At 73.2% G+C, this 56335-nt stretch carries 55 protein-coding genes and 1 tRNA gene (2 of these 56 only partly in view); 19 read left to right on the top strand and 37 right to left on the bottom strand.

Features of this window, described 5'->3' with window-relative positions; genetic code table 11:
- A protein-coding gene (locus QRT03_RS19565) for a serine/threonine-protein kinase (protein ID WP_286054693.1) crosses the window boundary here: on the bottom strand, positions 1-333 show its start. 1386 nt of this gene lie to the left of the window's left edge; only the first 333 of its 1719 coding nucleotides appear in the window; it begins with the start codon at positions 331-333; its stop codon lies off the left edge, out of view.
- A gap of 108 nt (positions 334-441) precedes the next feature.
- Positions 442-1800, bottom strand: coding sequence for a Pup--protein ligase (gene pafA, locus QRT03_RS19560; protein ID WP_286054691.1), 1359 nt, complete (start codon positions 1798-1800; stop codon positions 442-444).
- 124 nt (positions 1801-1924) lie between these two features.
- On the opposite strand from pafA, the gene QRT03_RS19555 reads away from it, so the two are divergent.
- Positions 1925-3502, top strand: a complete 1578-nt coding sequence (locus tag QRT03_RS19555; protein ID WP_286054690.1) for a bifunctional phosphatase PAP2/diacylglycerol kinase family protein — start codon at positions 1925-1927, stop codon at positions 3500-3502.
- 70 nt (positions 3503-3572) lie between these two features.
- Here QRT03_RS19555 and prcA read toward each other — a convergent pair whose 3' ends face one another.
- The 9 genes from prcA to QRT03_RS19510 all read right to left on the bottom strand — a co-directional run bounded on the left by prcA (position 3573) and on the right by QRT03_RS19510 (position 13572).
- The gene (prcA, locus tag QRT03_RS19550) at positions 3573-4373 is read right to left on the bottom strand and encodes a proteasome subunit alpha (RefSeq protein WP_286054689.1); all 801 of its coding nucleotides are present in this window, start codon (positions 4371-4373) and stop codon (positions 3573-3575) included.
- Positions 4374-4424: 51 nt separating this feature from the next.
- The gene (gene prcB, locus QRT03_RS19545; RefSeq protein WP_286054688.1) at positions 4425-5288 is read right to left on the bottom strand and encodes a proteasome subunit beta; all 864 of its coding nucleotides are present in this window, start codon (positions 5286-5288) and stop codon (positions 4425-4427) included.
- A 135-nt stretch (positions 5289-5423) separates the two neighbouring features.
- Positions 5424-5618: a ubiquitin-like protein Pup gene (locus tag QRT03_RS19540; RefSeq protein WP_169186217.1), complete on the bottom strand. Its 195-nt coding sequence runs from the start codon at positions 5616-5618 to the stop codon at positions 5424-5426.
- A gap of 73 nt (positions 5619-5691) precedes the next feature.
- Positions 5692-7209: a depupylase/deamidase Dop gene (gene dop, locus QRT03_RS19535; RefSeq protein ID WP_286054687.1), complete on the bottom strand. Its 1518-nt coding sequence runs from the start codon at positions 7207-7209 to the stop codon at positions 5692-5694.
- Positions 7210-7219: 10 nt separating this feature from the next.
- Complete coding sequence (locus QRT03_RS19530) at positions 7220-8479, bottom strand: multidrug effflux MFS transporter (RefSeq protein ID WP_286054686.1); 1260 nt, start codon at positions 8477-8479, stop codon at positions 7220-7222.
- Positions 8449-9681 carry an esterase/lipase family protein gene (locus QRT03_RS19525; RefSeq protein ID WP_286054685.1) on the bottom strand — a complete coding sequence of 411 codons (1233 nt, stop codon included), beginning with the start codon at positions 9679-9681 and terminating at the stop codon, positions 8449-8451. The genes QRT03_RS19530 and QRT03_RS19525 overlap by 31 nt, the downstream gene beginning before the upstream one ends.
- A gap of 20 nt (positions 9682-9701) precedes the next feature.
- Positions 9702-11489, bottom strand: coding sequence for a proteasome ATPase (gene arc, locus QRT03_RS19520; protein WP_286054931.1), 1788 nt, complete (start codon positions 11487-11489; stop codon positions 9702-9704).
- Positions 11490-11635: 146 nt separating this feature from the next.
- A complete protein-coding gene (locus QRT03_RS19515; protein WP_286054684.1) occupies positions 11636-12571 on the bottom strand; it encodes a tRNA (adenine-N1)-methyltransferase in 936 nt (311 codons plus the stop codon).
- 113 nt (positions 12572-12684) lie between these two features.
- A complete protein-coding gene (locus tag QRT03_RS19510) occupies positions 12685-13572 on the bottom strand; it encodes a DUF559 domain-containing protein (RefSeq protein ID WP_286054683.1) in 888 nt (295 codons plus the stop codon).
- A 298-nt stretch (positions 13573-13870) separates the two neighbouring features.
- On the opposite strand from QRT03_RS19510, the gene QRT03_RS19505 reads away from it, so the two are divergent.
- On the top strand, positions 13871-14809 hold the full coding sequence (locus QRT03_RS19505) for a RecB family exonuclease (RefSeq protein ID WP_286054682.1): 939 nt from the start codon (positions 13871-13873) through the stop codon (positions 14807-14809).
- Entirely contained in the window at positions 14806-15636 is an 831-nt protein-coding gene (locus tag QRT03_RS19500) for a thioesterase family protein (protein ID WP_286054681.1), read from the top strand. The genes QRT03_RS19505 and QRT03_RS19500 overlap by 4 nt, the downstream gene beginning before the upstream one ends.
- An 18-nt stretch (positions 15637-15654) precedes the next feature.
- Here the strand turns inward: QRT03_RS19500 and hisG are convergent, their stop codons facing one another.
- The 4 genes from hisG to metH form a co-directional block, all read right to left on the bottom strand.
- Complete coding sequence (gene hisG / locus QRT03_RS19495; RefSeq protein WP_286054680.1) at positions 15655-16638, bottom strand: ATP phosphoribosyltransferase; 984 nt, start codon at positions 16636-16638, stop codon at positions 15655-15657.
- A 50-nt stretch (positions 16639-16688) separates the two neighbouring features.
- Complete coding sequence (locus QRT03_RS19490; protein ID WP_286054679.1) at positions 16689-16952, bottom strand: phosphoribosyl-ATP diphosphatase; 264 nt, start codon at positions 16950-16952, stop codon at positions 16689-16691.
- 121 nt (positions 16953-17073) lie between these two features.
- Complete coding sequence (locus QRT03_RS19485) at positions 17074-17745, bottom strand: HAD family hydrolase (protein WP_286054678.1); 672 nt, start codon at positions 17743-17745, stop codon at positions 17074-17076.
- Positions 17738-21283, bottom strand: coding sequence for a methionine synthase (gene metH, locus QRT03_RS19480; RefSeq protein WP_286054677.1), 3546 nt, complete (start codon positions 21281-21283; stop codon positions 17738-17740). The genes QRT03_RS19485 and metH overlap by 8 nt, the downstream gene beginning before the upstream one ends.
- Before the next feature lie 127 nt (positions 21284-21410).
- On the opposite strand from metH, the gene QRT03_RS19475 reads away from it, so the two are divergent.
- Complete coding sequence (locus tag QRT03_RS19475; protein ID WP_286054930.1) at positions 21411-22268, top strand: PAC2 family protein; 858 nt, start codon at positions 21411-21413, stop codon at positions 22266-22268.
- 33 nt (positions 22269-22301) lie between these two features.
- Here QRT03_RS19475 and eccB read toward each other — a convergent pair whose 3' ends face one another.
- The 5 genes from eccB to QRT03_RS19450 form a co-directional block, all read right to left on the bottom strand.
- A complete protein-coding gene (eccB, locus tag QRT03_RS19470; RefSeq protein ID WP_286054676.1) occupies positions 22302-23711 on the bottom strand; it encodes a type VII secretion protein EccB in 1410 nt (469 codons plus the stop codon).
- Between the two features lie 17 nt (positions 23712-23728).
- Positions 23729-24085, bottom strand: a complete 357-nt coding sequence (locus QRT03_RS19465; RefSeq protein WP_286054675.1) for a DUF2237 family protein — start codon at positions 24083-24085, stop codon at positions 23729-23731.
- A gap of 25 nt (positions 24086-24110) precedes the next feature.
- Positions 24111-25361 carry a cysteine--1-D-myo-inosityl 2-amino-2-deoxy-alpha-D-glucopyranoside ligase gene (mshC, locus tag QRT03_RS19460; protein WP_286054674.1) on the bottom strand — a complete coding sequence of 417 codons (1251 nt, stop codon included), beginning with the start codon at positions 25359-25361 and terminating at the stop codon, positions 24111-24113.
- 295 nt (positions 25362-25656) lie between these two features.
- On the bottom strand, positions 25657-27636 hold the full coding sequence (locus QRT03_RS19455) for a vWA domain-containing protein (RefSeq protein ID WP_286054672.1): 1980 nt from the start codon (positions 27634-27636) through the stop codon (positions 25657-25659).
- Entirely contained in the window at positions 27626-29080 is a 1455-nt protein-coding gene (locus tag QRT03_RS19450) for an ATP-binding protein (protein ID WP_425604869.1), read from the bottom strand. The genes QRT03_RS19455 and QRT03_RS19450 overlap by 11 nt, the downstream gene beginning before the upstream one ends.
- A 301-nt stretch (positions 29081-29381) precedes the next feature.
- On the opposite strand from QRT03_RS19450, the gene QRT03_RS19445 reads away from it, so the two are divergent.
- The 3 genes from QRT03_RS19445 to QRT03_RS19435 are packed head-to-tail and all read left to right on the top strand — an operon-like array spanning position 29382 to position 30629.
- Positions 29382-29540, top strand: a complete 159-nt coding sequence (locus QRT03_RS19445; RefSeq protein WP_286054671.1) for a hypothetical protein — start codon at positions 29382-29384, stop codon at positions 29538-29540.
- Positions 29540-30178: a class F sortase gene (locus QRT03_RS19440; RefSeq protein ID WP_286054669.1), complete on the top strand. Its 639-nt coding sequence runs from the start codon at positions 29540-29542 to the stop codon at positions 30176-30178. Before QRT03_RS19445 ends, QRT03_RS19440 begins: the two co-directional genes overlap by 1 nt.
- Positions 30179-30197: 19 nt before the next feature.
- Positions 30198-30629: an excalibur calcium-binding domain-containing protein gene (locus tag QRT03_RS19435; protein ID WP_286054668.1), complete on the top strand. Its 432-nt coding sequence runs from the start codon at positions 30198-30200 to the stop codon at positions 30627-30629.
- 392 nt (positions 30630-31021) lie between these two features.
- On the opposite strand, the gene QRT03_RS19430 is transcribed toward QRT03_RS19435, so the two are convergent.
- The 6 genes from QRT03_RS19430 to QRT03_RS19405 form a co-directional block, all read right to left on the bottom strand.
- Entirely contained in the window at positions 31022-32266 is a 1245-nt protein-coding gene (locus QRT03_RS19430; RefSeq protein WP_286054667.1) for an MFS transporter, read from the bottom strand.
- A complete protein-coding gene (locus QRT03_RS19425) occupies positions 32263-33198 on the bottom strand; it encodes an MBL fold metallo-hydrolase (RefSeq protein WP_286054666.1) in 936 nt (311 codons plus the stop codon). Before QRT03_RS19425 ends, QRT03_RS19430 begins: the two co-directional genes overlap by 4 nt.
- A gap of 1 nt (position 33199) precedes the next feature.
- The gene (locus QRT03_RS19420) at positions 33200-34030 is read right to left on the bottom strand and encodes an SCO1664 family protein (RefSeq protein WP_286054665.1); all 831 of its coding nucleotides are present in this window, start codon (positions 34028-34030) and stop codon (positions 33200-33202) included.
- A gap of 16 nt (positions 34031-34046) precedes the next feature.
- A complete protein-coding gene (locus QRT03_RS19415; RefSeq protein ID WP_286054664.1) occupies positions 34047-34616 on the bottom strand; it encodes a DUF3090 domain-containing protein in 570 nt (189 codons plus the stop codon).
- Between the two features lie 70 nt (positions 34617-34686).
- On the bottom strand, positions 34687-35418 hold the full coding sequence (locus tag QRT03_RS19410; protein ID WP_286054663.1) for a histidine phosphatase family protein: 732 nt from the start codon (positions 35416-35418) through the stop codon (positions 34687-34689).
- A 52-nt stretch (positions 35419-35470) separates the two neighbouring features.
- Complete coding sequence (locus QRT03_RS19405; RefSeq protein WP_286054928.1) at positions 35471-36304, bottom strand: undecaprenyl-diphosphate phosphatase; 834 nt, start codon at positions 36302-36304, stop codon at positions 35471-35473.
- 108 nt (positions 36305-36412) lie between these two features.
- Between QRT03_RS19405 and QRT03_RS19400 the strand changes: the two genes are divergently transcribed.
- Together QRT03_RS19400 and QRT03_RS19395 are read left to right on the top strand one after the other, a co-directional pair.
- Positions 36413-37402, top strand: a complete 990-nt coding sequence (locus QRT03_RS19400; protein WP_286054662.1) for an aldo/keto reductase — start codon at positions 36413-36415, stop codon at positions 37400-37402.
- A 68-nt stretch (positions 37403-37470) separates the two neighbouring features.
- Positions 37471-37686 carry a DUF5703 family protein gene (locus QRT03_RS19395; protein ID WP_286054927.1) on the top strand — a complete coding sequence of 72 codons (216 nt, stop codon included), beginning with the start codon at positions 37471-37473 and terminating at the stop codon, positions 37684-37686.
- Positions 37687-37758: 72 nt separating this feature from the next.
- Here QRT03_RS19395 and QRT03_RS19390 read toward each other — a convergent pair whose 3' ends face one another.
- From QRT03_RS19390 to QRT03_RS19380, 3 genes are read right to left on the bottom strand one after another with little or no spacing between them, the layout of a single operon-like run.
- Complete coding sequence (locus QRT03_RS19390; protein ID WP_286054661.1) at positions 37759-38706, bottom strand: NADPH:quinone oxidoreductase family protein; 948 nt, start codon at positions 38704-38706, stop codon at positions 37759-37761.
- A gap of 2 nt (positions 38707-38708) precedes the next feature.
- Complete coding sequence (locus QRT03_RS19385; RefSeq protein WP_286054660.1) at positions 38709-39515, bottom strand: SDR family oxidoreductase; 807 nt, start codon at positions 39513-39515, stop codon at positions 38709-38711.
- A gap of 31 nt (positions 39516-39546) precedes the next feature.
- A complete protein-coding gene (locus QRT03_RS19380; RefSeq protein WP_286054659.1) occupies positions 39547-40863 on the bottom strand; it encodes a M20/M25/M40 family metallo-hydrolase in 1317 nt (438 codons plus the stop codon).
- Positions 40864-40939: 76 nt separating this feature from the next.
- Here QRT03_RS19380 and QRT03_RS19375 point away from each other — a divergent pair.
- From QRT03_RS19375 to QRT03_RS19355, 3 genes are all read left to right on the top strand, one after another.
- Positions 40940-41023, top strand: a tRNA-Leu gene (locus QRT03_RS19375).
- 87 nt (positions 41024-41110) lie between these two features.
- Positions 41111-42043 carry a cold-shock protein gene (locus tag QRT03_RS32090; protein WP_345783266.1) on the top strand — a complete coding sequence of 311 codons (933 nt, stop codon included), beginning with the start codon at positions 41111-41113 and terminating at the stop codon, positions 42041-42043.
- A 47-nt stretch (positions 42044-42090) separates the two neighbouring features.
- Positions 42091-42408 carry a helix-turn-helix domain-containing protein gene (locus tag QRT03_RS19355; protein WP_286054658.1) on the top strand — a complete coding sequence of 106 codons (318 nt, stop codon included), beginning with the start codon at positions 42091-42093 and terminating at the stop codon, positions 42406-42408.
- Here the strand turns inward: QRT03_RS19355 and wsfD are convergent.
- Entirely contained in the window at positions 42392-43816 is a 1425-nt protein-coding gene (gene wsfD, locus QRT03_RS19350; protein WP_286054657.1) for a glycan biosynthesis hexose transferase WsfD, read from the bottom strand. The genes QRT03_RS19355 and wsfD overlap by 17 nt on opposite strands.
- The gene (locus tag QRT03_RS19345) at positions 43813-44232 is read right to left on the bottom strand and encodes a DUF5997 family protein (RefSeq protein ID WP_286054656.1); all 420 of its coding nucleotides are present in this window, start codon (positions 44230-44232) and stop codon (positions 43813-43815) included. The genes wsfD and QRT03_RS19345 overlap by 4 nt, the downstream gene beginning before the upstream one ends.
- Before the next feature lie 43 nt (positions 44233-44275).
- On the opposite strand from QRT03_RS19345, the gene QRT03_RS19340 reads away from it, so the two are divergent.
- Genes QRT03_RS19340 through QRT03_RS19315 form a run of 6 tightly spaced genes read left to right on the top strand, consistent with a single transcriptional unit; the run spans position 44276 to position 49894 of the window.
- Complete coding sequence (locus QRT03_RS19340; protein ID WP_286054655.1) at positions 44276-44953, top strand: LysR family substrate-binding domain-containing protein; 678 nt, start codon at positions 44276-44278, stop codon at positions 44951-44953.
- Positions 44950-46173, top strand: coding sequence for a hypothetical protein (locus QRT03_RS19335; protein ID WP_286054654.1), 1224 nt, complete (start codon positions 44950-44952; stop codon positions 46171-46173). Before QRT03_RS19340 ends, QRT03_RS19335 begins: the two co-directional genes overlap by 4 nt.
- Before the next feature lie 4 nt (positions 46174-46177).
- Positions 46178-46885: a YwaF family protein gene (locus tag QRT03_RS19330; RefSeq protein WP_286054653.1), complete on the top strand. Its 708-nt coding sequence runs from the start codon at positions 46178-46180 to the stop codon at positions 46883-46885.
- Between the two features lie 40 nt (positions 46886-46925).
- Positions 46926-48038: a cation diffusion facilitator family transporter gene (locus QRT03_RS19325; RefSeq protein WP_286054652.1), complete on the top strand. Its 1113-nt coding sequence runs from the start codon at positions 46926-46928 to the stop codon at positions 48036-48038.
- Positions 48035-48808, top strand: a complete 774-nt coding sequence (locus QRT03_RS19320; protein ID WP_286054651.1) for an enoyl-CoA hydratase/isomerase family protein — start codon at positions 48035-48037, stop codon at positions 48806-48808. Before QRT03_RS19325 ends, QRT03_RS19320 begins: the two co-directional genes overlap by 4 nt.
- A 3-nt stretch (positions 48809-48811) precedes the next feature.
- Complete coding sequence (locus QRT03_RS19315; RefSeq protein ID WP_286054650.1) at positions 48812-49894, top strand: M20 family metallopeptidase; 1083 nt, start codon at positions 48812-48814, stop codon at positions 49892-49894.
- Between the two features lie 10 nt (positions 49895-49904).
- Here QRT03_RS19315 and QRT03_RS19310 read toward each other — a convergent pair whose 3' ends face one another.
- The gene (locus QRT03_RS19310; protein ID WP_286054649.1) at positions 49905-50411 is read right to left on the bottom strand and encodes a DinB family protein; all 507 of its coding nucleotides are present in this window, start codon (positions 50409-50411) and stop codon (positions 49905-49907) included.
- A 72-nt stretch (positions 50412-50483) separates the two neighbouring features.
- Between QRT03_RS19310 and QRT03_RS19305 the strand changes: the two genes are divergently transcribed.
- Positions 50484-51710, top strand: a complete 1227-nt coding sequence (locus QRT03_RS19305) for a cytochrome P450 (RefSeq protein WP_286054648.1) — start codon at positions 50484-50486, stop codon at positions 51708-51710.
- Positions 51711-51719: 9 nt separating this feature from the next.
- Here the strand turns inward: QRT03_RS19305 and QRT03_RS19300 are convergent, their stop codons facing one another.
- The 5 genes from QRT03_RS19300 to QRT03_RS19280 form a co-directional block, all read right to left on the bottom strand.
- Positions 51720-52559 carry an NUDIX hydrolase gene (locus QRT03_RS19300; protein ID WP_286054647.1) on the bottom strand — a complete coding sequence of 280 codons (840 nt, stop codon included), beginning with the start codon at positions 52557-52559 and terminating at the stop codon, positions 51720-51722.
- Positions 52560-52583: 24 nt separating this feature from the next.
- On the bottom strand, positions 52584-53132 hold the full coding sequence (locus QRT03_RS19295) for a Uma2 family endonuclease (RefSeq protein WP_286054645.1): 549 nt from the start codon (positions 53130-53132) through the stop codon (positions 52584-52586).
- 40 nt (positions 53133-53172) lie between these two features.
- Positions 53173-54198, bottom strand: a complete 1026-nt coding sequence (locus tag QRT03_RS19290) for an LLM class flavin-dependent oxidoreductase (RefSeq protein WP_286054643.1) — start codon at positions 54196-54198, stop codon at positions 53173-53175.
- A gap of 64 nt (positions 54199-54262) precedes the next feature.
- Positions 54263-56182, bottom strand: coding sequence for a molecular chaperone HtpG (gene htpG / locus QRT03_RS19285; protein ID WP_286054641.1), 1920 nt, complete (start codon positions 56180-56182; stop codon positions 54263-54265).
- Positions 56183-56269: 87 nt separating this feature from the next.
- Positions 56270-56335, bottom strand: the 3' portion of a protein-coding gene (locus QRT03_RS19280) for a hypothetical protein (RefSeq protein WP_286054640.1). It continues 297 nt past the right edge of the window; only the last 66 of its 363 coding nucleotides appear in the window; its start codon lies beyond the right edge, outside the window — the gene reads right to left on this strand; it ends in the stop codon at positions 56270-56272.

The raw sequence follows: 56335 nt of genomic DNA, 5'->3' as shown, positions 1-56335 counted from the left end.
GTCGAACACCGCGATCGCCCGCGGGTGCACCACGCGGGCCGCGATCCGGCCCTCGCGCATCGCCCGCGCCCGGGCCGCGCGCAGCTCGGCCTCGTCGCCGTCCCGGGGCGGCGTGAGCTGCTTGACCGCGACGGTCCGCGCGAGCCGCCGGTCCCACGCCGTCCAGACGACGCCCATGGCCCCCGCGCCGATGCACTCGCCCACCCGGTAGCGCCCGGCCAGCAGCATGCCCTCGACGGCCGGGTCGGGGACGACGGGTTCGCGGTCGTGGAGGGTGCTGGGCTGTTCGGCGCCCACCCGGGACGTGCGGTCCTGGTGCGCGGGGGTGTCCATGACTGTCGGGGCCGTCCTCGCTCGGTCGGGGTGGAGCCGGGTGGTGGGGTGTCCACGGACCGGCGTCGCCGAGACGTGATCGACGCGACCGTCAGTGCGGCCCGTCGATCACAACGTGGCGATCAGCCGGTCCACCCGTTCGTCCACCGCGCGGAACGGGTCCTTGCACAGGACGGTTCGTTGGGCCTGGTCGTTCAGTTTGAGATGCACCCAATCCACGGTGAAATCGCGGCCGGCGTTCTGGGCCGCCGCGATGAAGTCGCCGCGGAGCTTCGCGCGGGTGGTCTGCGGCGGGGTGTCCTTGGCGGCCTCGATCTCGCCGTCGTCGGTCACCCGGTTGACCTGGTCCTTGCGCTGCAGCAGGTCGAACACGCCGCGACCGCGCCGGATGTCGTGGTAGGCGAGGTCGAGCTGGGCGATCCGGGGGCTGGACAGGCCCAGGTCGTTGCGCGAGCGGTAGCGCTCGACGAGCTTGTGCTTGATCGCCCAGTCGACGTCGCGGTCGATCAGCGAGAGGTCCTGGCGCTCGACGGCGTCGAGGGTGCGGCCCCACAGCTCGAGGACCCGGTCGGTGACCGGGTCGCTGCCCCGCCGGGCCACGTGCTCGACGGCGCGCTGGTGGTACTCGCGCTGGATGTCCAGCGCGCCGGCCTCCCGGCCACCGGCGAGGCGGACCGGGCGGCGCCCCGTGAGGTCGTGGCTGATCTCGCGGATGGCGCGGATCGGGTTGTCCAGCGTGAAGTCCCGGAACTGCACGCCCTGCTCGATCATCTCCAGCACCAGGTGCGTGGTGCCGACCTTGAGCAGCGTCGTCACCTCGGACATGTTCGAGTCGCCGACGATCACGTGCAGGCGGCGGTAGCGCTCGGCGTCGGCGTGCGGCTCGTCGCGGGTGTTGATGATCGGGCGGCTGCGGGTGGTCGCGGACGACACGCCCTCCCAGATGTGCTCTGCCCGCTGGGACAGGCAGAACACGGCGCCGCGCGGGGTCTGCAGCACCTTCCCGGCGCCGGCGATGAGCTGGCGGGTCACGAGGAACGGCAGCAGGACGTCCGCGATCCGGGAGAACTCGCCCGAACGGCCGACGAGGTAGTTCTCGTGGCAGCCGTAGGAGTTGCCCGCGGAGTCGGTGTTGTTCTTGAACAGGAAGATGTCGCCGCCGATGCCCTCGTCGGCGAGCCGGCGCTCGGCGTCGAGCAGGAGGTCCTCGAGGATCCGCTCGCCCGCCTTGTCGTGCGCGACGAGCTGGGCCAACGAGTCGCACTCCGCGGTGGCGTACTCGGGGTGGGACCCGACGTCGAGGTAGAGCCGCGAGCCGTTGCGCAGGAAGACGTTCGACGAACGCCCCCACGACACGACCCGCCGGAACAGGTAACGAGCGACCTCGTCCGGGGAGAGCCGACGCTGACCGTGGAAGGTGCAGGTCACCCCGAACTCGGTCTCGATGCCGTAGATCCGCCGCTGCATGGTCTCCAGCCTAAGCCCCCGGAGCCGGTCTGAGGGTGCGAGCAGCGTGACGCGTGTGCCGGATCGGACCGTCCGTGGGCACGGCCCGGACCGGCTCCCCCGTCGCCCCGTAGGGTCGGGTGCCATGCTTCCCCGGCGACGCGCGCGTCGCGCGAAGGCGGCCCTGTACACCGGGCTGCGACAGAGCAGGCGGTCGTTGCGGCCGGTCGGCGCCCTCGACCGGCGGATCACCGAGGGGGTCGGCGACCTCCCCCCGGGCCGGGTCGACGACGCGCTGCTCCATCTCACCCGCTCGGCGAACCACTCCGGCCTCTGGTTCGCGACGGCGTCGGTGCTGGCCGCACTCGGGACGCGGCGGACCCGGCGGGGTGCCCTGCGTGGGGTGTTCGCGATCGGGCTGGCCAGTTTCGCCTCGAACGCCCTGCTCAAGCCGCTCGTCCCGCGCCGCCGGCCCGCCGCCGAGCTGCTCCCCCCGTACCGGTCGCTGCCCGACCGGCCGACGTCGTCGTCGTTCCCGTCGGGGCACTCGGCGTCGGCCTTCGCGTTCGCGGTCGGGGTGGGGCTGGAGAGCCCGCGGGCGGGCGCGGTGCTCGCCCCGCTGGCGGCCACGGTCGCCTACTCGCGCGTGCACGTCGGCGTGCACTGGACCAGCGACGTCGCGGTCGGGTCGGCGATCGGGGCCGGGGCCGCCCTGCTCACCCAGCGCTGGCTGCCGCGGCGGCCCGTCGACGAGGCGATCGCGCGGCCGTGGCTGGACGCGCCGGTGCTCGCCGAGGGCGAGGGCCTCTCGATGGTGGTCAACATGGGGTCGGGACGGCCGGGGGTCGACCCCGCCGAGGAGATCGCCGCCTCGCTCCCCCGGGCCGAGATCGTCCGCCTGGAACAGGGCGACGACCTCCTGGCCCGGCTCCAGGAGGCCGCCGCGCTCCCCGGGACCCGCGCGCTCGGGATCGCCGGGGGCGACGGGTCGGTGGCGGCCGCGGCCCGCATCGCCGAGGACCTGCGCCTCCCGCTGGCCGTGATGCCCGCCGGCACGCTCAACCACTTCGGCCGCGACGTCGGCGTGTACGACCTGCAGGAGGTCGTGGACGCGACCGGCGCCGGCGAGGCGGTCGCGGTCGACGTCGGCGAACTGCGCGCCTACTCGGCGTCCACCGGCCCCGCGGGCGGGGAACGGCAGGTCTTCGTCAACACCGCGTCGTTCGGCGGCTACCCGGACATGGTGCGGCTGCGCGAGAAGTGGGAGAAGCGCTACGGCAAGTGGCCGGCCGCGTCCGCCGCCCTCGTCGCCGTCCTGTGGACCGCCCGCCCGGTCCGCTGCCGCATCGACGGCCGGGAGACCTCGGTGTGGATGCTGTTCGTCGGCAACGGGCCCTACGCGCCGTCGGGCATGACCCCGGCCTACCGCCCCCGCCTGGACTCCGGCCTGCTCGAGGTGCGCTACCTGCGGGCGGACCGGCGCTTCTCCCGCGCCCGGGCGATCGTCGGGCTGCTGCTCGGCACGCTGGGCCACATCCGCACCTACGTCGAGCACACCGCGAAGACGCTCGACGTCGAGCTGCTCGACGGTCCGCTGCAGGTCGCCACGGACGGCGAGGTGATGGTCTCCGGCGAGCGGCTCTGCTTCTCGGTGGCCGACCACCCGGTGCCGGTCTACCGCCGCGACGAGACCCGCTGGCCGGAGCGCACCTCCGCCTGGTGACCCTCCTCAACGAACGAACGCCACTCTCGCGCACGTAGATGCAGCGAGAGTGCCGTTCGTTCGGGGAGGGTCAGGCGTCCGCGCCGCCGGCGCCCGAGACCTCGTCGCCGGCCCCGGTGTCACCCGCGTCGGCCTCCGCCGCTGCGGCCGTGGTGGCCGGGAGGAGCCCGGACAGCGCCGCGCCCGTGATGCGCCGGAAGGACCGACGCGGACGGCGGGCACGGTCCAGCAGGGCGACCTCCAGCGAGTCCACGCCGAGCGTCCGGTCCTCCTGCGACGACGCCGACGACCCCGACGACCCGTTCTGGGCCTGGAGGGCGTCCAGCGCGGTCCGCAGGGCGCCCTGCGTGTCCAGCGAGCCGTCGTACGAGGTCTTCAGCGCCGCGGAGATCGGCTCCGTGGTGCCGCCCATCACCACGAACTGCGGCTCGTCGGAGATCGAGCCGTCGTAGGTGATGCGGAACAGCTGGTCGGACTCCGCGTTCTCCCCGAGCGCGGCGACGCACAGCTCGACCTCGAACGGCTTCTGCTGCTCGATGAAGCTGGCGCCGAGGATGTTCGAGTAGGCGTTGGCCAGGGCGCGGCCGGAGACGTCGCGGCGGTCGTACGAGTAGCCCTGCACGTCGGCCCACCGGACCCCGGCGCGGCGCAGGTTCTCGAACTCGTTGTAGCGGCCGACGGCGGCGAAGCCGAGCTGGTCGTAGATCTCGGAGATCTTGCGCAGCGACTTCGACCGGTTCTCCGCGACGAACAGCACCCCGTCCGCGCAGCTCAGCACCACGACGCTGCGACCGCGGGAGATGCCCTTGCGGGCGAGCTCCGAACGGTCGCGCATCAGCTGGTCGACCGACGCGTAGAACGGCATCGTCATGGCGGGGCGGCTCCTCTTCCGAGGTGGGGCGGGTGCTGGTGGGGGCGGGGCTCAGCCGACGGGGCGCTCGCGGCGGGCCGCGATCACCGTCTCGGCGACACCCTGGATCTCGTCGGCGGGGAGCTGGACGGCGCCCTGCGCGTCGATCGCGACGGCGATCGGGTAGATGTTCCGGACGGTGTCCGGGCCGCCGGTCGCGGAGTCGTCGTCCGCGGCGTCGTAGAGCGCCTCGACGGTGTTGCGGACGGTGGTGTCGCGGTCGGCCGTGACGTCGTGGAGCTTCTTCAGCGAGGAGCGGGCGAACAGCGAGCCCGAGCCGACGGCCGCGTAGCCGCCGTGCTCCTCGTAGCGTCCGCCGACGACGTCGTAGGACACGATCCGGCCGGCGCGCGCCGGGTCGGTCGCGTCCAGGTCGTAGCCCACGAACAGCGGGACGTAGGAGAGCCCCTGCATCGCGGCGCCGAGGTTGCCGCGGATCATCGAGGCCAGCCGGTTCGACTTGCCGTCGAACGTCAGCGGGACGCCCTCGAGCTTCTCGTAGTGCTCCAGGTCCACCGCGAAGAGCCGGATCGCCTCGACGGCGAGCCCCGCGGTCCCGGCGATGCCGGCCGCGGAGTAGTCGTCGGTCACGTAGACCTTCTGCATGTCGCGCTGGGAGATCAGGTTGCCCATCGTGGCGCGCCGGTCCCCCGCGATGACGACCCCGCCGTCGTAGACCGCCGCGACGATGGTGGTGCCGTGCGGCACCCCGCTCGCCACCTCCGGGGTGACGGCCCCGGCGGTCGGCAGCAGGTCGGGGCGCACCGACGCGAGGAAGTCGACGAACGACGAGGTCCCGGCATCGAAGTACGAGGCGGGAAGACCCACGCCCCGGCCCGTCGTTCCGCTCGATCCGAAGGCGGTCCTGGGGTCCATCGGCTCCTCGTCGCTCCTCACACGTCCTGCTGCTACGACACTGACCTACACGAGACGGCGGGCCGGAACGCTAGTCCCGACCCGCCGCGCGTGCACTGCCGATCCGCCGCGGTTCGCTCGCGGCGGAACCGATGACTACTGGCCGCCCTTCTGCACGTAGGCGCGCACGAAGTCCTCGGCGTTCTCCTCGAGGACGTCGTCGATCTCGTCGAGGATGGTGTCGGTGTCCTCGCCGAGCTTCTCCCGGCGCTCCTGGCCGGCGGCGGTGGTGTCCTCGCCGCCGTCCCCGTCGTCGCCACCGCCCTGCCGCTGGGTCTGTTCCTGCGCCATGGCTGCCTCCCGGTGCTGAAGGTGTTGCGTCCGCGACCCTACCCGTCCGAGGCCGTCCGCAACGTCATGAACATCATCCTCGTGTCAGCGCCTCGACGAGCGCGGTGGCATTGTCCGCGTTGTCGATGAGCTCCCCGACGTGCCCGCGGGTGCCCCGCAGCGGCTCCAGCGTCGGGATCCGCACGAGCGATTCCCGGCCCAGGTCGAAGATCACCGAGTCCCACGACGCGGCCGCGACCTCGCTCGGGTAGCGCTCCAGGCACCGTCCGCGGAAGTACGCGCGGGTGTCCTCCGGAGGACGGGTGACGGCCGAGCGCACCTCGTCCTCACTCACCAGGCGCTTGATCGACCCCCGCGTCACGAGGCGGTTGTAGAGGCCCTTGGCCTGCCGCACGTCGGAGTACTGCAGGTCGATCAGGTGCAGCTTCGGGGAGTCCCAGGGGAGGTTGTCGCGCTCCTGGTAGCTCTGGAGCAGCTTGAGCTTGGCCACCCAGTCCAGCCGGTCCGCGCAGCGCATCGGGTCGGTCTCGAGGTCGTCGAGGACCTGGCCCCAGATCTCGAGGGTCTCCCGGGTGACGTCGTCGATCTCGTCGCCCTGTGTCTCCTGCTCGTGCTTCCAGGCCCGCTCGAGGTACTGCCGCTGGATCTCCAGGGCCGTCATCTGCGTGCCGTTGGCCAGGTCGACCTTGGTCCGCAGCGTCGGGTCGTGGCTGATCCGGTGCACCGAGCGGACCGGCTCGAGCAGGCGCAGGTCGTCGAACCGGACGCCGTCCTCGATCATCGAGAGCACCAGCGCCGTCGTCCCGACCTTGAGGAACGTCGAGTACTCGGCGAGGTTCGCGTCGCCGATGATCACGTGCAGGCGGCGGTATTTGTCGGCGTCGGCGTGCGGCTCGTCGCGGGTGTTGATGATGCCGCGCTTGAGCGTGGTCTCCAGGCCGACCTCGACCTCGATGTAGTCCGCGCGCTGGGAGAGCTGGTAGCCGGCCTCGTCCCCGGAGGCGCCGAGCCCGACCCGGCCCGCGCCCGTCATCACCTGGCGCGTGACGAAGAACGGGGTCAGCCCGGTGATGATGCTCGGGAAGGGGGTCTGCCGGTTGCACAGGTAGTTCTCGTGCGAGCCGTACGAGGCGCCCTTGCCGTCGATGTTGTTCTTGTAGAGCTGGATGCGGCCGGTGCCGGGGACGGTGGCGGCGCGCTCCGCGGCGTCCTCCATCACCCGCTCCCCCGCCTTGTCCCAGATCACGGCGCCGCGCGGCGTCGTGACCTCCGGCGCGGAGAACTCCGGGTGGGCGTGGTCGACGTAGAGCCGGGCTCCGTTGGTGAGGATGACGTTGGCCGCGCCGAGGTCGTCCAGGTCGCCGGTGTCCGGCGGCGGGCCGGCGCTCGGGCCGAGGTCGAAGCCCCGGGCGTCGCGCAGCGGCGACTCGACCTCGTAGTCCCACCGCGCACGCCGGGCGCGCGGCACGTCGGCGGCCGCGGCGTAGGCCAGGACGACCTGCGTGGAGGTGATGACGGGGTTGGCCGTCGGGTCGCCCGGCACGGAGATGCCGTACTCGATCTCGGTGCCCATGATGCGGCGCGCGGTCATGGTCCCGACCCTAGTTGTCCCCCGCGCCCGCTGCCCGCGTCGCCCGGCGCCACAGGGCCGTGAACGTGAGCAGCGCGACCAGCGTGGCCCCCGTCATCGTGAGGCCCATCGGCAGGGCCGTGCGCCCGCCGCCGAGGCCGACCAGCGGCGCCGCGAAGCCGCCGACGATGAACTGGGCGGTACCGAGGAGGGCCGAGGCGCTGCCGGCGTGCTCGGGGTGGTCGGCGAGGCTCAGCGTGGTCGCGGCGGGGAGCGCCGTCCCGACCCCGCACACCGTCACGAACAGGCCCACGACGACGCCCCACACGCCGAGCCCGAGCGCCCCGCCCAGGACGGTGGCCGAGCCGACGACGGCGATCGCGAGGCCGAGCGGGACCATCCGCTCCGGGCGCACCCGCTCGGCGCCGACGAGGCGCCCGGAGAGTTGCACGGCGCTGACGATCCCGACCGAGTTGATCGCGAACACCCCGCTGAACTCCTGCGGCGAGAGGCCGTAGAGCCCCTGCAGCACGAACGTCGAGCCGGAGATGTAGGCGAACATCGCGGCGAAGCCGAAGCCCGCGGCGGCCACGCACGCGAGGACCTTGGCGTCGGCGAGCAGGACGCCGAACGCGTGGCGGGTGGTCCGCCATCCGCCGGAGCGCCGTCGCTCGGGCGGCAGCGTCTCCGGGACCGCCAGCAGCACCCCGACCAGCACCAGGGCCCCGAGCGCGGCGAGGACCACGAACACGCCGCGCCACGACGTGAGCTCCAGCAGTTGGCCGCCCAGCACGGGCGCGACGATCGGCGCGACTCCGGAGACCAGCATCAGCGCCGCGAACGCCCGGGCGGCCGCGGCCCCCTCGTACAGGTCCCGGACGACCGCCCGGGCCACCACGATCCCGACGGCGCCGAACAGTCCCTGGCCCAGGCGCAGCGCCACCAGGGTCCCGACGTCGGGTGCGGCGGCACACGCCGCCGAGAGGACCACGAACCCGACGGCGCCGACGATCATCGGCCGCCGGCGTCCGAGGACGTCGGAGAGCGGCCCGGCGACGAGCTGGCCGACCGCGAGGCCGACGACGCACGCGGTGAGCGTCAGGGCCACCAGGGAGGCCGACGACTCCAGCTCGACCGTGATCGCCGGGAGCGCTGGCAGGTAGGTGTCGATCGACAGCGGCGCGGCGGCCGTGAGCGCGCCCAGGACGGCGGTGCGGGCGAGTCCGCCGCGTCGGGAGCCCTCCGGACGCTGCGGGCCGGTCACCGCCCGTCGTCGGGAACGCTCAGCCACCGCAGGAGGTGCTCGTGGATCCGCGGGTCGTTGAGGAGGTGGAAGTGGTGCGACGACGGGATCGTCTCGACGTCGGTGATCGCGCCGCGGGCGGAGTCCACCGGGACGAGCAGGTCCCCGAGGATGTTCGCGAGCGGGTGGTGCGCGCTGGCGGTCAGGCAGGCGGCGACGCCGTGGTGGGTCGACGAGGCGAGCAGCGGGACCTCGCTGTCCGAGACCCCGGCGACGAGGTCGCGGATGCCCGCGGAGCGGCGGTCGAGGAACTCGCCCCAGGAGCGGGACCGGGCGTAGCGGCTCAGGCGGGAGGCCAGCTGGTCCACCCGGTGCGCCAGCGGCGCGCCCTCGTGGGGCGATCCCAGGTAGACCATGCGGCGCACGGCGTGCACCCACGGCTCCCCCGCGACGACCGCGGCGTGGCACGCGTGGCGCAGGACCAGCCCGCCCATGGAGTGCCCGACGAGGTCGAGCGTGCGGATCGGCTCCGGCCAGGCGTCGAACAACTCGGCCAGCAGCACCGAGAGCGCGGCGCCGTTGTGGGCGATGCGCAGGCCGGTGTTGTAGCGCAGCAGCAGCGGGACGGCGCCGATGCTCGAGGCGATGCGTTCGGCGTAGCCCTCCCCGGCGGAGTCCTCGTCGGCCAGCCGCCAGGCGTGCTCGGTCTCCCCGAGGCCGTGGACGAACAGCACGACGTGGCCGAGGTCGCGGTCGGGGTGGTCCTTGACCTGGATGTCGTCCAGCCGGAGCCGGGCGTGCGGGTCGGTGTCGCTCGTCGTCGAGGTGTAGAGCGCCATCGGGACCGCGAGGTCGTTGCCGAGGGCGACCATGTGGTCCCCGACGAGGCCGTTGACGGCACCGGCGAGCACGGCGCCCGCCGGGCGGGACGTGATCGGGGTCCACTCCGTCCTCCCGGAGGCCTCCCGGTAGATCTCGGCGGCGAGCCCGACCCCGCGTCCCGCGGCGTGGCCGATGCCGCGCACGGCGGAGTACACGCCGGCGCTGATGCCGTCGTGGAGCACCTGCGCCGGCTTCGACGCCGGGCCGAGGCCCACCTTGCGCAGGGCGCCGAACACGGTGTCCGAGATGGCGCGGTGCGTGCCCTCGACGGGACGGGAGACGATGTCGACGGCCTCGGACGCGACACCGGCCGCCCCCCGGACCTCGTTGCGAGGCGCGGGAAGCGGCCGGTGCTGCTCGTCCGTCATGCTGGCGACGGTACCCGGTACTACAGGTACTGACCCGTGTTGGACGCGGTGTCGATCTCCTTGCCCTGCGTGGCGCCCTTGCCGGTGACGAGCGTGCGGATGTAGACGATCCGCTCGCCCTTCTTGCCGGAGATCCGGGCCCAGTCGTCGGGGTTGGTCGTGTTCGGGAGGTCCTCGGACTCGGCGAACTCGTCCACCACGGCGTCGAGCAGGTGCTGCACCCGCAGACCGGACTGCTTGGTCTCCAGGTGCGACTTGATGGCCGACTTCTTGGCCCGGCCCACGATGTTCTCGATCACCGCACCGGAGTTGAAGTCCTTGAAGTACAGGACCTCCTTGTCCCCGTTGGCGTAGGTGACCTCGAGGAACCGGTTGTCGTCGGTCTCGGCGTACATCCGCTCGACGACCCGCTCGATCATGCCGTCGAGGCACGCCTGCCGGTTGCCGCCGAACTCCTCGATGTCCTCCTCGTGGACCGGCAGGCCCTCGACGAGGTACTTGCCGAAGATGTCGATGGCCGCCTCGGCGTCGGGACGCTCGATCTTGATCTTCACGTCGAGTCGGCCCGGACGCAGGATCGCGGGGTCGATCATGTCCTCGCGGTTCGAGGCGCCGATGACGATGACGTTCTCGAGCCCCTCGACACCGTCGATCTCGCTCAGCAGCTGGGGCACGATCGTCGTCTCCACGTCGGAGCTGACGCCGGAACCACGGGTCCGGAAGATCGAGTCCATCTCGTCGAAGAACACGATCACCGGCGTGCCCTCGGACGCCTTCTCGCGCGCCCGCTGGAAGATCATCCGGATGTGCCGCTCGGTCTCGCCGACGAACTTGTTGAGCAGCTCCGGGCCCTTGATGTTGAGGAAGTGCGCCTTGATGTCGCGGCTGTCCTCACCGCGCTGCTCGGCGACCTTCTTCGCCAGCGAGTTCGCCACCGCCTTGGCGATGAGCGTCTTGCCGCACCCGGGCGGGCCGTAGAGCAGGACACCCTTCGGCGGGCGGAGCTGGTACTCGCGGAACAGGTCCGCGTGCAGGAACGGCAGCTCCACCGCGTCGCGGATCGAGTCGATCTGCCGGGAGAGGCCGCCGATGTCGGTGTACGCGACGTCGGGGACCTCCTCGAGGACGAGCTCCTCGACCTCGGCCTTCGGCACCTTCTCGTAGGCGTAGCCCACCTTGGTGTCGATCATGAGCGAGTCGCCCGGCTTGAGCTCCGGGGCGTTCTCGTCGAGCAGGGAGTCCGCGAGGTGGATGACCCGTTCCTCGTCGGCGTGCCCGATGATCAGGGCCCGGTTGCGGGTCCCGTCCTCGTCGACGAGCACCTCACGCAGCGAGCAGACCTCGCCGATGCGCTCGTAGTCGCCGGCCTCGACGACGGTGAGGGCCTCGTTGAGCCGCACCGACTGACCGCGCGTGAGCTCGGCGGCCTCGACGGCGGGCGAGACCGCGACGCGCATGCGCCGGCCCGACGTGAACACGTCGACGGTCTGGTCCTCGTGCAGGGTCAGGAAGACGCCGTAGCTCGACGGCGGCTGCGCGAGACGGTCGACCTCCTCGCGGAGCGACACGAGCTGCGCCCGCGCCTCCTTGAGGGTGTCGGTGAGTTTGTCGTTGCGCTCGGTCAGTTGGGACACCCGCGCCGCCGAGTCCGCGAGCCGCTGCTCGAGGATTCGCGTGTGGCGCGGGGACTCGGTGAGTTTCCGACGCAGCAGTGCGACCTCTTCTTCGAGGAATCGCACCTGTGCCGCCATGTCCGCCGCGCCTCGGTCGCGGCCCTGGTCGGATCGGCCCCTGGGGTCGTCGTTCATCGTCACGGCGCCCTCCTCCCGCTACTCCGTGGCGTCACCGTACCCGTGAACACGGGTGTCCGTGGAGTAGCGAGCCGGTGACGGACTTCTCCCGCCGGCCACTTGATTTCCTCACCCTGCGTGGTTCTTGCGTGTTCAGAGGAGGGCTAGCGACTCCGGGTCGGGCGACGTTGCACCCGCGGTGGGGTGACCCCGTCGGCGAGCCTCCGCGCCGTCACGAGGAACGCCGTGTGGGCGATCATCCGGTGCTCCGGGCGGACCGCCAGGCCCACGCTGTGCCACGGCCTGACCAGCGATTCCCACGCCTGGGGCTCGGTCCAGCCGGCCTGGTCGCGCAGTGCCTCGGTGAGCGTGGAGAGCTGCGTCGTGGTGGCGACGTAGCCGACCAGCACGCCCCCGGGAACCAGGACGTTCCGGACGGTGTCGAGCACCTCCCACGGTGACAGCATGTCGAGCACGATGCGGTCGAACGTGCCGGTGGCGTCCTGGACGTCCCCCGCGTGGAGCGACCAGTTGGACGGGTGCTCGCCGAAGAAGCGGACCACGTTCTTCTCGGCGTGCTCGAGGTGGTCGTCGCGGATCTCGTAGCTGGTCACGCTGCCCTCGGGGCCCACCGCGCGCAGCAGACTGCACGTCAGCGCGCCACTGCCCGCCCCGGCCTCCAGGACGTTCGCGCCCGGGAACACGTCGCCCCACATGACGATCTGCGCCGCGTCCTTCGGGTAGATCACCTGCGCGCCGCGGGGCATGGCGAGCACGTAGTCGGGCAGCAGCGGGCGCAGGGCGAGATAGGGCGTGTTGGCCGCGGAGTGCACGACGCTGCCCTCGGGGGCGCCGATGAGCTTGTCGTGGGCGATCGCACCGCGGTGCGTGTGGTAGCTCTGCCCGGGCTCCAGGACGAGGCTGAAGTGCCGGCCCTTCGGGTCGGTGAGCTGCACCCGGTCTCCGGGGAGGAACGGCCCCGACCGCGCGGGCCCGCGGACCTCGTCCTCGTTCCCGACGGCGGGGGTGGTCGCGTCGGTCGGGTCCGCATCGGCGGTGCTCGGCGCGTCGTCGGGTCCCTCGGCGGTCGTGTCCTGCACGACGGGCCACCCTAGGCGGCGCCTCGTCGGCGCTTCCGGCCCGGCCTCCCCGGAACATGATCACGACTTCGGTGGCAACACGCGCAAGATCTGCTGCGACTCGCCGCCGAACTTCAGATCATGGTCGACCGACCCTGCGCGACGAGGGCCTCGCGGACGTTGCGGACGAAGGCCTCCGGGGTCTCGCGCAGTTCGAACCAGTTCGTGCGGATCACGACCCACCCGTCGAGCACCAGGGCGTTCTGGCGGCGGGCGTCACGGAGGAAGGCGCGGAGGTCCCGGTGGTAGGCCCAGCCGTCGATCTCGACCAGCACCTTCTGCTCGAGGAACGCGAGGTCGAGGACGGCCTGCCCGTAGCCCCTCAACCAGAGTTCATGGTTCGCGATCCACCCTCCGATCCCCGCCACCCGGAGCATCCGGTGCGTCTTCCGCTCCGCCTCGGACCGCGCTCCGCCCCCGGCGAGGACGAGCAGCCGGAACGCCAGGGCGGCACCGTGGCGGCCGGCAGTCCGCCGGTGCACGGCGCGCATTGCCTCCAGGCTCACTCCGGCCTGGAGCGCCTGGTCCATGAGCTTCGCCCCGACGAGCAGCCCCAGGGACGCCACCGCGGCGAGGACCGTGGCGGGCTTCTTGGTCACCGCGACCCCGTCCACCACGACCCGGTCCTCGGGAGGAACCGCTCGTCGGAGGATGCGGACCCCCTTCCGCGACCGAGGTTGGGACGAGTGGTCCACGGCGACCTCGACATCGGCCGGCGGGATGTCGGTGAGGTGCCACCAGAAGGCGGCCGACTGCCCGATCAGCGTGCACTCACCGCCCAGCGACAGGACCGCCGCGCGGACCCGGGAGCGTGGGGTCACCGGGTGGTCGGCCGCGCGCAGGACGCCACTCAGGTCCCGCTCCCACTCCCCCTTCGCCACGCGTGCCGCGATCTGGGCCCGGGTGAACCCCGCGTCCTTCGCCTGCTGCACGCTGAAGACCCCGTCCTGAGCACGGATCACGGCGCGGATTCGTTCGTCCCTCTGGTTCGCAGTCACATGGGCTCCGACGCACCAGGGGCAGGCGCGGCTCCGAGAATCCGCGGCCGCCGGACTTCGGCGGCGAGTCGCGTCAACGCTTGCGCGTGTCGCCGCCGAGAAGTCGATCAAGGTGCGGGAGGCCCGGGTGAATCGGGTGGGCCCGGGACGACGCGACGACGGTGCGCCGGCCCGGGTCGCCCGTGGCGGCGACGCCGAGCCGCCCGCTCAGCGCCGTCGAGGAGGACCGAGGTTGTCAGGGGTCCGTCGTAGCGTCCGCGGCATGATCGAGACCAGCACCGCCGTGCCGGCCGCCACCGCGTCCACCACCTCCCTCGCCCCCGACGTCCCCGCGCCCCGCCCGCCACAGGACGCCCCCCGCCCGGTGACGCCGCGGCGACTCGAGCCGGTGCGGCCCCGGCGCCGGCCGGCGCTGTCGCCGTCGCGGGCCGGGGACTTCAAGCAGTGCCCGCTGCTCTACCGGTTCCGGGCGGTCGACCGGCTGCCGGAGCAGCGCAGCGCGGCGCAGGTGCGCGGGATCGTGGTGCACGCGGTGCTGGAACGGCTGTTCGGGCTCGACCCGCCGCGGCGGGTGCCCCTCCGCGCCCACGCCCTGCTCGAGGAGGTGGCCGGCGAGCTGGGCGCGGAGGACCGCGCGCTGCTCGGGGACCTGACGGGCGCGGCCGCCCTGGTCGACGCGTACTTCGCGATGGAGGACCCCCGCCGGCTGCACCCCGAGGCGTGCGAGGTGTTCCTGGAGACCGAGCTGGACTCCGGTGTGGGGCTGCGGGGGTACGTCGACCGGCTCGACGTCAGCCCGGAGGGCGACGTGCGGATCGTCGACTACAAGACCGGCTCGGCGCCCCGGGAGGTGTTCGAGGCCCGCGCGCTGTTCCAGCTGAAGTTCTACGCGCTGGTGCTGCTGCGGGCGCGGGGCGTGCTCCCCCGCCAGCTGCGGCTGATGTACCTCGCCGACGGGCAGAGCCTCACCCACTCCCCCACCCGCGGCGAGCTGGAACGGTTCGAGCGGACGCTCGTCGCCCTGTGGACGGCGATCCTGCGTGCGGCCCCGAGCGGCGACTTCCGGCCCAATCCGGGCCGGACGTGCACGTGGTGCTCCCACCAGGCAGTCTGCCCGGCGTTCGGTGGGACGCCTCCGGACTACCCGGGCTGGCCCGACGGCGAGCACCCCGACGAGACCGTGGAGACCAGGCCCCCATGAGTGCCCCCGTGCCCGAGCCCTACTTCCGCCTGCTCGACGAGGACCGCGCGGAGGGCACGAGGGTCGAGGCCTCGGCGGCCACGGCCGGCCCGTGGTTCGCGGACGCCCAGCACATGGGGCCGCCGAGCGCACTCCTGATCCGCGCCCTGGAACGGCGGTCGGGCCGGGCGGACCTGCGCCTCGCCCGCGTCACGGTGGAGGTGCTGGGCAAGGTGCCGGTGGCCGAGCTGGTCGTGCGCGCCGAGGTGACACGCCCCGGCCGCACCATCGAGCTGGCCACCGCCGAGCTCGCCGCCACCGACCCCGCGTCCGGCACGCTGCGCCCGGTGGCGCGCGCCCACGGCTGGTTCCACGGGGTCGGCGACACGACGGAGGTCGTCACGGTGCCCGGCAGCGCGATGCCGGCGATGCCCGGGCCCGACGCCGGGACCACGCGGGACATCCCCGACGGCTGGCTGCCCGGCTACCTCACCTCGGTCGACTGGCGCTGGATCGAGGGCGGTCTCGACCTGTCGGGACCCGGCCGGGCGTGGGGGCGGATCAAGGGACAGGTCGTCGAGGGCGAGGAGCCCACACCCGCCCAGCGGCTCGCCGCGGTGGCCGATTCGACGAACGGGTGCGCGAGCCGCCTGGACCTGCGCGAGTGGTTGTTCGTCAACACCGACCTGACGCTGCACCTGCACCGCGAACCGGTCGGCGAGTGGACCGGCCTGGACGCCGACAGCGTGATCGGGCCCGAGGGCACCGGCACGGCGTACTCGGTGCTGCACGACGAGCAGGGGCCGGTCGGCCGCGCCGCCCAGGCGCTCACCGTCCGGCCCCGGTAGAGCCCGCGAGAGGAGGCCTCAGCGGCCGGCGACGCCCATCCGTGCGACGGCGGGGTCGGCCGAGGACGGCGACTCGGCCGGGGGCGGTGCGGCGCCCGGCATCGAGCTGACGCCCCCGGTGCCGGGCAGGACCGCCCGGCACGACTGGAGCGACGAGGTGACGATGCCGGTGCACCCGAGGTCGGCCAGCTCGTCCATGACGTCGTTGACGCGGCTGCGCCGCACCATGGACCGCACGGCCACCCAGCCGTCGAGCGAGAGCGGGGCGACCGTGGGCGACTGCACGCCCGGGGTCACCTGCACCGCGTCCTCCTGGACCTCGATCGGGCAGTCGTAGTCGAGCATCACGTACTGGCGGGCGAAGACCACGCCGCGGAGCCGCTCGATGAACCGGAACTTGGCCTTGGTGATCTCCGGGGCGTCCGGCTGCTGGTCGAACTTGGCGTTCCGGTCCACGATCACCGCCTCGGAGGCCAGGATCGGGTCGCCGATCGGCTCGAGGCCGTGCTGGGCGAGCGTGCGGCCGGTGGAGACGACGTCGGCGATGGCGTCGGCGACCTCCAGCTCGATCGAGACCTCCACCGCTCCGTCGAGCCGGATGACGTCCTTCGCCGAGATGCGCTGCTGGGCGAGGTTGGCGCGCACCAGGCGCGGGAAGGAGGTCGCGATCCGCTTGCCCGCGAGGTCCTGCACCGTCCAGTTCTTGGCGATCGGTGCGGCGTAGCGGAACTGCGAGTTGCCGAACCCGAGCTTGAGCACCTCGTTCACCGAGGCCGACGACTCCTCGGTCAGGTCGTGCCCGGTGATCCCCAGGTGGAGCTGCCCCTCGGAGACGTAGGTCGCGATGTCCTTGGGCCGCAGGTAGAAGAACTGCACGCTGTTGGCGTGGTCGTGCAGGGACAGGTCACGGTTGTCCGACCGCTGCCGGTACCCGGCGTCGCGCAGCATGCGGGACGCCTCCTCGGCGAGGGACCCCTTGTTCGGGACGGCGACGCGGAGCATGGCTCTCTCCTGGCGGGCACCGCACCGGACGCGGTGCCCTGTTCGATGGTCTAGAGGTACTTGTACACGTCTTCGAGGGTCAGCCCGCGGCCGAGCATGATCACCTGCGTGCGGTAGAGCAGCTGGGAGATCTCCTCGGCGAGCTTGTCGTCGGTCTCGTGCTCGGCGGCGAGCCACACCTCGCCGGCCTCCTCGAGGACCTTCTTGCCCTGCGCGTGGACCCCGTCGTCGAGGGCGGCGACCGTGCCCGAGCCCTCGGGCCGCTCCCGTGCCTTGGTGCTGAGCTCCTCGAAGAGCTCGTCGAACGTCTTCACGTTCACCGATGGTTGCATCATCGTGTCCTCCCGGCTGCACCGGAGGCGTGACCTGCTCCGGACGGTCCTCGGCGATCGGCGGGGGGTGAGAGCCGACCGGCCGCCGACTACTCCGAACGACTTAGTGCACGTTGGCTGTCAGGAGCAACCGTACGTCGCTCATCGTGAGCCCCTCCAGCGAGTCCCGGGCCACCCGCCGTTCCCCCGCAGGCACCGGCGGGCCGGCCGGCACCACGAGCACCGTCGCCCCGGCGGCGGCGGCCGATGCGGTACCGGTGGCCGAGTCCTCCACCGCCACGCACGACGCCGGGTCGACGCCGAGCAGGTCGCACGCCCGGCGGTAGGGCGCCGGGTCCGGCTTGGTCGCGCTCACCTCGTCGCCGCAGACGGTGACGTCGAACCACTCGCGCCCGATGGTGTCCAGCGCGACCTCGGTGAGCGACCGGTACGTGCTGGTCACCAGCGCGGTGGCCACGCCGGACGCCCGGACGGCCGCGAGCGCCTCCCGGGCCCCGGGGCGCCACGGCAGGCCCTGGGAGAACACCTCGTGGGTGCGCTCGATCAGCCACCGACCCGCGGAGTCGACCGCGGCCTCGTCGTCGGGAAGACCGACCTCACGCAGCACCGTGGAAGCGGTGCGGCGCAGGCTCGAGCCGGTCAGCTCCTCGCGCGTGGCCGCGGACAGCTCGCCGCCCAGGTGGACGGCGAGCTCCGCCATGGTGATCGACCACAGGCCCTCGGAGTCGACCAGCGTGCCGTCCATGTCCCACAGGACGGCCGCGACGTCAGGCATTGAAGTACTTGGCCTCCGGGTGGTGGACCACCAGCGCGTCGGTCGACTGCTCCGGGTGCAGCTGGTCCTCCTCGGAGAGCTCGACACCGATGCGGCTCGGGTCGAGCAGCTCCACGATCTTCGCGCGGTCCTCGACGTTCGGGCACGCCCCGTAGCCGAGCGAGTAGCGGGCGCCGCGGTAGCCGAGCTTGAAGAACTCGTTCACGTCGGCCGGGTCCTGGTCGGCCATCGTCGACCCGTCGGCGAACGTCAGCTCCTCGCGGACGCGGCGGTGCCAGTACTCCGCCAGCGCCTCGGTGAGCTGCACGCCCAGGCCGTGCACCTCGAGGTAGTCGCGGTAGGAGTTCTCGGCGAACAGCGTGTTCGCGAAGTCCGCGATCGGCTGCCCCATGGTCACGAGGTTCATCGGCATGACGTCGACGCTGCCGAGCTCGGTGGCCTCCTCGCGGGTGCGGAAGAAGTCGGCCAGGCACAGGCGCCGGTCGCGCTTCTGCCGCGGGAACGAGAAGCGGTGCAGCTCCTTGGCCTCGGGCTTGGCCTCGTCGAGCACGACGACGTCCTGGCCCTCGGAGATCACCGGGAAGTAGCCGGCGACGACGGCGGCGTGGGCGAGGATCCCCTCGGACTGCAGCCGGTCGAGCCAGTAGCGCATGCGCGGACGGCCCTCGGTCTCGACGAGCTCCTCGTACGAGGGCCCGTCACCGCCCTTGGAACCGCGCAGCCCCCACTGCCCGAAGAACGTCGCGCGCTCGTCGAGCAGCGCGGCGAAGTCGGCGAGCCGGATTCCGCGGACGACGCGGGTGCCCCAGAACGGCGGCTGCGGGACCTCGATGCGACGCGCGACGTCGGAGATCGCGTCCGGGTCGAACGCGGGCCTGTCGTCGCCCGCCTCGGCCTCACGCTTGGCCTTGATCCGCTCGGAACGCTCGCGGCGCTCCTTGCGCTCGGCCGCCTTGGCCTGCTCCTCCTCGGAGGGACCCTCGCCGGTCATCACGGAGTCCATCAGGCGCAGGCCCTCGAACGCGTCCTTCGCGTACCGGACGTCGCCCTGGTAGATCTCGCCGAGGTCGTTCTCGACGTAGGAGCGGGTCAGCGCGGCGCCGCCGAGCAGCACCGGGAACTTCTCCGCGACCCCGCGGTCGTTCATCTCCTGCAGGTTGTCCTTCATGACCACGGTCGACTTGACCAGCAGTCCGGACATCCCGATCGCGTCGACCTTGTTCTCCTCGGCGGCCTCGAGGATGGCGTTGATCGGCTGCTTGATGCCGATGTTGACGACGTCGTAGCCGTTGTTCGACAGGATGATGTCGACGAGGTTCTTGCCGATGTCGTGGACGTCGCCCTTGACCGTCGCCAGCAGGATCTTCCCCTTGCCGGAGTTGTCGGTCGCCTCCATGTGCGGCTCGAGGTGCGCGACGGCGGCCTTCATCACCTCGGCCGAGGCGAGCACGAACGGCAGCTGCATCTTGCCGGCACCGAACAGCTCGCCGACGGTCTTCATGCCGCCGAGCAGGTCGGAGTTGATGATCTCGAGCGGGTCCTTCTCCTGCATCCCGGCGTCGAGGTCCTCCTCGAGCCCGTTGCGGTTCCCGTCGACGATGCGCTGCGCGAGCCGCTCGAACAGCGGCATGGCTGCGAGCTCCTCGGCGCGCTGGTCCTTCGAGGACTGCGCGGACACGCCCTCGAAGAGGTTCATGAAGTGCTGCAGCGGGTCGTGCTTCTCCCGGCGGTCGTAGACCAGGTCCAGCGCCGCCTCCCGTTGCTCCTCGTCGATCTGCGAGAACGGCAGGATCTTCGAGGCGTTGAGGATCGCGGTGTCGAGACCGGCGTCCACGCACTCGTTGAGGAAGACCGAGTTCAGCACCTGGCGCGCGGCCGGGTTGAGGCCGAACGAGATGTTGGAGAGCCCGAGCGTCGTCTGGACCTCGGGGTAGCGCTCCTTGAGCTGCTTGATCGCGTTGATCGTCTCGATGCCGTCCTTGCGGACCTCCTCCTGGCCGGTGGAGATCGGGAAGGTCAGGCAGTCGATGATGATGTCCTCGACCCGCATGCCCCAGTTCTCGGTGAGGTCCTCGATGAGCCGGAACGCGACGCGGGTCTTCCACTCCGCGGTGCGGGCCTGGCCCTCCTCGTCGATGCAGAGCGCGACGACGGCGGCCCCGTGCTCGCGGACGAGCCGCATGATCTTCTGGAAGCGGGAGTCGGGCCCGTCGCCGTCCTCGTAGTTCACCGAGTTGATCGCGGACCGGCCCCCGAGCTGCTCGAGGCCGGCCTCGAGGACCTCGGGCTCGGTGGAGTCCAGCACCACGGGCAGCGTCGAGGCGGTCGAGACGTCGTGGGCGAGGCGGTCCATGTCCGCCGTGCCGTCGCGTCCCACGTAGTCGATGCAGAGGTCCATCCAGTGCGCGCCCTCGCGGGTCTGCGCCTTGGCGATGTCCACGCACTTCTCGTAGTCCTCGTCGACCATCGCCTCGCGGAAGGCCTTGGAGCCGTTCGCGTTGGAGCGCTCGCCGATCATCAGCAGGCCGGCGTCCTGGCGGAACGGCACCGACTGGTACATCGAGGAGATGCCCGGCTCGGGCTTCGGGTCGCGCGTCGCGGGCGTGAGGTCGCGGCAGGTCTCGGCGAGCGCGCGCACGTGCTCGTTGGTGGTGCCGCAGCAGCCGCCGACGAGCTGGAGGCCGTAGTCGGTGACGAACGAGGCGCAGTAGTCCGCGAGCTCCTGCGGCTGCAGCGGGTACTCCGGGCCGTTCGGGCCGAGCTCGGGCAGGCCGGCGTTCGGCATGACGGTGACCGGGATGCGCGACTGGCGCGACAGCGCGCGGAGGTGCTCGCTCATCTCCGCGGGACCGGTGGCGCAGTTCAGGCCGATGCCGTCGATGCCCAGCGGCTCGAGCGCCGTCAGGGCCGCCGTGATCTCGGAGCCGACCAGCATGGTGCCGGTGAGCTCGACGGTGACGTGGCAGATGACGGGGACGCGCCGGCCGTACTGCTCCATCGCGCGGTAGGCGCCGAGGATCGCGGCCTTGGACTGCAGGAGGTCCTGACAGGTCTCGACGAGGATCGCGTCGGCGCCGCCCTCGAGCTGGCCGAGCACCGAGTCGACGTAGGCGTCGCGCAGCTTCGCGTACGGCGCGTGGCCGAGCGTCGGGAGCTTCGTGCCCGGCCCGTTGGACCCGAAGACGAACCGGGGACGGTCGGTCGTCGAGTACTCGTCGGCGGCCTCGCGGGCGATCTTCGTCCCGGCGAGCGAGAGCTCGTAGATGCGCTCCGGGATGTCGTACTCGTTGAGGTTCGGCCAGTTCGTGCCGAAGGTGTTCGACTCGATGACGTCGGCACCGGCCTCGAGGTGGCCCAGGTGGACCTGCTTGACGGCGTCCGGGCGCGACACGTTCAGGATCTCGTTGCAGCCCTCCAGATCCTGGAAGTCCTCGAGGGTCAGATCCTGATCCTGCAGAGCCGTCCCCATCGCGCCGTCGCCGATGAGAACGCGGGAGTGCAGGGCGGCCAGGAAGGGTGACTCACTCGGGGTAGTCATCACACGATCGTAACGTGACCAATGGGTCAACTCGCTGACCTGCGAGCCTCGTCACGACCCGTAAGCTGGGGCGGTGTCCGCCTCAGACGAGCCCGGTCTCCCTGCTCACGACCTGAACGACCCGGTCATGCTGTGTGCGTTCGAGGGCTGGAACGACGCGGGCGACGCCGCCAGTACGGCCGTCGAGCACCTGGCCCTGAACTGGGATGCGACCGAACTCGGTGCGATCGACCCCGAGGACTACTACGATTTCCAGGTCTCGCGGCCGACCGTGCGTCTGGTCGACGGGATCAGCCGGGCGATCGACTGGCCCACCACCCGCTTCACGCTCTGCCGCCCGCCCGGGTCCGAGCGGGACCTGATCCTGGTGCGCGGCATCGAGCCGAACATGCGGTGGCGCTCGTTCGTCGCCGAGATCGTCGCCAAGGCCACCGAGCTCGGCGTCACGACCGTGATCACCCTCGGCGCGCTCCTCGCCGACACCCCGCACACCCGGCCCGTGCCGGTCACCGGATCGTCGTTCGACAAGGAGTCCGCGGCCCGCTACGGGCTCTCCAGCTCCCGCTACCAGGGCCCCACCGGCGTCACCGGCGTGCTCAACGACGCCTGCGTGCAGGCCGGCATCCCCGCGATCTCGTTCTGGGCCGCCGTCCCGCACTACGTCTCCCAGCCGCCCGCGCCCAAGGCGACGATTGCGCTGCTGCAGCGGGTGGAGGAGGTCCTCGACGTCGAGGTCCCGCTCGGCGCGCTGCCCGACCAGGCCGAGAAGTGGGAGCGCACCGTCTCGGAGATGGCCGACGAGGACGACGAGGTCCGCGAGTACGTCAAGGCGCTCGAGGAGGCCGGCGACGCGGAGTCCGACCTCCAGGAGGCCTCCGGCGACGAGATCGCGGCCGACTTCGAGCGCTACCTGCGCCGGCGCGACCCGGGCGGCCCGGGTGACGTCGCGGGCGGCTCCGGTCTCGGCGGGCCCTGGGAGCGCTGAGGTCCCTCTTCCTGACGCCGGGTCGGTGCCGGTTCAGCGGAGGGTGCGCGCGCCCACGAGGTCGAGGACCGGGCCGCGCGGGAGCAGGTCGACCACGCTCCGGGGCGCCGGGCGGGGCGCGCCGAGGCCGAGCGCCGCGGCGGCGTCCCGGCCCGCGACGGGCAGCACCCGCCCGACCTGGTCGACCACGACCCCGCGACCGGGGTCGACGGGCTCCCCCGGCCCGACCGGCACGACGTACGCCCCCGCCCCGGCGATCCGCACCGATCCGACCGCCCCGGGGTCGGCGACCGGCGTGGGCGGCACCGGTGACGGCACCGTCCCCGCCACGGTGAGCGTGGTGCCCGCGCCGATGGTCGGTGCCCCGCAGACCACCGGCGCCTCGGCCTCGCCGAGCACGCGCGGGAAGGCCCGCGGGTAGGCGTCGAGGTCGATCCCGACGACCCGGGGCAGCCCGTCGACGACCGGTGCCGGCACCTCCGCCACCCGGGCGTCCGCACCCGGCGTCGCGAACCGGGTCAGCTCCGCGACGACCGCGGGCACCTCCTGCACCCCGCCGGGCAGCACCACGACCAGGCGGACCGGATCTCCGGCGACCCGCGCGACGGTGCCCACCGGCAGGCCCAGCGCCCGCGTCGCCGGATCCGCCGGCGCGAGCCCCGCGCCGACGATCTGCGGCGGCACCAGCGGCGCACCCTCCGGCAGCGTCCCGAGCAGGGCCGGCCCGGCCGGTCGAGCGGGCTCACCGGCGATGTCGAGCGCCCGCACGACGGCACCCTGGGCCGGGTCGATCGCGGCGCGTCGGCCCTCGGAGACCAGCCAGGTCCGGCCGTCGTCGCCGCGCAGGAGCAGCGCCTCCCCGGCGGTCACCGTTTGCCCGAGGTCGGGGTAGCCCGCGAGCACGACCGGGCGCTCCCGGCCGGCCGCGGGCGCGTCGCAGACCGCCCACACGTCGGGCACCGGCGCGGATGCGGTGTCCGGGAGCACCGACGGCGCCCCGGCGAGCCCGAGCGGGACGGTGCGGGGGACGTCGGTGAGGGCGTCGTCGCGGACCGGTGTCGGATCCGCCGGCGCGAGCCCCTCCGCCGGGTCGGCCCGATGCGCGTCCACCCCGGCCGCCAGCAGCCGCGCTGAAGCGAGGTCCGTCGTCGGGACGAGCCGGTCGGGGTCGCGGGCGACCACGTAGAGCGTCCCGCTCGGCACGCCCCGGACGATCGTCGCCGCCCGCCAGTCGGCGTCGCCGCGGACCAGCCCGACGACCGCGGCCGCGACGAGGCCGAGGGCCGCCACGACCGCGCCGACGGTCACGGCCCGGCGTCGGGTGCGTTCGGGGTCCCGCTCGGCGTGCGGGTCCCGCTCCACCAGCGCCTGGTCCAGACGGCGGGTCGCGCCGCGCTGGGCGCGGACCTGCGAGGCGGTGGCGGGTGGGGCGGGACGGCTCACGACGGCGGGTCCGCGCGTCAGGCGGTGATCGCGTGCGCCTGCAGGTCCGCCAGGTCGACCCACTCCAGCGAGCGGGCGTGCGAGGCCTCGAGTACCACCGGCGGGGCGACGCCCCCGTCGAGCGCCTCCTTCCAGCGGCTCGCGCACAGGCACCAGCGGTCCCCCGGCGTCAGGCCCGGGAAGTTCGCGTCGGAGCGCGTGAGGTCGTTGCCACGCGCTGCGGAGAACTCCAGGAACTCCGCGGTGACCCGGGCGCAGACCGTGTGCACCCCGGCGTCGTCGGGACCGGTCTCGCAGCAGCCGTTCCGGTAGAAGCCGGTGACGGGGTCGTGACTGCAGTCGGCGAGCTCGCCGCCCAGGACGTTGCGGGCCATGGTTCCTCCTCGCTGCGGATGAGTCTCAGCGCAGGGTGATGCCCAGCAGCGCGTCGATCGCACCCGCCGCCCGCGACCCGCCGTCGGGAACGGTTCCGGACCCTGGGCGTCGGAGCGCCTCGTCGGCCCAAGCGTCGACCGCCGCGAGAGCGCCGGCGCTGTCGAGGTCGTCGGCGAGGTGGGTGCGGATCTTCTCGACCGTCTCCGTGGGGTCGGGGGCCGCGTCCAGCGAGGCCGCCTCGCGCCAGCGGTGCAGGCGGGCCTGGCCCGCCGTCAGGAGGTCCGCGGTCCAGGAGCGGTCGGTGCGCCAGTGGCCGGAGAGCAGGGCCAGGCGGACCGCCATCGGGTCGACGCGGTCGGCCCGCAGCCGCGAGACGAAGACGAGGTTGCCCTTCGACTTCGACATCTTCTCGCCGTCCAGGCCGATCATCCCGGCGTGGCAGTAGTGCCGGGCCATCGGGTGGATGCCGGTGAGGGCCTCGCCGTGGGCGGAGCCGAACTCGTGGTGGGGGAAGGCGAGGTCGGAGCCGCCTCCCTGCACGTCGAAGGCCTCGCCAAGGCGGTTCATCGCGATCGCGGTGCACTCGACGTGCCAGCCGGGCCGGCCGTCGCCGAGGTCGGACGACCACGACGGTTCGCCCTCCCGGGCGGTGCGCCACAGCAGGGCATCGAGGGCGTGGCGCTTGCCGGGACGGTCGGGGTCGCCGCCACGTTCGGGGAACACGCGCTCCATCTCGGCGGTGGAGTAGCGCGAGACGTAGCCGAAGTCGGCGGTCGCGGTGTGGTCGAAGTAGACGTCGGGGTGCTCCGGGTCGTCCGCCCGGTACGCCGCGCCGGAGGCGAGCAGCTTCCCGACGAGCTCGGTGATCTCCTCCATCGCCTCGACGGCGCCGATGTAGTCGCGCGGGGGCAGGACCCGCAGCGACTCCATGTCCTCGCGGAAGAGGGCGGTCTCGCGCATCCCGAGCACGACCCAGTCGTCGGAGTCGCGCTCCGCGCGCTCGAGCAGCGGGTCGTCGATGTCGGTGACGTTCTGGACGTAGTGCACGTCGTGCCCGGCGTCGCGCCAGCAGCGGTTGACCAGGTCGAAGGCCAGGTAGGTGGCGGCGTGACCGAGGTGCGTGGCGTCGTAGGGGGTGATGCCGCAGACGTACATGCGGGCGCCGGCGGAGGCGGGGGTGGTGGGGCGGACCTCGCCGGTCGAGGTGTCGAAGAGCCGCAGCGGGGGCGGGGTGCCGGGCACCTGGGGGACGTCGACTCCAGACCACGAACGCATGCCCGTGACCCTATGCCCACCGGCGGCGCGCCCGGGTGCGAACGGGCCACGGCCCACACGCGGAGGGGGTCCCGGCCGGGCCCTGCCGCAGGGTCGTCGCGGGCGAGCACGACGGCCCTGATCGGAGGCAGGGGACCCGGCCGGGGTGGCGGGAGTCGCGGGGGGGTGTCGACTCCCGCCGTGTCCCAGAGTAACCGAAGCACTAGACCCGAACGGGTGGTCGGGTCATCGAAAGCGGTTACTTCTGGCACAGATTGACGCTGAGCCACGGGGAGATCGATTGTCTCACCGCGGTTCAGCGTCGGCGGCTGCTCAGGTAGTCGCTGACGACCGCCGCGCCGAGCCCGTCGAGGTCCGGCGCGATCACCCTCCCCCCGCTGCGTCGCGCCACCATGTCGACGAAGGCCTCGAGCCGCGGGTCCTCGCCGAGCATGAACACCGTGAGCGCGGCCTTCAGGCGGGCGATGACGTCCACCTCGTTCAGCGTCGCCCGGAGCGTCTCCGGGCTCGGCGGGTAGTCGAAGACGGCGTGGCCGTCCGGCTCCAGGTGCGCGGTCGGCTCGCCGTCGGTGACCACCAGCACCACCGGGGCGGCGTCGGAGTGCCGCCGCAGGTGCCGGCCCGCGAGCAGCAGCGCGTGGTGCAGGTTCGTGCCCTGCTCCCACACGCCCTCCAGGCCGGTGAGCTGCCCGAGGTCGACCGTCTGGGCGTGGCGCCCGAAGGTGATGATCTGCAACGCGTCGCCCCGGAACCGCGTCGACACCAGGTGGTGCAGCGCGAGCGCGGTGCGCTTCATCGGGACCCAGCGGCCGTCGGCGACCATCGACCACGAGGTGTCCACGCACAGGGCCACCGCCGCCCGGGTGCGCTGCTCGGTCTCGACGATCTCCACGTCCGTGACGTCGAGGGCCCTCGGGTCGCCGCCGGCCTTACGGAGCTCGGCGTTGAGCAGCGTCCGCGAGGTGTCCCAGCGCTCGGTGTCCCCGAACGCCCACGGGCGGGTCGCCCCGCTCGCGTCCCCCGCCGCCCCGGAGCGCTGCGTCTCCCGCTCCCCCCGACGGGTCGACAGCGAGCCGACGACGTCGCGCAGCGCGGACTGCCCGAGCTGGCGCAACGCCTTCGGCGAGAGCGTCAGCGACCCGTCCGGACCGCGCTCGAACACGCCCTGGTTCTCCAGCTCGCGCTCGAGCTCGGCGAGCCGCTGGGCGTCGACGCGGGCCTGGCGGCCGAGCGAGGCCTCCAGGGCCTCCAGGTCGATGTCCTCCATGCGCGCACCCGGGTAGGACTGGGAGAGCTGCTCGGACAGCGAGTCCAGCTGCCCGAGCTGCTCCATCGCCCGGGTCGCCTCGCCCATGCCCATCGGGCTGTCGCCCCGGAACCGGCCCTGCCCGTCCCAGTCCTCCCCCGGCCGCATGGCCTGCAGCTGGGAGTCCAGGCGGGAGAGCTGCTCGGCCAGCCGCGGGTCGCCGAACGCGGACTGCATGAGGCCCTCGAGCTCCGCGCGCTGCTCCGCCGACAGCGAGTTCATCATCCGCTGGGCGGCCGCCGAGCGTTGCGCGAGGATGTCGATCAGTTCCTCGGTGGTGCTCGGGTTCTCCGGGAAGTACTGGCCGTGCTTGCCCATGAACTCGGCGAACTGCTCGGTGGTGTCCTCCCCGCGCCCGTGGGACTCCAGCAGGTCGTTGAGGTCGGAGAGCATCTCCCGGACCTGCTCGACGTCCTCGGGCGTCGCGTTCTCCATCGCCTCCTTCATGCCCTGGAAGCGCTGGTCGAGCGCCTCCCGGCCCATGAGGTCCTGGATCTGCTGGAACGCCTGCCGGGCCTCGGCGTTGCGCCAGTCGTAGTTCTGCAGCTCGTTGACCGCTCCTGCCGTGGAGTCCGGCAGCGCGTCCAGCGACATCTCCCGGAACCGCGCGTCGTCGGAGTCCTCGGCCTGCAGGGAGTTGCGCTCCGCCTCCAGGGCCTGGTCCAGCAGTTCCCGGATCTCCTGCAGGGTGCCGTCGATCCGGTTCTCCCGCTGCAGCCGCCGCCGCTGCTCGTTGAGGCGCCGCTGCAGGTCGTCGAGACCCTGCTGGTCGCGCAGCCCGCGGCGCATCAGCTCGCGCATCGCCTGCCGCGGGCTGGTGCCCTCCATGACGTCGCGGCCCAGCGCGTCCATCGCCTCACGGATGTCGAACGGCGGAGCGAGCGGGTCGGGGCCGTCGTAGAACCGACCGTAGGAGTAGCGGCCGGGGCGGGGGCGGCGTGGGCCCTCGTCGGGGATCTCAGCCGCCATAGGTGACCGTCCCGTCGTCCTCGTCGTCGTCCTTCGCGAGCTTGCGCGTGAGGTAGAGGTGCTCGAGCGCCAGCTCGACGGCGGAGGCCAGCGGCCCCGGTGCCTCGGTGTCACCCGCGCCCAGCTTGTCGGCGACGGTGCGCACGACGGGGATGGACGGCAGGGTCGCGACGACCTCCCGGGCCGGGACCCGCTCCCCCGTCACCACGCGGCGGCCCTCGGCCACCGCGTCGGCGAGCGGGCCGAGGTCGACCCCGGCGAGGCGCTTGCGGGCGGTCTCGGCGACCGCGCGCCGGAGCAGGTGCGTCAGCAGCTCCTCCTCGCGCCCCTCCTCGCCGGACTCGAACTCGAGCTTGCCGCGCAGCACCGGCGGCACGGCCTCGAGGTCGACCGGCCGCGCGACCGGGGTGTCCTCCCCGGTGACGGCGGCCCGGCGCAGGGCCGCGGCCGCCACCGTCTCGGCGGCGGCCACGGAGAACCGGGCCGAGACGCCGGAGCGCTGGTCGATCGCGGAGGCGTTGCGCAGGTTGCGGGTGAAGCGGGCGATGACCTCGACGAGGTGGTCGGGCACCTCCGCGACGGTGTCGGCCTCCTGGCGGATCAGCGCGACCTCGCCGTCGACCTCGAGCGGGTAGTGCGTGCGGACCTCGGCGCCGAAGCGGTCCTTCAGCGGGGTGATGATCCGCCCGCGGTTGGTGTAGTCCTCCGGGTTCGCGCTCGCGACGAGGAGGATGTCGAGGGGCAGGCGCAGCGTGTAGCCGCGGACCTGGATGTCCCGCTCCTCCATGACGTTGAGCAGCGCGACCTGGATGCGCTCGGCGAGGTCGGGCAGCTCGTTGACGGTCACGATGCCGCGGTGCGCCCGCGGGACGAGGCCGTAGTGGATGGTCTCCGGGTCGCCCAGCGAGCGGCCCTCGGCGACCTTGACCGGGTCGACGTCACCGATGAGGTCGGCGACGCTCGTGTCCGGGGTGGCGAGCTTCTCGGCGTACCGCTCCGAGCGGTGCCGCCACGCGACCGGCAGCGCGTCGCCCTCGACGGTGGCGCGGCGGATGCTCGCCGGGATGATCGGCTGCTCCGGGTGCTCGCCGATCTCGGAACCCTCGATGACGGGCGTCCACTCGTCGAGCAGGGCGACGAGGCTGCGCAGCAGACGCGTCTTGCCCTGGCCGCGCTCGCCGAGGAGCACGACGTCGTGCCCGGCGAGGATCGCGCGCTCGAACTGCGGCAGCACGGTGCGCTCGAAGCCCACGATGCCGGGCCAGGGGTTCTCGCCGGCCTTCAGAGTGGCCAGCAGGTTGTCGCGCAGCTCGTCACGGACGCTGCGCGCGGTCTTCGCGGGGTGGTCGCTCGCGCGGAGCTCACCCAGCGTGGTCGGGAGGCCCTCGGGCGGGGCCGGGGTCGTACCCGGAGCGGTGGCCTGGTTCGGGCTCGGGGTGCTCACCTCCTCCACGCTACGACGACACCCGCTGTCGTGCCGCGCTCGTGGGACGGGGGTCCGGATTCACCGGTCCGCGTTCGCCCGCAGCGGACGGGCGGCGATGATCAGCAGGCACTGAGGGCTGTCAGGAGGGCCGGCGAGCAGCACGGGTGACCCGCTGGTCGTCGCCGCCCAGCTCCTTCGCCCGAACGGGTCCGGCGTGGCCGCCGTGGATCTCCACGACTCTCGACACCCACACGAGTTGACTCCCGCTCCTGCCGTCGGACCGTCCGGTCCGCCGGTGTCGACCGGGTCGGGGGCTCGTGTGAGAACGACGGTGGCGGCGGTCGGGGTGGTCCTGGTCGTCGTGGTGCTGATCCACGGCCGCAGCGGCGGCCTCGGCATGACCCTCGGTGGTGCTGCCGTGCTGGCGCTGTTCGCCGGGATCGCGGTGTGGATCCGACGCACGATGTCCCACCACTGATGCGGTCGCTGGTGGACGACCTCGTCCGCACCCCGCCGCCCCGGTCCACCATCGCGCTCGCCGCGGTGGCCGCCGTCCTGCTCGCCCTCGCGGCGTTCGTGTCGGCGCCCTCCTCCGTCCCGCGGTGCACACCGATCGGGCCGCCGACCCATCTCGACCGCACGCCGCTGCCGTCGTCCGACCCGATCGGGATCACCGTCGGCTCGATCGACGCGTGCTCGTCGCTGCTGGCCGTCGGCGTCGACGCGCAGAAGCGCATCGAGGTGCCGTCGGTCCACACCCCGGAGCAGGCCGGGTGGTACCGGCTCGGCCCGACGCCGGGTGAGCTCGGCCCGGCCGTCGTCGTCGGGCACGTCAACGGCGACGGGCGCGACGGCGTGTTCGCCGACCTCGACGACGTCGAGCGCGGCGACCGGATCGCCGTGAGCCGCCGGGACGGGCGGACGGCGTCGTTCACCGTCACGGACGTCGTCCAGGCCGACAAGGACGCCTTCCCGACGACGGCCGTCTACGGCGACACCCGTGACGCCCAGCTCCGGCTCATCACCTGCGGCGGAGCGCTCGACCGCAGCGCCCATCGCTACGACGACAACGTCATCGTCTTCGCCAGCTACGACGGCTGGTCGAGAAACCCGTGATCACCGAGGAGACACACCTGTGAAGCACACCATCGCCGCCGTCGCCGCCACGGCGGTCCTCGTCCTCGCCCCGCTCGGGGTCGCCGGGACGGCGTCGGCGCAGACCCGCTACGACAACTGCCAGGAGGCCTTCGACGCCGGCGTGTCGAACATCCAGCGCGGCGAGCCCGGTTACCGCCTCCCCCTCGACCGTGACCGCGACGGCGTGGCCTGCGAGGCCGACGGCGCCGACGGCGGCTCCCCGTCGGCATCGGGCAGCGGATCGCAGGACGAGACCGTGTCCTCCTCCGGCTCGACGCGGCCGGACCAGGTCACCGTCGTCCCCGAGGGCGGCGCCGAGACGGGCGACGGCAGCACGGAGACCGGTGCCGCGCCACTGGTCGCCGGCGGTCTGCTCGCTGCGTTCGCCGGAGCGTTCGTCGTGCGCCGCTCGCAGGCGGGTCGCCGCTGACGCCTCGCCGAGTGGGCGTCCATCGGTCCCGCAACTCTCCGCGGGACCGGATGGACGCCCGCTCGGCCGTCGGCGTTCACTGGGCCTCGTGGTCACCGGTCGCTGAGGGCTGTCTGACGGGAGCTTCGGGTGCGCTGCCTCGGCGGCGCCGTCCGGCACTGCCGACGATGGCGGATCCCTGGCGTCCAGTGCGTGCAGGTCGCCATACATCCGCGGGGCCGGGGGTCGTGGGCGTCCGCCGCCGCCGACGATGGCCGATCCCTGGCGTCCGGTGCGCGTAGGTCGCCATTCACCCGCGGCGCCGTGGAGTCCCGGACCTCAGCCGCCGCCGACGATGGCGGATCACTGGCGTCCGGTGCGCGCAGGTCGCCATTCACCCGCAGCGTCCGGAGTCAGTGGTGGGCCACCGCCGACTCCCGCAGCCGGCCCGACCCGCCGTCGGGAACCCGCACCCGCCGTCGGGACCACCACATGCCGCCGAGCCCGATGAGCAGCACCGGGACGTGCACGGCCATCGCGACACGGAAGACGTCGACGGTCCAGGAGTCGGGCGAGCCCGCGCCCTGGAGGTCGAGCAGCACGCCGACCAGCGCGACCACCGCCAGTCCGGAGACGAACCCGCCGACGTTCGTCAGCCCCGACGCCCGGCCGATCGCCGCCGACGACACCGACGAGCGCGCCACGTCGAAGGCGACCAGTGAGGCCGATCCGCCGCTGGCGAGGACGATCACCAGCACCACGAGCACGGCGACCGGCGCCGGACCCGGCCACGCGAGGACCACGGCCCACGCCACCGTCTGGGCCACCACCGACGCCCCGACCAGCTCGACGCGCCGGTGCGGGAAGCGCCCCGAGAGCAGGCCGAACAGCGGGCCGAAGACCATCGTCACCACGACGACGCCGCTCACCAGCACCCGCGCGAGGCCGACCGGCACGCCCTCCGTCGTCAGGAACGGATAGCCCCACAGCAGGCCGAAGACGTTCGCGGAGAACGGCGCCGCGAAGTGGCACCAGAACCCGAGGCGAGCACCGGGCGTGGCGATCACCTCGCGCAGTCGCGCGCCTCCGCCCTCCGTCGCCGAACCGATCGGTCCGGGACGGATCACCAGCGCCGCCACGACGGCGACGATCCCGCTCGCGCCCGCGGCCACCAGGTACGCCGCCGTCCACCCGGAGGCCACGACCAGCCCGGCGAGCGGGATCGCCGACACCGCCTGCCCGAGCTGGCCGAGGATGCCGGAGAGCTGGTTGACCAGGGGGACACGCCGGGGTGCGAACCACGTCGGCACGAGGCGCAGCACGCTGACGAACATCACCGCGTCGCCGGCCCCGGCCAGCACCCGCCCGAGCACCGCGACCGGGAAGGTCGGCGCCAGCGCGAGCAGCGCCTGCCCGACCGTTACCAGGACGGCTCCGCCGGAGATCAGCAGCTTCGGGCCGAAGCGGTCCACGAGCACGCCGGCCGGGATCTGCAGCGCGGCGTAGACCCCGAGGGACAGCACCGCGAGCAGCGACAGCACGCCGGCGGAGACTTCGAAGCGCTCCGCGGCGACCGGTCCCGTGGCCGCCAGCGCCGAGCGCCCGATGACCGAGCACACGTAGGCGAGGACCGCGGTGCCCCAGACGAGCAGCCTCACAGCGTCCGGGACCCCCCGATGGGCAGGTCCCACAGGTCCTCGCGGGCGCGGCCGGAGCGGGCCCACGCGCGCCGGGTCGCCTCGATCGGCTCCAGCACGGGCTCGCCGGAGAGCACGAAGGTGCCCCAGTGGATGGGCACCACCCGCTGCACATCCAGGACTCCGGCCGCCCGCACCGCCTCGGCCGGGTCCATGTGCACCTCGCGGAGCAGGTCCCGCGGTGCGTAGGCCCCGACCGGCAGGGCGGCGATCGCGATCCGCCGGTGCCGCCCCGCGATCCGCTTGAGGAACGAGCCGTAGGCGGTGTCCCCCGCGTGGTAGATCGACCGGCCGTCGGGCGCGGTGACCACCCAGCCGCCCCAGAGCCGGTGGCAGCGGTCGGTCAGCGTGCGCCGCGACCAGTGCCGGGCGGGGACGAACTCGACCCGCACCTCGCCGGAGAGCCCGGGCAGGCCGATCGAGGACCACCAGTCCAGCTCGACGACGTCGGTGAACCCCCGGGCCCGGAAGAACGCGGCGGTGTTCAGGCCGGCGACGATCCTCGTCGCCCTCGGCAGGCTCGCGAACGTCCGGACGTCGAGGTGGTCGTAGTGGTCGTGGCTGATCAGCACGGCGTCGACCCGCGGGAGGGTCTCGACGGTGCGTCCCGGCGGCGTGAGGCGCTTCGCCGCGCCGGGGATGCCTGGGGACAGGACGGGGTCGACCAGCACCGTCACGCCGTCGACCCACAGCAGCGTCGACGCGTGCCCCAGCCACGTCACCGCGAGCATTCCCGACGACGGGTCGGGCAGCGGTGCCTCGGGCGTCACCGGGATGCGGGCGGCGTCGCGGCGGGCGTCCTCGTCGTCCGGGAACGACCACCACAACCGCGCCGCCCCGACCGGGCCGAGCATCCGGGAGTCGAGCCGGTGGGTGAAGTCGTGCGGGGTCATCTCAGAACGCGGGCCACGGGATCGGCGGCCACCCGCCGGAGGGCGACGGCAGCTCGTCGGTGTGCAGCAGCCGGTCGGTCCGCGAGCGGAGCGCCTTCACCTCGCGCAGCGTGATGTGGTCGTTCAGCTCGTCGCCCAGCGCGGCGGCGTTGCCCGGCGACAGGGCCGCGCGCAGACGCTTCAGCCCGTCCTTCACCTCGTCGTCGAGCGGTTCGCCGACCCAGCCCCACAGCACCGTGCGCAGCTTCGTCTCCTGGTGCAGGCAGATGCCGTGGTCGACGCCGTAGGTACGGCCGTCGGAGCCGGCGAGCACGTGCCCGCCCTTGCGGTCGGCGTTGTTCACCACGACGTCGAGCGCGGCCATCTGCCGCAGTCCCGGGTCGTCGGCGTGCACCAGCAGGGCGGGCTCGCCGTCGGCGCCCCGCGCGCGCAGCACCGTGCGCCATCCCGGCTGCACGTCCTTCGGCTCGACGATGTCGACCAGCTCGCGCTCGTCGTCGGTCTCGATCCAGCGCTGGACCATGCCGGGGCCGAACGGACCGTCGCGCAGCACCGTCGGCGGCACGACGTGGAACTCGGCCGCCTTGCTCACGAGGTAGGTGGCGACCTCGCGCCCGGCGAGCGTGCCGTCGGGGAAGTCCCACAGCGGCCGCTCGCCGCGGACCGGCTTGTAGACGCAGTGCTCCTCGACGCCGTCGAGGGTCACGCTGCAGAACAGGGTCGTGTTCGAGGCGTCGGTCAACCGGCCCTCGACGTCGATGGTCCCCCGCCGCAGCAGGTCCTCGAGGCGGTCGACGTCGACCGGGTCCGGCGTGCTCTGGGTCCCGGTCAAGCGCTCCGTCCAGACATCACGACTCCGCGGCCACGCGTCGGAAGCCGTTCTGGCGGGGACAGACGTGCCCGGCGGCGTCGAGGGGCTGGGTGCACAGCGGGCAGAGCCGGCGCCCGGCACCGACGACCCGCTCGGCGCGGGTCGCGAACGCGCGGGCGCGCTCCGGGCTGAGGAACACGCGCAGCGCGTCCGGGCCCTCCTCGGTGTCGTCGAGCACGACCGACTCGTCGACCTCCTCCTCGGTGACCGCGAGCAGCTCCACCACGACGCTGCGGGACTCGGCGTCCCAGCCCAGGCCCATCGTGCCGACGCGGAACTCCTCCTCCACCGGGACGTCCAGCGGCGAGGTGTCGACGTCGCCCTCGGGGGTGGTCGGCGGGACCTCGGCGCCGAAGCGGCGCGAGACCTCCTCGAGCAGCGTGCCGATCCGCTCGGAGAGCACCGTCACCTGCTGCTTCTCGAGCAGGACGGAGACCTTCCGCGCCGACTCGGTCGCCTGGAGGTAGAACGAGCGGTCGCCGGGCTCGCCGACCGTGCCGGCGACGAACCGGTCGGGCTGGCGGAAGACGTGGATCACCCTGGGCATGGCCCCTCGACTGTTCGTGCTGATCGGGCCGGGAACGGATTCCCGGCGGGACTGCTCAACATGCGCGGCGTCAGTTTACGCCGGTCGAACCACCGACCACCGCGTCGGAGCGCTCCTCGGCGGCGCCCTCGGCGGCGTCCCGGTCGGCGGTCTCCTCCTCGGTCTCCGGCTTGGGCACCAGCGCGGCGAGGTCGCCGCCGGTGTCGTTCACGCGGACCACGAACGGCCGGGTCGGTGTGTAGCTGATCACGCTGATCGAGCACGGGTCGACGGTGATCCGCTGGAACGAGTCGAGGTGCAGCCCGAGGGCGTCCGCGATCACGGACTTGATCACGTCGCCGTGGCTGCACGCGACCCAGATGGCCTTCGGGCCGTGCTCCTCGCCGATCCGCGCGGCGTGCCGGCGGATCGCCGCGACCGAGCGGTGCTGGACCGTCGCGAGCCCCTCGCCGCCGGGGAAGACCGCGGCCGACGGGTGCGCCTGGACGACCTTCCAGAGGTCCTCCTTGCCGAGCTCGCCGAGCGTCTTTCCGGTCCAGTCGCCGTAGTCCACCTCCGCGAGGTCGTCCTCGACGACGGCCGACAGGCCGCGGGCCTCCAGCAGCGGCGCGAGGGTCTCCTCGCAGCGCTGCAGCGGGGACCGGACGGCCGCGGCGATCGGGAGCTGGGCGAGCCGGTCCACGAGCTTCTCGGCCTGGCCGCGTCCGGTGTCGTCGAGCCCGACGCCGGGCGATCGGCCGGCCAGCACCCCCGAGACGTTCGCCGTCGAGCGTCCGTGGCGCAGGAGGATCACCGTGGTCACGTCCACCGACCCTATCCCTTTCGCGACGGCGGGTCGGGTCGGGCGGGTCGGCTCAGGTCGCGGGCACGACGCCGCCGAGCACCGCCAGCAGCACGACCAGGCCGAGCAGCACGCGGTACCAGACGAACACGTAGATCGTGTGGTTCTCGACGTAGCGCAGCAGCCAGGCGATCGAGGCGTAGCCGACGCCGAACGCGATCACCGTCGCGACGCCGATCTGCGCCCAGCTCGACGTGACCTGGCCCGGCAGGGCCGGCTCGCCGATGTCCTTGAGCTTGTAGATCCCGGAGGCGAACACCGCGGGCAGGGCGAGCAGGAAGGAGAACCGCACCGCGACGGCCCGCTCGAGCCCGAGGAACAGGCCCGCGCTCGTCGTCGCACCCGACCGGGAGACGCCGGGGATCAGCGCGAGCATCTGCCCGAGCCCCATCATGACGCCGTCGCGCAGGGTGAGCTGGTCGGCCCCGCGGCGCTGGCGGCCGTACTTCTCGGCGGCGGCGAGGACGAGGCCGAAGATGATCAGGACCGCGCCGTTCAGCGCCAGGTTGCGCGCCGGCCCGTCGATGAGGTCCTGGAAGAGCAGGCCCGCGACGCCGATGGGCAGCGAGCCGAGGCCGACGTACCAGGCGAGCCGGTAGTCGTAGTCGCGCCGGTTGCGGTCCCGCAGCCCGCGGAACCACGCGAGGACCAGGCGCTTGATGTCCGGCCAGAAGTAGATGAGCACCGCGAGCTCGGTCCCCAGCTGCGACACCGCGGTGAAGGCGGCCCCGGCGTCGTGGCCGAAGAAGAAGGCCGACGTGAAGCGCAGGTGCGCCGAGGAGGACACGGGCAGGAACTCGGTCAGCCCCTGGACGAGACCGAGGACGACCGACTCCAGCCAGCTCATCTGCACGGGTCCGGGACGGTATCCGATGGGGGTCCGGGCCCGGCCGCGGCGGGTCCCGTGGTGTGTCCCCGATCGGGGAGGGCCCGGCCACCCCTATCCTGCCGAGCCGTGGAACAGCGACGGCTCGGCGCCAGCGGACTGCGGGTCTCGCGCCTGGCCCTCGGCACCATGACCTGGGGCCGCGACACCGACGCCGACGAGGCCGGCGCCGCGCTGCTGGCCTTCCTCGACGCCGGCGGCACGCTGGTCGACACCGCGGACGTCTACGCCGACGGCGAGGCCGAGGCCATCCTGGGCGGGCTGTTCGCCGACGTGATCCCGCGCACGGAGGTCGTCGTCGCGACGAAGGCCGGCGCGCGCCGGGGGGACGGCCCGTTCGGCGGCGGCGCGTCCCGGTCGTCGCTGCTCGCCTCGCTCGACGCCTCGCTGGCCCGCATGGGCACCGACTACGTCGACCTCTGGCAGCTGCACGCCTGGGACGCCGAGGTGCCGCTGGACGAGACGCTCTCCGCCGTCGACCTCGCCGTCTCGTCGGGGCGGGTGCGCTACGCCGGGGTGGCGAACTACGCGGGCTGGCAGGTGGCGGCGGCCGCACGCTCCGCGGGCCTGCCGCTGGTCAGCGTGCAGTCGGAGTACTCGCTGCTCGATCGCTCCGTGGAGGACGAGGTGCTCCCGGCCGCCGAGTACCACGGGCTCGGCCTGCTGCCCTGGGGTCCGCTGGGCCGGGGTGTCCTGACCGGCAAGTACCGCGACGGGACCCCGGCCGACTCACGGGGCGCGTCGGCCCACCTCGGGTCCTACGTGGGCGCGCGGCGCACCGACCGGGCCGCACGGATCGTGCAGGCCGTCGTCACGGCCGCGCACGGCCTGGGGACCTCACCGCTGGCGGTCGCCCTGGCGTGGGTGCGCGACCGCCCGGGCGTGGTGGCTCCCGTCGTCGGGGCCCGGGACGGGGCGCAGCTGCTCGGGTCGCTCGCCGCCGAGGAGCTGACCCTGCCCCCGGCGATCCGCGGCGCGCTGGACGACGTGTCCTCCTCGCCGCTCGTGCCGGTCGGCGTCGGCGAGTCGATCGACGATGCCCCCGCACCCTGGACCTGACGTACGGTGGTCGGCGGTCGTCCAGGAGGTTGCCCGTGAGTGACTCGCAGCGTTCCGTCCCCGCCGGCATGACCCTCGAGGCCAGCGTGGTGCACGGTGACTGGGAGTACCAGCCCGTCCGCCTGCCCCGGGACGTGACGCGGCTGAACGCCACCGCGGAGCTCGGCCTGCGGTCCCGGTTCGGCGGGTGGGAGCTGGCCCGGACGCTGCTCTACGCCGACGGCACGCGGAAGGTGTGGCTGCGCCGCAAGCTGTCGCGGATGCGCGAAGGGGCGGCGGTCTAGGGGTCCCCGGGGTGTCAGCACTGCGGCCATGCTGACGCCGGACGTCACAGGCGCCGCATGCTCGACGGCGGGTCAGGGCGTGACGACGACCCGGCCCGTCATCGTGCGGTTCGCGATCGCGTCCAGGGCGTCCGGGAGCTGCTCGAGCGGGTACTCGGCGCCGACCAGCGGGTCGATCGCCCGCCGGGCCCACAGCGCCTCGAGTTCCCGCTGCCACGCGTCGATCAGCTCGGGCGAGCGCTTCTGGTACGCCGCCCAGTGCACGCCGACGACGTCGTAGTTCTTGACGAGCGCGTGGTTGGTCGGGGCATCGGCGATCCGGCCGCCGGCGAACCCGATCACGAGGATCCGTCCCTCCCACGCCACGACCCGGCGGGACGCGTCGAAGGTGTCGCCGCCGACCGGGTCGTAGACCACGTCGACCCCGCGGCCGTCGGTGAGCTCCTTCACCGTGGGCACGAGCGTCGACACGTCCGACAGCACCAGCACCTCGTCCGCGCCCAGCCGGCGCGCCACGTCGGCCTTGTCCTCCGACCCGACCGTCGCGATCACCCGCGCGCCCGCGGCCTTCCCGAGCTGCACCGCCGCGGCGCCCACTCCCCCGGCGGCGGCGTGGACCAGCAGCGTCTCGCCCGCCGACAGCGACGTCCGGTGGTGCAGGGCGCACCAGCCGGTCTGGTACGCGACCCAGAACCCGGACGCCTGCGCCGCGGACATGCCCTCCGGCCACGGGTAGGCCCACGACAGCGCCGCGACCTCCGCGTATCCGCCGTGCGGCATCGCGGCCGGGCCGAACACCCGCTCGCCGGTCTCCACGTCCACCCCGGCCACCTCGAGCCCCGGTGTGAACGGCAGCGGCGGCTTCTCCTGGTACGTCCCGCGGCAGTACAGGATGTCCGCGAAGTTGACCGAGGCGGCCTCGACCCGCACCACCCGCCGTCCGGAAGGCTCGGGCAGGTCCGACTCGAGCGACAGGACCTCCCGCGGCTCCCCGAACGAGCCGACCGTCCAGCCGCGCATCCTCAGCCCTCCTCATCGGAGGGTCGAGCTCCCCTATCGGCGTGCTCCCCTTGATGCTGCGTCTCCCAGGACAACGACGGCGGCGCCTCGCCGGTCCGCGGGCCCGGCACCCCGCGGAACCCGTACGGCCCCGGCTCGCGGCCGGGCTGGACGTACCAGCACTCCCCCGGCTCGCCGCGGTCGAGCATCGCGTCGACGGCGTCGGCGACGTCACCCGCCGTCAGGAGCGGGAAGTCGCCGAACTGGTCGCGCATGTGGGCGATCAGCGCGGTGTCGGCGTAGCCCGGGCACAGCGCCATCGCCCGGATGCCCTCGGGTGCCAGCGTCGCGGCGGCCGAGCGGACGTACCCGACGACGGCGTGCTTCGTCATGGTGTAGATCGCGTCGCCGGGCAGCGGGACGAGCCCGGCCAGGGACGCCGTCGCGATGATCGTTCCGCCACCCGCTCGTCGCAGGGCCGGAACGGCTGCGTTCAGGCCGAACACGACGTGGTCGACGTTCACCCCGACCACCCGGCGGTAGGCCTCGACGTCGAGGTCGGTGATCCCCGACTGCCCGCCGACCGAGCCGGCGTTGAGGTGCACGACGTCGAGCCGCCCGCCCCACGACTCCGCCTCCGCGAAGGCGGCCGACAGAGCCGACTCCGACGTGACGTCGCAGGCGACGGCGAGCCCCGAGATCTCCTCGGCGACCTTCGTCGCGGCCACCGCGTCCCGGTCGACGACCGCCACCTTCGCGCCCGCCGCGGCCAGTCGCCGCGACACCGCCTCGCCGATTCCCGAGGCGCCACCGGTCACGAGAGCCGTCATCATGGTCGAGCTCCGCTGCGCTTCGTCTCCGTCAGCACGTCTTCAGGATCCTCTCCAGGACGCGGACGCCGAAGTGCAGCGCGTCGACCGGCACCCGCTCGTCGATGCCGTGGAAGAGCGCGGTGAAGTCGAGGTCCGGGGGCAGGCGCAGCGGCGCGAACCCGAAGCAGCGCATCCCGAGCTGCTCGAACGCCTTCGCGTCGGTGCCGCCGGACATCATGTAGGGCAGCGTGCGGGCGTCGCCGTCCTCGGCCTGCACCGCGGCGGTGATGCAGTCGACCAGCTCGCCGGAGAACTCGGTCTCGACGGCGGGCAGGTTGCGGATCCACTCCCGCTCGACGTCCGGCCCGAGGATCTCGTCGAGCTCCCGCTCGAAGGCCTCCTGGCGTCCGGGGAGCACGCGGCAGTCGACGGTCGCCTCGGCGGTCGACGGGATGACGTTGGCCTTGTAGCCGGCCTGCAACATCGTCGGGTTGGCGGTGTCGCGGGTGGTCGCGCCGACCACACGGGCGACCCCCCCGAGCTTCGCGACGGCGCCGTCGAGGGCCGCGGCGGAGTCGGTCGGGAACTCGATCCCGGTCAGCTTCGTGACCTCGTCGAAGAAGCCCTGCACGGACTCCGTCAGGGTCAGCGGGAACCGGTGGCGCCCCAACCGCGCGACCGCCTCCGACAGGATCGTCACGGCGTTCTCGTCGTGGACCATCGAGCCGTGCCCGGGCCGCGAACGGACCCGCAGCTTCATCCACGCGATCGACTTCTCCGCCGTCATGACGGGGTAGACGCGCACGTCCTCGCCCAGCGTCACCGAGAACCCGCCGACCTCGCCGAGCGCCTCGGTGCACCCCTCGAACAGGTCCGGGCGGTGCTCGGCGAGCCAGTGCGAGCCGTAGGCGCCGCCGGCCTCCTCGTCGGCGAGGAAGGCGAACACGATGTCGCGCGGGGGCACCGTCCCCTCCGCCTTGAACTGGCGTGCGAGCGCCAGGATCATCGCGTCCATGTCCTTCATGTCGACCGCGCCGCGGCCCCAGACGTAGCCCTCCTGCACCGCGCCGGAGAGTGGGTGCACCGACCACTCCTCGGCGTTGAAGGGCACGACGTCGAGGTGGCCGTGCACCAGGAGCGCCGGCCGCGAGCGGTCCGCGCCCTCGAGCCGGCAGAACACGTTGTCGCGACCTGGCGCCCCGGACTCGACGATCTCGGTCTCGTAGCCGACCTCGCGGAGCAACGCGTCGACGTACCGGGCGGCCTCGGCCTCCCCCGTCGTCGTCTCGAGCTCGCCGGTGTTGCAGCTGTCGATCTGGATGAGCTCGCTGGTGAGCTGTACGACCTCGTCCTCGGCGCGACCCATGCGGCGCATCCTGCCAGCCGCACGGGTACCCCGTGTGATCGCCGGGAGCGCTGTCGCGTAAGCTCTCCACCTGCAGGTCCGAGTGGCGGAATGGCAGACGCGCTAGCTTGAGGTGCTAGTCCCCGAGTAGGGGGTGGGGGTTCAAGTCCCCCCTCGGACACACGCGAAGGGCCGTCGAACCGACGGCCCTTTTCTCGTTCCCGACGACGGGTCGCGCGCCCGTCCACCCTTCGAACCGGAGCCTTCGATGCCGCAGGGAACCGTCCGTTGGTTCGACGTGGAGCGGGGTTTCGGCTTCCTCGCCCCCGAGGACGGCTCGCCGGACGTGTTCGTCCACGCCTCCGAGGTCCTCGGGGACGGGACGGTGTTGCGCGAGGGTCAGGCCGTCGAGTTCGAGACCGGCGAGAACGACCGCGGGCCCCAGGCGCTCCGTGTCAGCGTCACCGCCGACGCGACCGCCGGCGCCGTGGGTCTGCTCGGCACCGTCAAGTGGTACGAGCCGGGCAAGGGATACGGCTTCGCCTCACCGGACGGCGGCGGTCCCGACGTCTTCGTCCACAGCTCCGCGATCGTGACCGGCGGGGTGGTCGCCGAGGGGCAGCGGGTGGCGTTCGTGGTGGTCGAAGGCGAGCGCGGCCCGCAGGCCGGGCACGTGATCCCGCTTGGAGCCGAGGTCGGCCCCGCCGCGACCGGTACCGCGGACGGTGCCGACGGCACGGTGGCCTGGTACGACGAGGACAAGGGATTCGGCTTCATCACCCCCGACTCCGGTGCCGGGGACGTCTTCGTGCACGTCCGCGCCCTGGCCGACGGGCTGACGTGGCTCGCGGAGGGCGACCGTGTCGTCTACGACGTGGCCGAGGGAGACCGGGGTCCGCAGGCCCGTGGCGTGGGCCTGGTCCGGAGCGCCGAGCCCCCGGCCGCGCCGCAGCGGTCAGCACCTGCGCCCGCCAAGCCGGCGTCGCGGAACGCGCCCGCACGAGGCGGCGAGGGCGTCGTCGCGCGCTACGACGCCGAGCGTGGCTTCGGTTTCATCACCCCGGACTCGGGCGGCGACGATCTCTTCCTCCACGTGTCCGTGATCGTGGGGTCGGAGCCGCTCGAGAAGGGTGACCGGGTGCGCTACAAGGTGCGCCAGAGCGACCGGGGCCCGCAGGCGGACCGCGTCGAGCGCCTCTGAGGTCTCGGCCCCACGGGCCGAGGGAGCGACGAGGAGGAGCGCCAGACATGAGCGAGTACGTGGCTTGGAGGGACATCCGGTCTGACTACGTGGAGCGCGCCGGCGGGGAGGACGCCGTGGACGCGGGCAAGCGGGAGTTGCTGGCCGAGGTGGTCGGTCACCGCTTGGCCGAGGTGCGTCGCTCCCGAGGCCTGACCCAGCAGCAGGTCGCCGATCGTGTGAAGGTCACGAAGGGTCGTGTCTCCCAGATCGAGCGCGGCAAGGTCTCCGGGCAGGAGGTCCTGGCGCGCTACGCGGTGGCCCTCGGTGGTCGGCTCCACCAAGCGATCTACTTCGACGACGGCGACATCAGCGCCATCGCCTGACTTCACCGCCACCGAGGTTGGAGAAGCTTGCACCGACCAGGCACAGCGCAGCCACGATCAGCACGTACGACGCCAGCCAGACGTGCTTGAACAGCTCGAAGTAGCCGTCCCCGAACACCGCCGCGACGACGAGCCCGAGCGCCGTTATGCCGACGAGGCCCGCTGCCCGGCACCACGGTGACCGGCGCGAGCCGATGACCAGGCACGCGGCCACGAGCAGCGCCGGCAGCCACTGCCACCACCCGCCCGCGTCGAGGACCCGGCGGAAGTCCGACTGTCGGGCCCCCGACCACCCCGGGTCCCCGCCGAGCGGCGAGAGGCGGTTCGCGACGGCGGGTCCGGAGGCGAGGTAGGGCAGGTCCGGGCGCACGGTGGCCCGCAGCCCGACTCCGATCGCCCGGACCACGGTCGCCGGCTCGGACACCAGCGTCCGGTGGACCCGGGCCCGGGTGGCATCCGGCTGCGTCAGCACGGCCTCCCGCCACCACGCCGCCGACGGGTGCGGTGGCCCGTTGAAGAACCCGGTGCCGGTATACGCGGCGGCTTCTCCAGGCAGGCCCAGGTCGGCGGTGGCTCCTGGCCCGAGCTCGGGCAGCACGAGCGTGAAGACGAGGTCGTGCACGTTCGCGCTCTCGTAGGCGAGCGACTGGAAGCGCAGCGCGGCTCCGACGGGTACCGCGGCGACCCCCACCAGGACCGCGACCACGACGACCGGTGTCCGGAGTCGCCCCCGACGCACCAGGGAACGCGACCCGACTGCGACGACGGCGACCGTCACCGCCAGGACCGGCAGGTAGGCCGGCTTCGCCGTCCCGGCGACCAGCCCGCCGACCGCCACCAGGGCAAGGGCCGTCGCGCGGTCAGCCGGCCCCGCGTGGCGCGCCGCGAGGAACGCCCCGAGGCCGCACCCGACCGCGACCGTGCCGAGCAGCCCGGCCGGCTCCGCGTAGGTGGAGACGAAGAACCGGGAGAACCACGGCAGGGCCAGGGGCGCGACCGGCACGACGAGCACGAGCGCGCGCCGCAGCCCCGTCGCGGTCGCCGCCCACGCGGCGACACCGACCACCAGCCCCACGAGGAGGGCGTAGATCAGCCCGACGGTGCGCAGGTCCAGCGTGTCGTCCGACAGCAGGGCCGCCGCCCGGAGCACCAGGCGCGCCGAGGACGGGGCCGACTCGGCGCACGTCGGCGCGGACGCGAGCGCGAAGTCGGTGACGACCCCGCCCTTCCACGACGCGATCCCGTCGACCGTCCGCGGCACGAGGCCCTCGCCGCAGATCAGCCGGAACCCGTCGCCGTTGTCCTCGACCCCGCGTGAACCCAGCGCGACCAGCACCATCGCGACGGCGGCCAGGCCCGCGCCCCCCGCCGTCAGGGCGCGGGCGCGGCCGGACGGCGGGCCGGTCACCGCGCGGGCCGGCTCCCCGAACGCCCCGACTTCCCGGCCGTCACTGCCTTGTCCGACTTCTCCGCCCGCAGCCGGGCCTCCTCGCGCTGGGTCTCGGCGCGCAGGTTCCGCTCGTGGCGCAGCCACTCCGGCTGCTCGTCCTTGATCGCCGTGATCTGCTCGGTGGTCAGGGGCTCGGTGATCTCCGCGCGGGCCAGGCCCGAGATCGACACCCCGAGCCGGTCCGCGACGACGGGTCGCGGGTGCGGGCCGTCGCGGCGCAGGTCGCGCAGCCACTCCGGCGGCTCGGCCTGCAGGGCGTCCAGCTCCTCGCGGGAGACGACGCCCTCCCGGAAGTCCGCGGGGGTCGCCTCGAGCAGGACGCCGAGCTTCTTCGCCGTCGTCGCGGGCTTCATCGTCTGCGTCTGGCGGCTCATGCGCCCACGATATCGAGCAGGGGCGGGTCGATAACCTGCACGGGTGACCGGCCAGAGCGCGACCTTCCGGCTCGGCTTCGTCGCGGGCGTCACCCCGGACAAGTGGGCGCGGATGTGGGCCGAACGCCTCCCCGGGGTCGCCCTCGAGTTGGAACAGGCCCCGACGGACGAGGTGGTGGCCGGGGTCCGTGCCACGGAGCTGGACGCCGGGCTGGTCCGGCTGCCGATCGACCGCGACGGGCTGCACGCGATCCCGCTCTACACCGAGACCACCGTGGTCGTCGTCCCGAAGGACCACGTGATCACAGTGGCCGAGGAGGCCACCCTCGACGACCTCGCCGACGAGGTCGTCCAGCACCCGCAGGACGACACCCTGGACTGGGCCGACGGCCGTCCGGGCCGCGCCGCCGTGTCCGACCCCGCCACCACCGCCGACGCGATCGAGCTCGTCGCCGCCGGCGTCGGTCTGCTGGTCCTCCCCCTCTCGCTGGCCCGCCTGCACCACCGCCGCGACCTCACCCACCGGGCGCTGACCGACGCCCCGACGTCGACCGTGGCGCTCACCTGGCCCGACGCCGAGAACAGCGACGAGATGGAGGAGCTGATCGGCATCGTCCGCGGCCGCACGGTCAACAGCTCCCGCACGCCGCGTCGCGAGGCGGCGCCGCAGCCGAAGGCCGACCGCCGCCGCCCGCCCCGCCGCGGCGCGCGACGCCGATGACACCGGGTGCCCTGGCGCTCGGCGCCGTCCTCGCCGTCGTGTCGACGTTCCCGGCGATGGAGCTCGGCGGTCCCCCGGCGGTCGTCGCCGTCTACGTGCTCCTCGGTGCGGCCGCCCTCGCGGTGCCGCACGTGCGCGTGCCGAGGTGGGTGCTCCCGGGCCTGGTCGCGGTCGTCGCCGTCGGCCTGGTGGCGGCCTTCGTCGTCGGCCCGCCGTCGTGGGTGCCCGGCGTCGGCAGCGACCGGGCCGACGCGCTGGACGTCGCGCTCTCCCGCCTCGCCGGCGGGCTGTACCCCTGGACCGGGGTGACCTACCTCGGGAACCCGATCACCCCGCTGCCCGGTTCGCTGGTCCTCGCCGCGCCGTTCTGGGCGGTCACCGGGCACGCGGCCGGGCAGAACGTCGCGTGGACGCTCGCGCTGCTGCCGGTGCTGAACGGCGGGTGGCGGCTGCGCCGGGTCCCGACCCTGCTCTGGGTGCTCGTCGTGATCACGCCGGAGGTGCTGCGGGAGTACCTCGTCGGCGATGACCTCGTCACCAGCGTCGTGCCCGCCGTCGCCGCGGCGGCGTGGGTCCTGCGCGCCCGCTCGATCCCGTTCCTGACGGCGGGTGCGGTCGCCCTGGGCGTCGCGACCTGCACCCGGCCGCACCTGGCGCTCGTCGTCGTGATCGTCGCCGTCGGGGTGGCGCTGCGGGCCGGGGATGGCAGCAAAGCGTCGTTGCTTGCACCCAGTGCCAGCAACGACGCTTCGCTGCCAGACGAGGGAGGTGTTTCGGTCCGCCACGGGTTGCTCGTGGGCGGCGTGGCGGCGCTGACGTGGGCGGCGCTGATCGTCCCCTTCCTCCTCGGGGGCGCCGAGCGCTTCTCCCCGCTGCACGTCGGCGCGAAGGTCACCGGAGAACGCGGGCTGCACCTCGGGATCGTCGTGATCGCGCTCGCGGCGCTGGGCCTGCTGGTCGCCCTCCTGGTGCGGCTGCGCCCGACGAGCGACGCGGCCCTCGGGTGGTGCGCCGCCGCGGTGCTGGTCGCGCCGACGGTGCTGTCGGCCGGGTTCTGGCTGCTGGTCACCGGCAGCGTCTGGCAGGCGGACCTGACGCTCGGGGCCGGCGCGATCCCGTTCGCGGCGTGGGCACTCGCCCGCTCGCGAGGGGAGGATCCGAGCGCTCTTGTGGCCCGAGGGGTCCCCTCACGCCGGAGGAGGAGGGCGGTGGGAGCATGACCGCGTGCACGCCGACGTGCCCTTCGTCCCCTGGGGGACCTCGCACGTCGTCGTCGTGATCGTCGCGGTCCTCGGGGCCGCCGCCCTGGTGCCGCTCGGCCGCCGCGCCCCCGCACCCGTCGTCGGGAACACCGCGCGGGCCCTGGCCGTGGTGCTGGTCCTCACCACGGTCGCGTACCAGATCTACGCCTTCGAGCCGGGCCGGGCGGGGCAGACGCTGCCGCTCTGGCTCTCCGACCTGGTGCCCTACGTCGCCGCCTGGGCGCTCTGGTCGCGGGCCCAGTGGGCGTACGGCATGACCTACTACTGGGCCCTCACCCTGACGGTGCAGGCGCTCGCCACTCCCGCGCTCGGCGGCCCGGACTTCCCGGCGCCGAGCTTCCTCGCGTTCTTCGCCGCCCACGTCCTGCCGATCTGGGCGGCCGTGCTGCTCACGTGGGGTCGGGGTCGGCGGCCGGGCTGGGCGGACTACCGCCGGACCGTCGTCGCGACCCTGGTCTGGGCCGTCGTCGCCCAGGTCGCGAACCAGCTCTCGGGTGCGAACTACGGGTATCTCGACCGCAAGCCCGACGCCGCCTCGGTGCTCGACCTGTTCGGGCCGTGGCCGGTCTACCTGTTCGTCGAGGCCGCCGTCGTGCTCCTCGTGTGGGCGTTGATCACATGGCCGTGGACGGGGTCCCGACGACGGGTGAAGGTGACGTCGGGCGGGTAGAGCAGGGGTCGTTGGCATGAGGAAGGAATCCCCGAGGGACATGACCGCCACCGACCGGGCCGCCGCCGAGCACTCGCCGGACGACCCCACCGACGAGGGCCGCGAGGCCCAGGACTCGGCGTCCGGGCAGAGCACGCTCTCCGTCGTGCTGGCGTTCGCCGCCAACGCGGCGGTCGGTGTGCTCAAGCTGATCGCCGGGCTCCTCACGGGCTCCTCGGCGATGCTCGCGGAGGCCGCGCACAGCGCCGCCGACTGCGTCACCGAGGTGCTGCTGTTCACCGCCCTGCGCCGCTCCGGCAAGCAGGCCGACCGGGTGCACCCCTTCGGCTACGGCAAGGAGCGGTTCTTCTGGGCGATGATCGCCTCGGTCTCGGTGTTCGTCGTCGGGGCGACGTACTCGGTCTACGAGGGCATCACGACGATCATCGAGAACGCCCCCGACCCGGCCGAGGAGCAGTTCGCCTGGGTCGCCTACTCGGTGCTCGCGCTCTCGGCGGTCATCGAGGGCATCTCCTGGCAGCAGGCGCTGCGCCAGGTGCTGCACGAGAAGCGCGAGCTGCGGCTCTCGCTGAGCCGCTACCTGCGCCTCTCCGACGACCCCACCGTCAAGAGCGTCCTGTTCGAGGACACCGCGGCGCTGCTGGGCCTCGCCTTCGCGGCGGTCGGAGTGGTGCTGCACCAGCAGACCGGCTCGTCGGTGTGGGACGGCATCGCCTCGATCATGATCGGTGTGCTGCTGGCCGTCGTCGCCTTCATCCTCGGTCGCACCAACAAGAACCTCCTGATCGGACGCGCCGCGGAGCCCCGGGTGACCGCCGCGATCTACGACCAGCTGTCCGCAGCCCCCGAGGTCACCGCGGTCGTCGACCTGCAGACCATGCTGACCGGCACGGACAGCGTCCTGCTCTGCGCGCGGGTCGACTTCAAGGACCACCTCACCGTCGGCGACCTCGAGCGCGCGTGCGTCCGGCTCGACGAGGAGCTGCGCGCCCGCTTCACCGACCTCGACCAGGTCTTCCTCGAACCCGTGCCCCGCGAGGACGAGAGCCTGCGCGACGCCGTCCTGGAACGCTTCGGGACGACCCTGGCCGACTGGCGTGCCGAGCAGGACCGCCGGCACTCCTCCACCGCCGACGAGGAGGCGCGCCGATGACCGGCCCCCTGCAGGTTCACGACGACGGGCCGGTGCGGGTCCTGACCTTCGACGTGCCCGAGCGCCGGAACGCGATCACGGTGCCGCTGCGCCGTGAGCTGCGGGCCGCGCTGGAGGCCGCGCACGCCGACGAGACCTGCCGGGCCCTCGTCGTCACCGGCGCCGGGAAGCACTTCAGCTCCGGCGGCGACATCTCCTCCATGCCGCAGGGCGACCGCGCCGACGCCCGCGACCGGCTGCACCTCGTGGCCGATGTGATCTCCCTGCTGGTGGAGGGGCCGCTGCCGGTCGTCGCCGCGGTCGAGGGCGCCGCGGTGGGCGCCGGCACCTCGGTGGTCGCGGCGTGCGACTACGTGGTCGCCGCGCGCGGCTCCCGGTACGGCGCGATCTTCGGGCGGATCGGGCTCGTGGCCGACTCCGGGCTGTTCTGGACCCTCCCGCGCAAGGTCGGCGCCGGCCCGGCCCGCCGCCTGCTGCTGCGCGGGAACATCATCGACGCCGACGAGGCCCACCGCCTCGGGCTGGTCGACGAGCTGGTCGACGACGGGTCCGCCCTCGCGGTGGCGATCGACCGCGCGAAGGAGATGGCGGAGGCCGCGCCGCTCGCCCTGGCCGCGACCAAGCGGATCCTCGCCGACCCGCCGGCGACCCTGGCGCAGACCCTGCACGCCGAGGAGACCGCGCAGGTCGCCATGTTCGAGACCGAGGACTTCACCGAGGGGCGCGCCGCGTTCCTGGAGAAGCGCTCCCCGGTCTTCCGCGGTCGCTGACCCGTGGGCGACGCGCTCGACCTCGCGTGCGACCTCGTCCGCCTGGACACCCGCGGCGGCGGGGAACGCGTCGCGGCCGACCTCGTCGCCGGGCGGCTCACCGACGCCGGGCTGCGGGTGCACCTCGACGAGCCGGAGCCGGGCCGGGCGAACCTCGTCGCGCGCACCCGCGACGCGACCGGCGCGGACCGGTCCGTCGCGACCACGCTCAGCGGGCACCTCGACACCGTCCCGGCCGACGACGACGCGTGGTCGTTCGACCCGTTGGCGGGCGATCTGGTCGACGGGCGGCTGCGTGGACGCGGCGCCAGCGACATGAAGGCCGGTGTCGCGGCCATGGTCGAGGCCGCCGTAGCTCACGCGCGCGCCGGGGGCGGCGACCTCCAGGTCGTGTTCACGTTCGGCGAGGAGACCGGCTGCGACGGCGCCCGCGCGCTCGACCGGACGCTGCTCGCGCCGTCGCCGCTGCTCGTCGTGGGCGAGATGACCGGCAACCGGCCCCTGCTCGGGCACAAGGGCGCGCTGTGGCTGCGGCTGACCGCGCGCGGCGTCTCCGCCCACGGCTCGCGGCCCGAGCTCGGACACAACGCCCTCGTCGACCTCGCCCGCGCCGCCCTGGCCGTGCACGCCCACGAGGACTGGCCCGCGAGCGACACCCACGGGCCGACGACCGTCAACGTCGGCACCTTCCACGCCGGCCTGCAGCCGAACCTGGTCCCCGACCACGCCGAGGCCCGCGTCGACCTGCGCCTCGTGCCCGGCGCCGACGCCGACACCGTGGAGTCCACGGTGGCCGGCCTGGTCGGCGACGGCGTCGTGATCGAGCGACTGGTGGACCTCCCCGTCGTCGACACCGACCCCGCGACCGTGGGCCGGGCCTGCCGCCTGCTCGCCGACGGCGCCACCCCCGGCTACGCCACCTACTTCACCGACGCCGCGGTCCTGGCCGGTGCCCTCGGCGGGGCCGCCACGATCGTCTCCGGCCCCGGCGACCCCGACCAGGCCCACGTCACCGACGAGACCTGCTCGGTCGCGAGGATCGACGACGCCGTGCGGGCCTACGGGCGCCTGCTGGCCGGCCGCTGAGGCGTCGGCGTCACTCCCCCGTCGCACCGTCGACCGCCTCGCGCAGGAGATCGGCGTGGCCGTTGTGGCGGGCGTACTCCTCGATCATGTGCACGACGATCCAGCGCAGGGTCACGGGGCGGTCCGGCGGCTTCGGGTCGCGCGCGACCGCGTCCAGCCCCGGCCCGCCCAGGGCCGCGGCGACGACTGCCCGGGATCGATCGACCGCCGCCTCCCACTCCGCGCGCAGCTCGTCGGGTCCGCGACCCACGGCCCAGGTCCACGGGTTCCAGGCGGCCGCCGGACGCCCCGCGAAGTCCTCGGTGAACCAGCCGTCCTCGACGTGCGCGAGGTGGGCGAGCAGCCCGCCGAGGGTCAGGGACGAACCGCCGACCGTGGCGGCCAGACCGTCCGCGTCGAGGCCCGCGCACTTCCAGGCCAGGGTGGCGCGCTGGAACTCCAGGAAGCCGAGGAGCGTCTCCACCTCCCCGGCGGCGATCGGCGGGTCGGGACGGTCCCCGAGGACGAAGTCGGCCATGCCGGCATCCCTACCAGCGACCCCCGACGGTCTCGATCGACTTCACGAGGCCGGTGGGGCATGGTCGTTGGCATGAGCACCGATCAGACGACGGACGTCCCGCCGCGGCTCGGCCTCCGTCGCGACGGCCTGGACCCCGCCCCGGAGGTGACGTCGGTGCGCGAGGCGCACGGCACCTGTCCGGTGACCACCCTGGTCGGGCACACCGCGACCCTGGTCGCCGGCTACGCGGAGGCGCGCACGGTGCACGGCGACCCGGCGTTCGGGTTCGACGGGCTGCCGCTGCCGCCCGGCGGGCTGGACGCCGACGAGATGGCGCGCCGACGCGCCGGGATGCTGCTCGCGCTCGACCCGCCGGTCCACACGCGCCTGCGGCGGATGCTCACCGGGCGGTTCACGGTGCGCGCGATGAAGGCCCTCGAGCCGCGGGTGGTCGCGATCGTCGACGACGCCCTGGAGGCGATGGCGGCCGGCGGCCCGCCCGCCGACCTGGTCGCCGACTTCGCGCTCCCGGTGCCGTCCCTGGTCATCTGCGAGCTGCTGGGCGTGCCCTACGAGGACCGGGACGGGTTCCAGGAGCGGGCGGAGCGCACGCTGCGCTCCGACCTCTCCGTGGAGGAGCGGACGCGGCTGTTCGCGGAGTCCCGCGAGTACATGGCCTCGCTCGTCGCGCGGGCCCGCCGCGACCCGGGCGAGGACCTCCTCGGCCTGCTCGTCCGGGAGCACGGCGACCGGCCCGCGGCCGAGGGCGGGATCGACGACGACGAGATGGTCGGGCTCGCGAACCTGCTGCTCGTCGCGGGCCACGAGACGACGTCCAACGTGATCGCCCTCGGGACGTACGAGCTGCTGCGCGACCCCGAGCAGATGGCGGCGATGCGCGCCGCACTGGACGACGACGCCGCGACGTCCCGGGCGGTCGAGGAGATGCTGCGGCACGTCACGCCGGTGTCCGCGGGCTTCCCGCGGGCCGCGACGCAGGACGTCGAGGTCGGCCCGCACGTGATCTCCGCGGGCACCGTCGTCACCGCCTCGCTGTGCGCCGCGAATCGCGACCCCGCGCTCGGCGAGGGCCTGGACCACCTCGACGTGCGTCGCGACCCGCTCCCGCACGTCGCCTTCGGCTACGGCATCCACCACTGCCTGGGGGCGCCGCTGGCGCGCATCGAGCTGCGGATCGCGTTCCAAGCGATCCTGCGCCGCTTCCCCGGGCTGGCGCTCGCGACGGACCCCGACGCCGTCGAGTTCCGCCACGAGAACCTGATCCACGGCGTGGAGGCGCTGCCCGTCACCTGGTGACGGGCGGCCTCACCGCGAGGCGTTCAGCTCCAGGTAGTGCCCGGGCAGCGTCAGCGCCGACCCGTCCGGTTCCAGGCCCGGAATGACCGGCTCCGGGATCGGACGGTCGGCCGCCGCGAGGATCTGCGCGACGGTGCCGTACTGCGCGAGCTCCAGGAACGTGCAGTACTGCGGCGGCAGCACCATCACGGTCTCCCCCGCCGCCGCGAGGGCGTCGTCGACGCCCATCCACGCCGCGGCGTCGGACTCGGTGGAGACGCCGGCCGCCTCCTGGCCCTCGGGGCTCGCCGTCACGAAGAAGAAGGTCCGGTAGCGGCGCGGCTCGAACTCCGGGGTGATCCAGCAGGTCCAGCCGCGCAGCAGGTCGGTGCGGAGCACCAGGCCGCGGTCGCGCAGCAGGTCGCTGAACGCGATCTCCCGGGCCTCCAGGGCCCGTCGCGCCTCGGCCCACTCCTCGCCGGACGTGGACGGGACCACGGACCCGTCGTCGGGACCCGCGAGGAGGACGCCCGACTCCTCGAACGTCTCCCGCACCGCGGCGCACACGACCGCGCGGGCCTCGTCGACCCCCAGCCCGAGGCGCTCGGCCCAGACCTCCGGGGAGGGGCCCGCCCACGCGACCTCGTCGCTGGTGTCGCGCGGGTCGACCCCGCCGCCCGGGAAGACGACCATCCCGCCCGCGAACGCCATCTGGGTCCGGCGGCGCATCAGGAAGACCTCGACCCCCGTCGCTCCGGGACGGAGCAGGATCGTCGATGCCGCGACCTTCGGGGTCACCGGGTCCGCCGCGCGGGCCTGGAAGTCGGCGAGCTGGTCGGCGAAGCCGGGCGGGAGCGCCGTGGGATCCATGGCGCCATCTGATCACAAGCGGCGTCAGCCGAGGGCGTCGAGATCGAGCGTCACGCCGATCTGCAGCGGCGCGCTCCCGCGGTGCTCGGCCACCAGCTCGTAGGCGTCCCCGACCGACCGGAACTCCGTGACCGTCACCGGTGGCCCCGGCTCGACGAGCAGGTAGAACGGCACACCGCACTCGGCGTACTCCGAGTGCTTCAGGATGCGGTCCAGCCGGCGGGACCCCGGCGAGAGGACCTCGATCGCCGCCACCGCGTCGGACCCGACCAGGCGGGGGGTCTCGTCGGGCAGGTCCGGTGGTCCGAGGACGAGATCGGGCACGCGGACGGTGGCCGCGGACCCGGGATCGACGACGAGTTCGAACTCAGGAGTCACCGAGAAGCGCCCCTCGGCCCGCTCCTCCAGCTGCGCGCCGAGGCGCATGATCAGTTTCTGGTGTCGACGGATCGGGCGGGCCGCCACGACGAGGACTCCCTCGGCGAGCTCGAACCGCCACTCCGACGTCTCCGGGAGCGCGATCCACTCGTCGAGGCTCAGGAGGTGATCGGGCCGGGTCGGTTGCATGGTCATCACACTCCTTCCGAGGCGCCCGATCCTCCCACGGTTCCACTCACACGTCGGCGAGCTTCGGCGCGGCCTCCCCCAGCAGCTCGATGGAGTGCAGCAGGTCCGCGTGGCGCAACCGCGGGTTCGTCATCTGCAGGTTGATCCGGTCCACCCCACCGAGCTGCTCCGCCACGCGCGTCGCCTTGTCGACGATCATGTCCGGGTCGCCCACGAAGTAGGCGCCGTCCGGGCCGCGGGTCGCGTCGAACTGCCGGCGCGACGGCGGCATGCCCCCGCGCTCCCGGGCGATCTGGGTGAACATCGCCTCCCAGCCGGGGTAGAACGCGTTCGTCGCCTGCGCGACGTCGTCGCCGAGGAACCCGAAGACGTGCAGCCCGACCTTCAGCTGCTCGGGCGAGTGCCCGGCCTCGGCGCCGGCCCGGCGGTAGAGGTCGATCAGCGGGGCGAACTGCGCCGGGGCCCCACCGATGATCGCCACCATCAGCGGCAGCCCGAGCGCGCCGGCCCGGTAGAACGACTCCGGCGACCCGCCGACGCCGACCCAGATCGGGAACGGGTCCTGCGCCGGGCGCGGGTAGACGGGCTGGTCGTTCAGGGCGGGCCGGTGCGGCCCGGACCAGGTGACCCGCTCGCTGTCACGGATCTTCAGCAACAGGTCGAGCTTCGAGGTGAAGAGTTCGTCGTAGTCGGAGAACGCCAGCCCGAACAGCGGGAACGCCTCGGTGAAGGAGCCACGCCCGACGACGAGTTCCACCCGGCCGCCCGAGATCAGGTCGACCGTGGCGTACTCCTGCCAGACCCGCACCGGGTCGGCCGCGGAGAGCACCGTGACCGCGGACCGCATCCGGATGTTCTGCGTGCGCGCCGCGGCCGCCGCCAGGATCACGGCGGGCGCGGCGTCGTAGTACTCGCTGCGGTGGTGCTCCCCGATGCCGTAGGAGTACAGCCCCGCCCGGTCGGCGGTCTCGATCTCCTCGAGCAGGTGTGCGAACCGCTCCACCGGCCCGACCACCTGCTCGGTGTCCGGGTCGGTGACCTTCGCGACGAAGCTGTCGACGCCGATGTGCACGGCACGTACCTCCCAGGTCGGTGCTTGTTGAAGCGTCAACTAGGGCGAGGCGCCCGCTATTCCGTCAGAGCGTGGCGGCGAGCCGCTGCGCGAGCTTGCCGACGAAGGCCGACGGCTCCTTGAGCTCGCCGCCCTCCGCGAGCAGGGCCATGTCGTGCAGCAACGACGCCGTCTCGGCGACACCGGCGTCCTCGGGCCGGGCCTCGTGGGCGGCCTTCAGGTTCTCCACCAGCGGGTGCTTCGGGTTCAGCTCGAGCGCCCGCTTCTGCACCGGGATCTCCTGCCCCATCGAGCGCATCATCTGCTCGAGCTGCGGCGGGAGCCCACCGACCTCGCCCACCAGGCACGCGGGGCTCGTCGTCAGGCGGGTGGAGAGCCGGACCTCGGAGACGTCGTCGGCCAGCGTCGTCGTCATCCAGGAGAGCAGGTCGTCGAAGCCCTCGGGCTTCTCGGCGTCGTCGGCGAGGTCGACGTCGCCCTGGGCAATGGAGGCGAAGGGCTTCGCGTCGTCGCCGGCGCCGTACGACGGGACCATGCCGACCCAGACCTCGTCGACCTGGTCGGTCAGCAGCAGGACCTCGTAGCCCTTGGCCCGGAACGCCTCGATGTGCGGGGAGTTCTCCACGGCGGCCCGGGACTCGCCGGTGACGTAGTAGATGGACTCCTGACCCTCGGGCATCCGCGCGACGTAGTCGGCCAGGGTGGTGAGCTTCTCCGGGTCGTGCGTCGAGGCGAAGCTGGACGCCTCGAGGATCGCCTGGGTGTTGTCCTGGTCGGAGAGCAGACCCTCCTTGAGCGCCCGCCCGCACTCGCGCCAGAAGGTGTCGTACTTCTCGGCGTCCTCCCCGCGCAGCGCCGTGATCGTCTGCAGCACGCGCTTGACCAGGCGCTTGCGGATCAGCTGGATCTGGCGATCCTGCTGGAGGATCTCGCGGGAGACGTTGAGCGAGAGGTCCTGGGCGTCGACGACGCCCTTCACGAACCGCAGGTACTCCGGGACGAGCGCCTCGCAGTCCTCCATGACGAAGACGCGCTTGACGTAGAGCTGCACGCCGCGCTTCGCGTCGCGGTAGTACAGGTCCATCGGCGCGTGCGCGGGGAGGAAGAGCAGTGCCTGGTACTCGAAGGTGCCCTCGCCGGTGAACCGCATCGTCTCGAGCGGCTCCTGCCAGTCGTGCGAGACGTGGCGGTAGAACTCGGCGTACTCCTCGTCGCTGACCTCGGAGCGCGGCCGCGCCCACAGCGCCTTGCGGGAGTTGATCGGCTCGTTCGAGGCCTCCTGCTCGGAGTCCTCCTCCTCGGCCCCCTCGACGACGGCGCCGTCCGCGGTCGGGTTGAGCAGGATCGGCCAGGTGATGAAGTCCGAGTAGCGCTTGACGATGCGCTTCACGACGGCGGGATCCGCGTAGTCGTGCAGGTTGTCCTCGGCGTCCTCCGCCTTGAGGTGCACGGTGATGCTGGTGCCCTGCGGGGCGTCGGCCACCTCGGAGAGCTCGTAGGTGCCCTCCCCCGCCGACTCCCAGTGCACGCCGCCGTCGGTACCGGCGCGACGCGTGGTCATCTCCACCCGGTCGGCCACCATGAAGCTGGAGTAGAAGCCGATCCCGAACTGCCCGATCAGCTCCGCGGTGACCTCCTCGCTGCCCGACGCCTGGGCCTCGCGCAGCTTCGCGAGGGTCTCCGCCGTCCCCGACTTCGCGATGGTCCCGATCAGCGTCACCACGTCGTCGCGGCTCATGCCGATGCCGTTGTCGGCGATCGTGATCGTGCGCGCGGCGGAATCGGTGCGCAGCTCGACGTGCAGGTCGGAGGTGTCGACCCCGAGGTCCTTGTCCCGGTAGGACTCCATGCGCAGCTTGTCCAGCGCGTCCGAGGCGTTGGAGATCAGCTCCCGCAGGAACACGTCCTTGTCGGAGTAGATCGAGTGGATCATCAGCTGCAGCAGCTGACGGGCCTCGGCCTGGAACTCGATCGTCTCAGTCATTGCTGTCCTGCGTCCTCTCGTGGCTCACCGGCGGGGTCGGTGACCATGATATGAGGACCCCCCGACAGCCTCGACGGCCTCGTCCGCTCAGGGGCGGTCGGCGAGCGTCGCGGCCACGACCGCCAGGAGCGGGTCGTCGCCGCCGTCGAGGTC

This window comes from Actinomycetospora termitidis (assembly GCF_030286555.1).
In the GTDB taxonomy this organism is placed as follows: domain Bacteria; phylum Actinomycetota; class Actinomycetes; order Mycobacteriales; family Pseudonocardiaceae; genus Actinomycetospora; species Actinomycetospora termitidis.
Note: the sequence above shows the minus strand (reverse complement) of the source record. Positions and strands in the feature narration are given on the sequence as shown.

Bases quoted from the DNA above. Each gene is read 5' to 3' on its own strand.
- pafA (WP_286054691.1), bottom strand. From the start codon at position 1,800: ATGCAGCGGCGGATCTACGGCATCGAGACCGAGTTCGGGGTGACCTGC.
- QRT03_RS19555 (WP_286054690.1), top strand. From the start codon at position 1,925: ATGCTTCCCCGGCGACGCGCGCGTCGCGCGAAGGCGGCCCTGTACACC.
- prcA (WP_286054689.1), bottom strand. From the start codon at position 4,373: ATGACGATGCCGTTCTACGCGTCGGTCGACCAGCTGATGCGCGACCGT.
- prcB (WP_286054688.1), bottom strand. From the start codon at position 5,288: ATGGACCCCAGGACCGCCTTCGGATCGAGCGGAACGACGGGCCGGGGC.
- QRT03_RS19540 (WP_169186217.1), bottom strand. From the start codon at position 5,618: ATGGCGCAGGAACAGACCCAGCGGCAGGGCGGTGGCGACGACGGGGAC.
- dop (WP_286054687.1), bottom strand. From the start codon at position 7,209: ATGACCGCGCGCCGCATCATGGGCACCGAGATCGAGTACGGCATCTCC.
- QRT03_RS19525 (WP_286054685.1), bottom strand. From the start codon at position 9,681: ATGACGGACGAGCAGCACCGGCCGCTTCCCGCGCCTCGCAACGAGGTC.
- arc (WP_286054931.1), bottom strand. From the start codon at position 11,489: ATGAACGACGACCCCAGGGGCCGATCCGACCAGGGCCGCGACCGAGGC.
- QRT03_RS19505 (WP_286054682.1), top strand. From the start codon at position 13,871: ATGATCGAGACCAGCACCGCCGTGCCGGCCGCCACCGCGTCCACCACC.
- QRT03_RS19500 (WP_286054681.1), top strand. From the start codon at position 14,806: ATGAGTGCCCCCGTGCCCGAGCCCTACTTCCGCCTGCTCGACGAGGAC.
- hisG (WP_286054680.1), bottom strand. From the start codon at position 16,638: ATGCTCCGCGTCGCCGTCCCGAACAAGGGGTCCCTCGCCGAGGAGGCG.
- QRT03_RS19485 (WP_286054678.1), bottom strand. From the start codon at position 17,745: ATGCCTGACGTCGCGGCCGTCCTGTGGGACATGGACGGCACGCTGGTC.
- metH (WP_286054677.1), bottom strand. From the start codon at position 21,283: ATGACTACCCCGAGTGAGTCACCCTTCCTGGCCGCCCTGCACTCCCGC.
- QRT03_RS19475 (WP_286054930.1), top strand. From the start codon at position 21,411: ATGCTGTGTGCGTTCGAGGGCTGGAACGACGCGGGCGACGCCGCCAGT.
- QRT03_RS19465 (WP_286054675.1), bottom strand. From the start codon at position 24,085: ATGGCCCGCAACGTCCTGGGCGGCGAGCTCGCCGACTGCAGTCACGAC.
- mshC (WP_286054674.1), bottom strand. From the start codon at position 25,361: ATGCGTTCGTGGTCTGGAGTCGACGTCCCCCAGGTGCCCGGCACCCCG.
- QRT03_RS19455 (WP_286054672.1), bottom strand. From the start codon at position 27,636: ATGGCGGCTGAGATCCCCGACGAGGGCCCACGCCGCCCCCGCCCCGGC.
- QRT03_RS19440 (WP_286054669.1), top strand. From the start codon at position 29,540: ATGCGGTCGCTGGTGGACGACCTCGTCCGCACCCCGCCGCCCCGGTCC.
- QRT03_RS19425 (WP_286054666.1), bottom strand. From the start codon at position 33,198: ATGACCCCGCACGACTTCACCCACCGGCTCGACTCCCGGATGCTCGGC.
- QRT03_RS19415 (WP_286054664.1), bottom strand. From the start codon at position 34,616: ATGCCCAGGGTGATCCACGTCTTCCGCCAGCCCGACCGGTTCGTCGCC.
- QRT03_RS19405 (WP_286054928.1), bottom strand. From the start codon at position 36,304: ATGAGCTGGCTGGAGTCGGTCGTCCTCGGTCTCGTCCAGGGGCTGACC.
- QRT03_RS19395 (WP_286054927.1), top strand. From the start codon at position 37,471: ATGACCCTCGAGGCCAGCGTGGTGCACGGTGACTGGGAGTACCAGCCC.
- QRT03_RS19390 (WP_286054661.1), bottom strand. From the start codon at position 38,706: ATGCGCGGCTGGACGGTCGGCTCGTTCGGGGAGCCGCGGGAGGTCCTG.
- QRT03_RS19385 (WP_286054660.1), bottom strand. From the start codon at position 39,515: ATGACGGCTCTCGTGACCGGTGGCGCCTCGGGAATCGGCGAGGCGGTG.
- QRT03_RS19380 (WP_286054659.1), bottom strand. From the start codon at position 40,863: ATGGGTCGCGCCGAGGACGAGGTCGTACAGCTCACCAGCGAGCTCATC.
- QRT03_RS32090 (WP_345783266.1), top strand. From the start codon at position 41,111: ATGCCGCAGGGAACCGTCCGTTGGTTCGACGTGGAGCGGGGTTTCGGC.
- QRT03_RS19355 (WP_286054658.1), top strand. From the start codon at position 42,091: ATGAGCGAGTACGTGGCTTGGAGGGACATCCGGTCTGACTACGTGGAG.
- QRT03_RS19345 (WP_286054656.1), bottom strand. From the start codon at position 44,232: ATGAGCCGCCAGACGCAGACGATGAAGCCCGCGACGACGGCGAAGAAG.
- QRT03_RS19335 (WP_286054654.1), top strand. From the start codon at position 44,950: ATGACACCGGGTGCCCTGGCGCTCGGCGCCGTCCTCGCCGTCGTGTCG.
- QRT03_RS19325 (WP_286054652.1), top strand. From the start codon at position 46,926: ATGACCGCCACCGACCGGGCCGCCGCCGAGCACTCGCCGGACGACCCC.
- QRT03_RS19320 (WP_286054651.1), top strand. From the start codon at position 48,035: ATGACCGGCCCCCTGCAGGTTCACGACGACGGGCCGGTGCGGGTCCTG.
- QRT03_RS19310 (WP_286054649.1), bottom strand. From the start codon at position 50,411: ATGGCCGACTTCGTCCTCGGGGACCGTCCCGACCCGCCGATCGCCGCC.
- QRT03_RS19305 (WP_286054648.1), top strand. From the start codon at position 50,484: ATGAGCACCGATCAGACGACGGACGTCCCGCCGCGGCTCGGCCTCCGT.
- QRT03_RS19300 (WP_286054647.1), bottom strand. From the start codon at position 52,559: ATGGATCCCACGGCGCTCCCGCCCGGCTTCGCCGACCAGCTCGCCGAC.
- QRT03_RS19295 (WP_286054645.1), bottom strand. From the start codon at position 53,132: ATGACCATGCAACCGACCCGGCCCGATCACCTCCTGAGCCTCGACGAG.
- htpG (WP_286054641.1), bottom strand. From the start codon at position 56,182: ATGACTGAGACGATCGAGTTCCAGGCCGAGGCCCGTCAGCTGCTGCAG.